The organism is Chryseobacterium hagamense (assembly GCF_007991455.1).
GTDB classification, from domain to species: Bacteria; Bacteroidota; Bacteroidia; order Flavobacteriales; family Weeksellaceae; genus Chryseobacterium; species Chryseobacterium hagamense.
Genome location: NZ_BJYJ01000001.1, coordinates 345,153 through 402,823, shown reverse-complemented (window position 1 = coordinate 402,823; position 57,671 = coordinate 345,153). Strand labels below are relative to the sequence as shown.

The following is a 57,671-nucleotide window of genomic DNA, read 5'->3' as shown; positions in this document are numbered from 1 at the left end:
AATATATTTTTGTATGGGTGAATGACCTTTGATTCCTCTTCATGGATTTTTAGAATTTTACCGTCAAGAGCAGATAATTTTTTATCGTTTTTAATTAATTCGGAATAAATTTTATCAATTATATTGTCCTCATACCGGCTGCTCCCAAATGAACCCTTCAGGGACGAATCCGTGTTATCAACTGCATTTTCGATCAGCGGTTGGTTTTCAGATCTGTTTTCCCCGCAGGAAAATAACAAAATAAGCAGGATGGTGGTAAATAGTGTCTTTCTCATAGTACTATACTTATAGGGTATTCTTGTTCCCTGGAACCAAAAGATCGGCCGGGCTTATTGTATAAAAGATCGCGGGATAAATAAAATCCGGCGACCGGTTTTCCTGGCCCCTTAGCTGAAAGAATTCTTTTTCTTTTTCTTCATCAGCAGGAGTCAATAATTCCCCGGTCTGAAAATAAGGTTGATTATCTTCAAATTGGATGAAAGTTTTGGACGTCCTGAACGTTATTCCGTGCCATCGGTTCTCCATCGGTTCTTTGGAATTCTGCTTCAGATCGAGAATGATCTTATGCTGGAACCTTCTATTGGTTTCTACGGAAAACAGAATAACGGAATTGTTGTGCAATACGATTTCAGATTCTTCCTCGCTTATTTTATTCTTTATAAGAAGTTTTCTCAGATGACTGTCCTGTAAGGCTTCAGGATTTTCATAACAGGAAAAAAGAGCTATAAATGAATGATCGTCCAGATCCAGGGCCTGATCAGAATGGTAGCCCATTTTGGTATAAGAGGAATTATAGACTTCGGCCAGGGCATTGTTGAAATCCTGTTCAGGCAAATTAAGGTTCTCCATTAAAATTTCTGCATGGATTGCTTTTATGATCGGGTAGTGGACTTCAGAAAATACATTTGCCCGTTTCTGAAACTTTGTAGTTGTTCTTACAAGCGGTATGATTCCTTTGCTTTCTTTTACCAGATGATTGCCCAGCCTGCCTTTTCCTGTTACTTCAAAATCAACACAGGCCGTCAGTTTTTTAAACAGGTTTTCTTCCAAGGGAAGCAGCAGTTTATAAAATCCGGAAGTATTCATTACAATAAAGGTTTTTCATAATCACCGGCATTCATGCTGAAATGCGTGGTTTTGTATTCCACCACATTTTCAGTCATGTTTTCTTCATAATACGAATTTCTCAGTTCTGCCTGCATCTCCGGATTCATTTCCTCCAGCTTAACGTACTCATCATTTTCTCTGATGTAGGTCTGGTTATTTTTATAGATCGCTTCCAGATTTGAGCAGCGGACTACATAACCCATCCTTACCGGAATCTGCTCAACACTTAAAATAGAGGGGCGGATCTCATGCGTATACAGCCGGTTGGTGGAAAGCGGAATAATAAATGCAGAATCCGGATATAAAGTTACGGTAAATTCTTTTGCCAGCGACTCGTCTTCAACGGTTTTCTTAAGCCTGAAATAAAGCCTGGTCAGTGCACTGGTCTGTTTGTAGCAGAGGTCGAAACGGTCTGTTTCCGATGGTTTCAGATGTTGTGAATTGGAATTGTCGTAAAAAGTACAGAACGCGATCAGTCCTTCTTTCGGCATGTCTTTCGTTTTGTCCGAGTGGGCTTTGATCCTGGCTTTGACTTCCTTTTCAGCATCGGCAGTTTTCTTTTTATTTTTGTAGATCTGTACCAGTGCGTGATTCAGATCGGTTTTGTATTCAAAAGTTTCCTGGGCACACCGGTTAAGGAGCGCAATGATTTCACGGTCCGTTTCCCTGAAATTGTCTGTGGGCCCCGTCAGGTTGCTGGAACATCGCAGAAGGTTAAAATGCAATTCTTCTTCTCCGTTTTCACCGGGTTTACCGGTAACCTTACTCAGATAAATCCCTTTCCTTAATGCTTTTGTTTCTTTATTGGATTCGGTAAGCTCCTGAAAATGATGTTCGGATGTTACCTTATCAAAAATATTCTCTTCCTGAAAAAGTTTCCGGAAATATACACCTGCATTGCTGACGATCACGGGAACCGTTCCGATACTTATCACTTCAGCTTTTCCGTTTTTTATGTTTTCATAATTTACTGAAAATTCTTTGATGATATGAAGGAAGTGGCTGCTTTCAACAAAGTTATTTAAATCCCCGCAGATGTATATTTTTTCGCTGTTAAAATCCGCATTAAGGCCATAAACGACAGTTCCGCAGAAATGGTCCATCAGGTATTGAAGTTCCTGATCGATTTTGTGACGGTTATTTAGCACAACCAGAATATTTTTATCTCTTGCTATTCTGTTTTCTTCTGAATTACTACCCATTTTTCTTATTATGCGTTGAAGATAGCTTAAAATTTTAAATGTTTGAGGTTTCCTTGTGGAAGAAGTTCAAATTACTTTAGGAGGGAAGTGCTTCTTACTTAACATGAATTCCATGATTTTTAACTTGATTTCATTAATTTAAAGTAATTCAGTCCCGGAAGAACTTGTAAGGTGTTTGGTGTTTTCCGTTCATCTTTAAAAAGGTTGCGACCCTTCACGGTCTTCTGCTTTCGTTTAAACCCCGGGTGAAGCCCGGGGTTATGATTATCAGGCCTCTCCAAAGCAGGTTTACTCTAGACTGGGTTTTTCTTCGGCTTACATCAACATAGACTGACAAAAACTTCCGGCTTCCGGAACCCTTCTTCCAGCCTATTAAATTCCTATTCATATTTGGAAAAATCGACTGCAAAGATGCACCGGTTCACCTGGCTTCCGTTTTGTGCGCCGGCATTAGGCTCAAATTCCGTCAGGCTCCATAGATAATTATATTGGGATTCATAGTAAAGGGATTCGGCTCCGTAAGGCCATCGGAAACGGGTTGTATCGTCAGCTCCATCAGTATAACGGGCCAGTCTTGCGTTGGATCCGTACGAATTGCTTGGAGATCCGGTGCAGGAAAGCCAGGTCCGGTTTCCTTTTCTGAACACACCCTGTATTCCATGAGCATGGTTATCGGTGAAAAGGCTGTTTTTGGGTGCAACAGATACGATTCCTGTATTCTGGAGGGTTCCATTGGTATCTACAGGAAATCCGAAAACCTTGGGGACAATGGAAGCATCTGCACTGCCGGAATAATACTGTCCGGTCCAGAACTGCGTCCCTTCGGCATTGATCTGAATCGTAGAGAAAGGATTCGCGTTATTGATTTTCTGGTATCCCGTCTGAGGCAGGATATACCGGTAGTTGAAAGCGAATAAATTACCGTTGGAATCTTTACCGCATTTGTCATTGGTCGTATCGCCGGTGTTTACTTCGATGATTTTATTCAGATCGAATACACGGACCCCCAGATTCGTACTGCTGATATAGAGTTTGCCTTTAAAATAAGCCATTCCGCCGGCATGGACGTTCAGCGGGGCATAAGAACCGAACTGTGAATAACCTGCCGCGCTTGCCGGAATATCGGGTTGTACCAGAAGGATGTGGCGGTAAGTAAGATAAGTGCTCGAACTCGGACTGATGTCAATCAGCGTAACGCGCGAACCTTTGAATTCGGCGTCACCTTTGGCGTACCAGCTCACAAGAAGATAGCGGACCCCGTCTTTGCTGAATCCTGCAATTCCCTGGGGTCTCCAAAGTGAAGTTGTCTCATCATCGGTATTCCACCGGATACCCCTCACTCTGTTTTCTTCGGGAATATTGAATCCATAGACTTCGGTGTAAGCATTTCCGCCTATGGCCTGACGGTTTTTATCGATCTGTGAAGGATTTAAAAAACTGAAGCCGGAACTGATGTAAATGCCGGTATCCACATAAGCATTTACGCTTACCTCTGAATTTATTGATACCCTGCCAGCAGTTGTTTTTAAAGACTGGTCATCTTCTGTCGAAGTTAAAGCATTGTTCTGGCATCCGACGCTGGCCAGCGTGCACAAAAGTACCCATCCGGGAAATTTTTTCTGAATCATAATTAATAATTTACCGGATGCGAAGCTACCGGATTATTTTATGGATGGGATTTCGTTCCGGTTAACTATCTGTTAAATTTATGATTTTAAAAAAGTAACGGAAACAGACTGTTGTTAAAGATCTTTCTTAAGATCGTTTTCCAAATCAAACCCGGCGTTCTTAATATTAATGAATATCTTGTAATTAATTCTAAATGGGCCACGCATTGAAAATCCGGTGATTCTGAGTTGGTCCTTAACTTTCATTTTGGAGATGTAGCCTAATTCTTCCCAGACATAAGGAAACTTTTCATAATTTCCGATGCGGCTTATTTGCAAAACCGGCAGGGCTTGCACGAAAATCTGACTTCTTATCACTAATAACAAATATTCACCAGAGAAAATCACATCCGCCTTATTCATATGGTTTTTATAGGGGGGCTTGCCGCTTGCCTCAATACTGATTTCAGTATTTCTGATAAGTATATAATCTTTTCCTTTAAAAAGCTTTAAAAGACTTTCGTGTTTCCTTTTATAGCAAAGATGAGAAACAAAATTTCCCAAAATAAAAATCAGAATAAATCCTCCGGTAAAAAGATATAAATTGTTTATAGACAAAATTTAACAGAAAAATTACCAAAGATATTTAACTTGCTTGAAATATGCACCAAAATTAAAAATCTTCGATTTTTATCTCATGTGTTCTGAAATATGCGAAAAAAAAAAATCTCTGTGTCTGATGTGTTAAATATGAAACCGTTAGCCATAAAATAAAAAACGGAGCCTGAAAATCAAGCTCCGCCTATATATGTTTCGTAAAAAATTACTTCCCTAAATAAGATTTCAGGATCTTACTTCTGGTGTTGTGTTTCAGTCTCTTGATCGCTTTTTCTTTGATCTGACGGACACGTTCTCTCGTAAGGTCGAAAGTCTCACCGATCTCTTCCAGCGTCATCGGGTGTTTCCCGTTCAGTCCGAAATACAGACGAACCAGATCCGCTTCTCTAGGCGTCAGGGTATTCAGTGCCCTTTCGATTTCGATCTGAAGCGATTCCAGCATCAGGTCTTTATCCGGGCTCGGAGATTCTCCTGAACGCAATACGTCGTAAAGATTGGAATCTTCACCTTCTACCAAAGGCGCATCCATCGACAGGTGTCTTCCGGAGTTTTTCATCGATTCCTTGATGTCTTCTTCACTCATATCGAGAACTTCAGCCAGTTCTTCCGGGGAAGGTGGTCTTTCGTTTTCCTGCTCAAGGTGCGCATAAGCTTTGTTGATCTTATTGATGGAACCGATTTTGTTCAGTGGCAAACGTACAATCCTCGACTGTTCTGCCAAAGCCTGTAAAATCGACTGACGGATCCACCATACCGCGTAAGAGATAAATTTGAAACCTCTAGTTTCATCATACCTTTTTGCCGCCTTCATCAGTCCCAAATTCCCCTCATTGATCAAATCGGGTAAAGAAAGACCCTGATTTTGGTACTGTTTGGATACGGATACTACGAAACGGAGGTTGGCCTTGATTAGTTTTTCCAGTGCTGCCCTGTCGCCCGCACGGATCCTTTGTGCCAGATCTACCTCTTCGTCCGCAGTAATCAGTTCCACTTTACCAATTTCCTGCAAATACTTGTCTAATGAAGCAGTTTCCCTGTTGGTTACCTGCTTAGTGATTTTTAATTGTCTCATCTATTTTATCCTCAAAAAAGAGTTTCTGTTATATTATACGTACGAAACACCAAAAAGGTTACAGTAGTTGCAGAAATTTTTTATTTAATTAAACTTATTTTCATAATTTAGTTTTAAATTAGGGCTTTTGTATTACCAAAGGCCTGCTTCAGACGGAAAAAGACGAGCAGGAATTTTTTCCGGGAGCTTGATCCGGCTATCCGCTATTACTCCTCGCGCAGCCGCATCCCGGCCCCGCTGTGGGGTAGCCGCTTCTATCCGGGCTAGGGCAGCGGTCTTTAAAATCAGTTTAAGCCGGTAATTTCAGGTCCATGGTGAATCGGCTTTGCCTTTGCCTTTGAATTGTAAGTTTCCGGATATTAACGAAGGGAAATTGACTATTCATTATTAACAGCTGAAAATTGCCAGTTGACCATTCACTTGCATTGCAAAACTTACCTTTCTAAAACCACCCCGTCAGAAATTCTTTCAGAATTTTCGCCAACCCTCCAAGGGAGGGGAATTTAATGTCTTTTGATTATCAGCTGGTTGTATTTTTGTTAACGTTTTATTGAAATTGCATTTTTTGCTTACGTATTGCAAATTGATCAATTAATGTTTATCCATTCACCAAAAAAAGCGGAACCGAAGCTCCGCCTATATTTTTAACAAACAGCAAATTCATCATTCGCTATCGACCATTCACTTTTTAAAAAAGATCGTTCAGCCATTTGGCGAGCCTCAATCCTCCGTAAAGAAGCTGTCTTTCCATTGTATCGTTGAATTTATACTGATAGTCATAAGCCAGCTTGGAATCGTTCGGCGTCTGGGCATAGATCTTATTGGCGATCTTGTGGGAATCGTACAGCCAGTCTTCCAGCGTTCCCGTCTGGATCTGTTTTACTTCATCATCGGTTTTGATATCCAGAAGGTTGGCATATTCGGTGTAGCTGTATTTCTGCGAGTCCACCAGTTTTCCGTCCCATACCGAATGCAGGTTTGTCTTTTCCCCGAAGTAAGTTACATTGATTTTATTTCCGCCCAGATCTTCCGCCCTTCCTACATGCAGCGGCTGAGCCAGGTCGCCCATGATGTGGATCAGGAAAATCAGTGCGATCTTGCGGTCTTTTTCCGGAGTTTTAGGATCCTTGATCTGGCCGGACAGGGTTTTTGCCTGCGTATATAAGCTCGGACCGGCCTGTGCCATCAGTTTTTCTTCAAACACCTTGAAATCCGTCTGCGGATCGATGTTCACATAATGCCAGGCTGAAGCCTGCTTCCAGGCACCGGTGGTATCGGATTTAATGAAATCCGGCCAGTTGGCCCAATACGCCAGGCGTTCCCTCCCCATCAGCTTTTTAATCTCCCTTCTTGCCTTTCCGGAAAGGTGGTGCTCTGCAATTTCTGCAATAATCCGGTGTCCCGTCAGTCCCCACGCATAAGAATACAGCGAAGAAGCCATGAAGGCCAGAACCAGGATTTTAGAATACATACTTTTCATTGTAATAACATTTTCAGGGGGCAAAGATACGGTTAATTTTAAGGCTGGGATTAATGTTAGCAGCACGAGCGGAAAAATTAATTAAATCTTAACTTATTTACCGGGTAAGGGCAGGGTAAAGGTAAAAAGTGAAAGTAGCATGGATTACCGGTTTTCCTATTCTCATCCTGAATTTTAGCCTCTGCCTCAAACACAGCCTGCATCTCAACCTTATTTTACCTTTTTCTTCCTTTACTCACAATTATTTACTATTTTTAAGATAAAATTCATTGGGAAATATTTTTTCAATAATTTGAGATATACTATTTTTACACGTCAAAATCACAGCAAAGACCATGTATGAGAATAATATTGTAGACATGCATTACAATAAACTGCAGACCGATTTCAGGGCGGAAGCGGTGGCCGTAAACCTTTTAAAATACCACAGGGCCGTAAGCAATATTTTTATCGACCGGATCGGAATCAATGACCGGGCTTATCTGAAGGATATCAAAAGCATTTCAAGCGATTACCTGGGATTTGATGAAGAAGTTTTCACCATTGAAACCTACCGGGAAGGCATCTACGATTATCTGCCGGAAGGCCTGTTTCATCCGCCGTCCCTTGGGGCGTCCCGTAAAAACGTGGATACCGTGGTGCGGGAAATCCGCAGGCAGAAAAGGGTGGAAGAAGACGCCCGGAAATTCTTCAAACCTTTCGAGCTGGAAATATTCTTTACCGAAATCAGTGCTTTGCTGAAGGAGTTTGATTTCGACATCTCCAGCGATACCGGTGCACTGCTGGATACCGTAAGCGAATTGTGGCCCCTGATCAGCAAGCTTGATATCCAGAATGCCTATATCTTTATTTATATCCTGCCGTTTTTCCATCAGATCCGGGGAAATAAAGCCTGGTTTGAAAGGTGCATGACCGCTTTCCTGCAGATTCCCGTACAAGTTACCTTTGCACCGAATGTCATCGACAGGGTTGAGGAGGAAGACGATTCCATGCTGCTTGGTAATTCGAGACTTGGGGTCACATATATTCCCAGCGGAAAACATATGGACGGACAGCGGAACTGGGTGGTAAATATCGGGCCGATTCCGTATAAGGAAATGAAAAAATATATCGACGGTAGCCCGTTCCGTGAAGTATTGCAGACCATGTATGATTATTTCCTGCCGGTCAGCGTTGAAATAGAAGAACAGTTCGTTACCGAGAAGCAAGAATATTCTTTTGCCCTGGAAGATGACGAAAGAAATGCAAACAGGCTTGGATACTCTACTTTCCTGTGAAAATTTTAACTATATTTACATTCACCAAGAAAAAATATTAATTCGAGAATCAGATGGAAGTTTCGTCAGTAAAAGGAGTCTTTTTAAGGTATATCATGATGCCTTTATTTGCAGTAATTATGATGGTTGTTTTAGGAGCCATCAGGAGGAACCGCCCTGCTGTAAAGATTAAAACCATGATCATTTATTTCCTGCTGTGCAGTCTGTGTCTGGCCATCCCGGGCATTTTCGGCTTTACAGGGAATCTCTTCAACCCGTACTGGTATCTTATTGCACAGATCGTTTACCTTATTTTGGGAATTATTCACGTCAATTTGTCAGACCGGTATTTCAAAAAGCACTTTACGTCCACCGCTAAAGGTTTTTTATTCGAATCCATCTTCACCTTAACCTGTATCGGATTCGGAGGATATCTTTTTTACCTGATCTTTAACTGGATGAGCAAAGGGACCGGATATCCGGTAATGGCAGCGACCAGCATATTTATTTTTATGGTTCCGCTGGTGTTTCATTACTGTTATGTACAGCTCATCAGTATCCCGGTGGACATCTACAAAACCTGGAAGTATTCGCCGGACCAGAAACTGCCCGATTTTGAAGGTGCCGATTTCGACCGCTTGATGGTTCTGAACGTGGAATTAAGCAAAAACCTGGAAGAAGCCAACCGCTTCAGAATTAAAGCAAAAACCCTCCCGACAGGGGTAACCTTCGGCGACTGGTTCTACCGGGTGGTCGATGATTACAACCACAAGAACCCGAATTCTGTCATTCACCTGACCGACGAGACCCAGGAACCTTTTTACTGGATTTTCTATACCAAAAAGTCTTTTTTCAGCTTCAGGAAATATATTGATTTCGAACAGGATATCACCGAAAACAGCATTCATGAAAATGATGTGGTAATCTGCAAAAGAGTCATTCAGCACGAAGAAGAAGGAATCAGAAGAACACAATCGCACACCGTTTAAAAATATTGAATATGATACAGCCTATCAAGCATTTTGCCATCAATTGGGTTGACGGGATGAAAGTTTCCCAGAGACATCTTAACGACCAGGATAATTTTTTAATCGATACCATCAGGGATTCCAGTTCATTGGGAATCACGAACTTTAATTACGGTCTTTTGCCGATCTCCAGCGAATTTACCGACCGGACCATTTTTGATGTCCACAATACGGCAACCAATGATGTCCAACTGGTCATCAAACGCTGCAGTGCCGTTACCATGGCCGGTTACCGGATTGAGCTGATTGACCGGAGAGTCAGCGTAAAATCACTTGCAAAATCCATGAATGAAGAACAGGCCGACGGTGAATATTATATCCTGATTTCCGTAAATCCCTTTGATAAGGTACCTTTCGGAGATATCGATCCGGAGGAAATTCCGCCGCGGCATCCGAATACCCAATCCAACCATCATCTGGAACTCCTGCCGGTTACTTCTTTAAACAGCAGCTATTCGGGAGGGAATTACCTGATCATCGGAAAAGTAGACCTGAAGGGGAATATTGCACAGGTGGATTCCAATTTCATTCCCCCGTGCACATCCATTCAGAGCCATCCGGCATTGCAGGATTACTACAATACCTTTGCGAAATCCGTCGGGAATCTGCAGCAGTATGCTTTCAAGATTATCCAGAAAGCATCCCATAAAAACCAGAATACGGCTTTGGCACAGAACGTTAAGTTTTTATGCAACACCATGATCAATACTTTTGGCGATATGTATTTCCAGTTCAGGAATATTACGCCGTACCAGCCGCCGGTATTCCTGATCGAGTCGTTTGCCAAACTGGCACTCCGCCTGTACAATGCCACGCAGGTGCTGGTTCCTGCCGAACTGGAAGAAATGCTGAACTACAGTCTGGAGTGGAGTGAAATAGCTCCTCACACCTTGCTGAACCAACTATCCATTGTTGCGGAAACGAACTATGACCATCACAACTGCGGCGAACCGTTCATCTACATCCAGCAGATGCTGAAAAGCCTGGAAACGATCTTTGCCAAGCTGAGCGAGCTCGATTACATCGGCCAGCGGAAAGAAAACATCATCGTCAATGAACAGGAAGTATCCAACAACAACAATCCGAAAAGAGGATGGAGCGTTTTGGATTGACATAGAAAATCTATATCCTTATATTCCCGGAATTATACTTCCGGGATTTTTTATGCCGGAGCAGCGCAAAGACATCAATTATGATAAACGGAATAATACCTTAAGACGCGAGGAAATTGGTTCTGTCAAATTTTAATACTTAGATAAATTCAATTGTTAGTTGTAAGAAACATCAGCCAAAATTTAAATTAATCATAACATTAAATTGTATCTGTTAAGTAAGGACATACTGAACATTCCTGAATTTAAGCTAAGATAAAATCCTCCGGCGTCCGGAAAAGCATTCAAAAACTCTTTCACTTCCTTTAAAACGTTTAAACAAAAAATCATTAAATGCATTTCGGGAATAAATAAAAATCCGTAACATTATATTTCAATAGAACAACAATGGACATCAATACAATCAGACAGGAAACCCGCGGCCTGAAAGACGGCAAAATTTTTCTAAACAATGCCGGATCTTCTTTAATGCCGGATCTGGTAACCGATGCAATGGTCGATTATTTAAAGCTGGAGGAATTTTCGGGAGGATATCATGTAGCGGATGTCAATGCAGACATACTGGAGGAATTTTACGATGAAACCGCGAAACTGGTCAATGCCGGACCATCCAATATGGCTTTTGCAACCAGCGCCACCGAAGCATACAGCAAAGCTTTGTCGAGTATTATTTTCAAAGAAGGTGACGTCATCATCACGACGGCAGACGATTATATTTCCAACCAGATTACTTTTATTTCCCTGCAGAAGAAAATAGGAGTGAAGATCATCCGGATGAAGAACTTACCGGATCACGAACTCGATCTGGAAGACCTCCAGCGTTTAATTAGGGAGCATCATCCGAAACTCATTGCGGTAACCCATATTCCTACGAACTCAGGCCTGATCCAGAATGTGGAAGCAGTCGGTAAAATGTGCCGTGAACATGATATCTTATATCTGGTGGATGCCTGCCAGTCTGTGGGACAGATGGTGGTGGATGTCGAAAAAATCGGCTGCGACTTTCTGACGGCGACCGGAAGAAAATTCCTTCGCGGACCAAGGGGAACGGGGTTTCTGTTTGTTTCGGACCGTGTTCTCGAACAGGACTATGCACCGCTGCTTCTGGATATGAGAGGGGCAGACTGTACCGGATATAATGACTATGAATTGTTCAGAACGGCCAAACGCTTTGAGCACTGGGAATTTTCCTATGCCTCCATGCTGGGTTTGAAACATGCGGTAAGGTATGCCAATAATATCGGGATGGATATGGTAGAAAAATATAACCGGGAACTATCCCGTAAGCTGCGTGAAAACCTGAAAAACTATGGTTTCAACGTTTGGGACTGGGGTAACCGGCTGAGCAGCATTGTAACGTTTTCCGGCCCTGACGGCGACCTGGAAAATATCCGGAAGGTCCTGAAAGAAAATAACGTCTATTTTTCGGTGACTTACAAAAACTCCGCACTGATCGACTTTACCAAAAAGGATATCAACGGCATTGTAAGGCTCTCGCCTCATTATTTCAATACGATAGAGGAGATAGAAAAGGTTTCTGAAATATTAAAAGCAAGTTTAAAATAACCCCAACTCTGCATGGATTTTAACTGATGATTGCGCATATTTACAGGACTGCACGGCTTCGGTGTGCTCAGCCATCATTTTGCCATTACTTTTAATGATGAAGATTTTATTTAAACGCAAAGTTTGCCATACCGCTGGGATCCCAATCCAGTATTAGGGATATGTATAGAAAGAAAATCTGCCGTATATTTCACAGATGGCCTTATGGTGGCTTTAGGGCCTTAGCTATAAGTTTTATTTCTTCACCAGTATTTTATCCGTGGCTTTACGGCTCAGGATTTCCTGTTTCCCGTCCACTTCAACCGTAAACGATTTGTCGAAGCCTTCAATTTTAAGAATATTGATTTTTTTATTCAGCAACAGGTTTCTTTCCGTCAGATAATTTAAAAAAGCATCGTCGGAAAGGGTGACCGACGTAAAAATTACGGTTTCTCCGGCTTTGCAATGGCTCAGCTTCTGTAAATCCTGGGCAATGATATTGCCGTCTTTATCCGGAATAGGTTCGCCATGCGGGTCGAATTTCGGATAATCCAGGATCTCATCCATTTTATCGAAGAAGACGGCGGAATGCACATGCTCCAGCTGCTCGGCAATTTCATGCACGTTCTCCCAGCCGAAATTCATTTTTTTAACCAGGAACATTTCCGTCAGACGGTGTTTTCTCACCACCAGTGCTGCTTCGCGATGGCCTTTCTCCGTTACTTTCAGCGGCTTGTAGGTCTCGTAGATCACCCAGTTTTTCTCGGCAAATTTCTTCATCATATTATTAACGCTCGGCATTTTTACGTTTAAAAATTTGCTTAACTCGTTAATCGTTACCTTTCCTTCATGGTCTACCACATGAAACAGGGCTTTCAGATAGTTTTCTTCAGTTAATGTTGTCTTCAAAATGTTAGATCCTTTTCCCGACAAATCTAACAAATTATTGCCAATAAACTGGGATGTTTCGGTTAACTTTTTTTAATTTTACCCCATGAAATTCTCATTCAAAAACGACTATTCGGAAGGTGGTCATCCTGATATCTTACGGGCACTTTCAGAAAACAATCTCAATCAGCAGGCGGGTTACGGAGAAGATGAATATTCCCGGGAGGCCAGAGTCTTAATCAGAAAAAAGATAAACAGTCCGGGTGCGGATGTCTATTTTGTTTCCGGAGGAACACAGGCCAACCTCATTGTCATCTCTTCGGTCTTAAGGCCGTATCAGTGTGCGGTTTCCGCAGCCACGGGACACATTCTGAACAATGAAACCGGGGCTATTGAAGCAACGGGCCATAAAATCCTGAGCATTGAAAAGGAGGATGGGAAACTAACCCCGGAAGATATTGTTCCGGTACTGGAAAGCCACCGCAATGTCCCGCACCAGGTAATGCCGAAACTGGTGTATATCTCCAATTCCACGGAACTGGGAACCGTCTATACTTTGCAGGAACTGGAAGACCTTTCTGCATTCTGTAAGGAAAACCGCCTGTATCTCTTTATGGACGGGGCGAGGCTGGGGCATGGGCTTACTGCGGAAATCAGTGATCTGACGCTGGAAAAAGTTGCCCAACTAACCGATGTCTTTTATCTGGGAGGTACCAAGAACGGCGCATTGATCGGGGAGGCTATCGTTATCAATAACCCTGAACTGCAACAGGATTTTGCATTCAATATCAAACAGAAAGGTGCGCTGCTGGCAAAAGGGAGGCTGTTGGGAATCCAGTTTCTGGAGCTGATGAAAAACGATCTTTATTTTGATCTGGCCAGACACGCTAACCGGCAGGCGATGAAGATAAAGAATGCCCTGAAAGAAAGGGGAGTGGAGTTCTTATCCGATACCTACACCAACCAGATTTTCCCGATCCTGAACCATGAACTCATTGACAAACTATCCGGAAAATTTGAATTCTATGTCTGGAAAAAGATAGATGACCAACGTTCTGCAATCCGTCTCATCACTTCCTGGAATACGGGAGATGAACCGGTAAACGATTTAATAGAAATTATAAAAGAAGAATTATAAATAAAATGCAACCGTTTCCGGTTGCATTTTATTTTGTGAATGTAAGACTTATTTTTATTTGACAGCATTGGCAACCTTCGTGCAATCTGCCGTTTTCAGGATTCTTCCGCCAGTGTATTTTATTTTCTTTTCATCAGCATATTTCGTTCCGGTCCCGGCATCCCTTTCGCCGGTTCCTTCGCTCAGGCCGTCTTTGGTCTGAAGAAAATAAAGGTCGTTCCTGTTTCCGGTTTTGCCTTCGGAAGCGAAAGTATAGGTAAGTTTCAGCGTATCTCCGGATCTGAAGCCTGTAAGATCCCCTTTGTTGCTGTCTTTTTCACTGTTTTTACTTGCCATCTTTCCGGTAATGGTCCCTAGGTTGTCGTCGATGCTTACAAAAACGGTATCTCTTCCGGTAACGCCCATATAGCAGAAAGATTTCGGCCCCAATGTATCCGTCACTTTTTCTGCAGCCGTCGTTGTATCCGCAGAAACCTGTTCTGCAACCGGAGCTTCCGGTTTTTTACTGCAGTTCAGCAGGAATGCAGACAGGGTACTCAGTACGATTAATTTTTTCATATCCTTATTATTTATCAAATTTCGCTCATGCTAAAATAACAATTGTATTTTTATATGAACATAAAATAGTTTTAAATAAATGGTAAACTTTGACAATTCAATCATTCATCCCTTTACCTTCAAGAATTGACGGTATATATTTTTCAATGCGTGATTCCCGGGTTACAGGTTGTTTAGCCGAAGAAAAATACAGCAGGTAAGCCCTTTGCCTGCCCGGTGTTAAAGCCTGGAAAGCAGTCTTCAGTTCTGCATCCGTTTCCAGTTTCTTTATGAATTCTTCAGGCATTTCAAAGGCTGTGGTCGTTTTCATCGCCACTTTTGCTCCGGATTCTTCCACTTTAACGGCATTGAATATATAGTTGCGTATAACGTTCTCCAGGTCAGCAATTTGCTGTAAGTCAGTAAAACGAATCTGTCTTGCAGACTGCACATTTTCAGTCTGTTGCACAAGGATTTTTGCAGGATCCTTCATTAACGCACCTTTGAAAAAGAGTAGGGCACAATAGTCCCTGAAGCCATGCATCAGAAAAATATTTTTTCCCTGATAGGTATAACAAGGGCAACCCCATTTTACGTCTTCCGCAAGTCCGGTATTTAACGAGATATCCCGTAATTTAATGAAAGCAGGCTTCCATTTTCCGGTTTTATCAAAGAAAAAATCTGCTTTCGGATTTCTGTTACTCATTGATTATCTGTATTTTAAAATTATCCTCGTCATATTTACAAAGTGATCGTTTGATTCTTTTAAAATACATCAAATCAACGGATTGTACAAAATTTTGAATTAAAATCGGATCTATTTTTTTATGATGTTAATATTCAACCTGTATATTATATTGACATTACTATAATATCTGCGGGTAATAATTTAATGACTGAATCCTGCAAATCAATTTGGTGTTTATTAGATCTTTGATTTTAGAATTCATGTAATTTACAGTGCATATTATATCAGCTTTAGTACATGGTGAAAATTCTTTGCGACTTTTTTAGCCTAAATATAAAAGTACGAGAAACTTATAATTGAAATATGAAGAGGATGGTAGAAATATAAGGCTGATTTACAGGGCTTTTAAGGCATCTTAATATAAACCGCATAGCTAAGGTTCTTGTTTGATCCTGACGCTGTAGAAAGCCTTTAAATCAGGTCGTTGAAACCTCCTTTTAATACATTATTAAAAAGTCCTATAATTTATATTATGTTAAATTTGATTTATTTCCGGAATTCCATCCTGACGTTTCTGATCTTTTTGCTTAATGATTTAATTTGATTCACAAGCCATCTTTTTCACCGTAAAATTCGCCCCTCCGTAAAACATTTCGTATTTTTGTTACCCTAATCCTTTTAAATGTCAGTTTTTTCAGAAAATATCAGGCTTTTGCGCGCTACCCTCGGGAAAACCCAGCGCGAATTGTCTCAACAGATCCAAATCACCTCTTCCCGGTACAGTTCGTATGAAAACGGAAAGTCCAAGCCTCCTGTGGATGTGCTGATCAGGATTTCCAGGATTTTTAACGTGAGCATCGATCTTTTGCTTTCGGTAGATTTAACGAAACATTCCCTGAAAGATATGCTGAAGCTTCCGGATAACCGGATCGTATTGCCGGTTGTTGTGGATCAGCAAGGCAATGAAAGCATTGAAATTGTACCGCAAAAAGCCACCATGGGCTATCTCCGCGGCTACAGCGATCCCGATTATATTGAGAGCCTGCAGACGATTTCCCTTCCTTTTCTGAAAAACGGAAAATTCAGGGCTTTCCCTGCGGATGGTGATTCCATGCCGCCGTTCCGGGACGGATCCTTCATTATCGGAAAATATATGGAAGGTGTCAATGATCTGAAATCAGGTAATACTTATGTCTTCATTACGCTGAATGACGGAATTACCTATAAACGCCTCAGAGCCAAAAATAAAACCTCACTTACGGTCGTCTCAGACAATACGTTTTATGAACCTTACGATATTCCATTAAATGAGATCGTTGAAGTCTGGCAGTATGCTACCGGTATTTTCCCGGAAAGTTATTAATAATCATTTTGTTTGAATATAAACAGCCACAGAATTTGTGGCTGTTTCTGTTATAAAATAATATGTTACAGAGATTTATTTTCAGCCGTTAGGTATTCGCTCCTTCCCTTTCCTATTCAAACTTTCAGAAAAAATTGAAAGATAAATAATTTTAAGCTGATTCGTTCACCTTGTAGTTCTGAATTAACAGTTTAAAAATACCTTTTACTCGATTTAATTTAATTAGAGTTCCTTTTTATAGAATAAATAAACGGTTCACGCTTCTGACAGGATGAAAAATATTGTGGTTTGATGGTCAAAATCTTTGATCTTGTTTTTGACAGGAGAAACTTCCGGCATCCCGTTTCCCTCTTTCATTCAACAATTCAACCTGTAAAGGGAAATCCGGAAACTATTCATTAACTTTGTTTAAATAACCCATTTAAAAACAAGAAAATGTCCATCACAAACGAACAGGAATTGGCCGGAATGCGGAAAGCAGGTGAAGCAGTCGCCTATACCTTACGTGAAATGACGAAATATGCCAGGCCCGGCATGACAACCAAAGACCTTGATGAATACGGAGCTTCCATCCTGTCGGATTTCGGCGCCCGTTCGGCACCCTATCTCACTTACGGTTTCCCTGGCTGGACCTGCATCAGCGTCGGAAACGAATTCTGTCACGGAATCCCTAGCGAATCAAGGATCCTGCAGAAAGGAGACCTGATCAATATTGATGTTTCTGCGGAGCTGGACGGCTTCTGGGCCGACAATGGCAATTCTTTTATTATCGGGGAAGATATTCATCAGCACTTTAAATTGGTTGATGCTTCCAGAGCCATTCTGAAAAAAGCCATTGATAACATCAGGGGCGGCGTTAAAATTGCCGATATCGGCGGACTGATGGAAACCGAGGCGAAAAAAAGAGGTTTTAAGGTCATTAAAAATCTCGGCGGCCATGGGATCGGCAGGAGCCTGCATGAGGAGCCTGACGAACTGGTGAATTACCGGAACCGCTTTGACGGCAGACGATTTAAGAAAAATTCGGTGGTCGCTATCGAAACCTTTATCTCTACCGCATCCAACATTGCCGTTGATCTGGAAGACGGCTGGACGATGGCCGGGAACAGAGGCGGATTTATGGCACAGCATGAACACACCCTGCTAATTACGGACGGAAAGCCAATCATCCTGACAGAGATGAACGGAATACTGAACTGATCTGATCTGATAAAAAACAACTTCCCAACATGATTGAGAAGTTGTTTTTTTGAGAAAGATAAACTGCCGGTGCATTAATCTTTATAATCGCTCATCCCTTTAAACTGATGATAAGAATCTTTAATGTTTTTTAAATGTTCAGAGACAATCGGCAGACTTCTCTCACTTAGCTTTCCACTGTCGATGGCATTCTGGTAAGCATCGATTGCCGCTTTTTCACCGAAGATTACATTTCCGATGGTCGATTCTTCCCTGTTTCCCAGTGTGAAAGAATTTTTAATGTCGATCCATGTTCTGTGTAATGCCCCGGCAACTGACGGCGTGTCTTCCGCTTCACCGCCATCTTCCGTAATCAGGTTGATGAGTTCATTTTTCATCACCTTGGTCAGGGAATTCATTTTTGCATATTCCGGTTTCACATCCGGATAATTTTCCCAGACCTTCCCTTCCACTTTTCCAAAACCTTCAATCCGGTCGTTGGTAATATGTAACAGGTCATTTAAAACGGATATTTCTTCCTGGTTTTTCATAATTAAATATTTTGTGATGCCGGAAATGGTACAATAACCATACCTTCACAGAAAGAATTTCTTTTTCGTGGTACCTAAAGACTGCAAAAGACCATTTGCAAGTTGCAGTTGTCTTTTTCAACCAATCAGACGGAAATTATTTAATTTAACGTGAATTTGACCGTATCTACATCATATTCAATCGATTATTTAGTTCAAAAATAAAATTGAGACTGATTCAGTCGGGATTTTAAATAATACTCATCTTGCCGGCACAAATACAGGGCTTATATTTCTGACTAAATTCTATCTTATCCTGTACTAAGCCGTCCTTTCAGGACTTTAAAAACAAGTGTAACTTCCGTCTTCCAGCTTTTATTTACGGTTGTAACTTTGAATTCAAGTTAATTTAACAAAAATCTAACCCGATATTCCCTGTGCGACTGCGTAATCCGAGAAAGAATATTGTACATTTATTCATCTAAAAAATAATTAAGTTCATGACTATTTTGCAAAATGATATTCCTCACCGGATCAAAGCGGTATTTTTTGATATTGACGGAACCCTTATCAGTTTTAAGACCGGTAAGATCCCGGAATCCACACAGAATGCTTTGAAAAAGCTTCGCCAGAAAGGTATTAAAGTTATTGTGGCCACCGGCAGGTCGATCAACTCCCTGCATCATATCAGCCATATTGAATTCGATGGTTTTATTACCTTTAACGGTGCCTATTGCGTTACCACATCACAGGAAGTGATTTCAAGAAGCATAATAGATCCGGCGGATATCCGGCGCCTGACCCGTTATGCTGAAGAAGCACCGCTGAGCTATTCGCTGATGTATGAAGATAAGGTGGAAATCAACGATGCAACGGAGGAAGTTGTCGGAATGTATGCCCACATCAACATTCCCGTACCGCCGGTCCATGATAAGGAACATATTGATACCGAAAATGTTTTACAGGCCAATATTTTTCTGCGTCCCGAAGCCGAAGCGGAATTTATGGCTAAGGTGATGCCGAACAGTACAGCCTCCCGCTGGACCCCTCTCTTTGCCGATGTAAACGGCGGCGGGATTACCAAACAGCTGGGAATTGAGAAATTCTGCAGTTATTTCGGTATCGATACGGCCGATACCATGGCTTTCGGAGACGGAGGCAATGATATTTCAATGCTGAAATTCGTAAAAATAGGGGTTGCCATGGGAAATGCAAATGATGCCGTAAAAGATGCTGCTGATTATGTCACAGCTGAAGTGGATGAACACGGTATAGAACAGGCACTTATGCATTTCGGACTGTTGTAATATTCTTAATTTAAAACGGAAAATATTCAGGCTTATTTATTTTTGTGGTACCTTTTTTAACATTTTTTAAAAAAAAAGGCACAGTATATGTATAGCATAAATCAAATCACTTAAAATTTTTAGTTATGAGAAGTATATTATGGTTAGTCGCAGTTATCTGTATAGTAGTGTGGCTTTTAGGAATGTTGGGTATCGTACCTGGAATGGATACAGGATATTTGGTTCACATCTTGCTGGTTATCGCCATCGTTGTAGTTCTTTATAATCTGATCTCAGGCCGAAGACCCCTTGATTAGATAAATGTAGAAGCAGAAAATAGAAAGCTGGAAACTTGGTTTCCAGCTTTTTTTGTGAATCAGATCTTTAACATATCACTCACACCACATTTTAGTTTGACGCATTGTGCGTATTTCAGAACACATTTGAAAGAAATCTAACTTTTTACAGCGATCTCCTTCTTATCTGCGGGTTGATACGCTCAACCTCTGATGGCTGAACGGAGCCGAAGCCAGGTCATCATCCGTAAAAATCTGCGCAGACCTGTGGTCAATAAAATATGCATTTATTAAACCTGCTACGCTCTTCATCCAGTTTCCAGTATTTTGGATAACATCTGTGAAGTCCGTGGAAGATTGTTCTGTTATTTTTTAGCAGCTGTAGCGCCCAGTTTTGCTTTTACGGCAGGGGTAATATCTTCACCGCCATCCATGTAGGCGATATTGCTTCCCTGTGAACTTGCTACGTCAAATACATAAGCCAGGCCTTTTTCCTTAGCTACGGCAGAGATGGTGGTGGCTACTTTCTGTTGGATCGGGGTAAACAGTTCCGTCTGTTTTTTGCTGATATCCTGCGCTGCCTTGGTTCTGGAAGCCTCAATATCTTTTCCCAAAGTCTGAAGTTCGGTTTGTGCGGCAGTCAATTCTTTAATAACGGCTTCCTTATTGGCTTCACTAATGGTCTTTTCCTTATCCTGGGCGGCTTTCAGTTTTGTCTGATAGGTGGCAATCATTTTTTCGATGTCTCCCTGTTTTGTTTTGGTGAAAGTATCTAAAGACGCTTCGGCTGTTTTGGCTTCAGGAAGAGTATTGAAAACCTCATCGGAGTTCACGTGTCCTATTTTCTGCTGGGCATGAACGAAATTTGAAGTCAGGAAAAGTCCTGCGGCTAAAGAAAACGTTGTGATTAACTTTTTCATCTTAATTATTATTTTAAAATTTTTCTATTTAAAGTCAGCAAATATAATAAATATAACTACATACTTAGTTGTAATGGGTAATTATATAAAAAAGCCCGGATAAAATCCGGACTTGAGTTGAAAGAATTTAACAATTTATAATAGAATGAACCTAATAGGTACTAAAAATTATAACGGATTCCCAGCTGTCCCTGGAATCTTGAGGCAAACTGATCGACAGTGTATGGTAATCCAGGGGTCTTGAAATTGTAAACCGGATCTCCCGCTGAAGGTTGTCCTGCCGCCACATTTCCTACTTTCGTCAGCCCGACACTGGATGTTGAGTTGAAGGTATTCGGTACGAAGTACACTTTACCCCAGTCTTTGTTCAGCAGGTTGGTTGCATTGATAATGCTGAATGAAATCTGCAGGGTATTTTTCGATTTTTCACTTAACCGGATTTCATCCATAATCCTGAAGTCCGCCTGGATGTTCCATGGGGTGAAATCGCCGTTTCTTTCGGTAAACTTCCCTCTTCTGCTGTTCAGGTATTCATTTCCGCTGATGAATTTCTCATAATCCGCCACCTGTTGTGCGGTGGTCACCAGGATATTTCCTGAGGCATCTTTTATCGGAACGATATACTTTGTTGCTTCAGCCGCATCTTTGAAGATATAGGCCAGTCCTGCCGCCTGTCCGGTATTGGCGATCGTACTGTTTACAAATCCCCAGGAGAAAGGGTTCCCGGATTGTGCATTGAAGTAGACATTAGCCGATAATCTGTTCGACTTCGAAAGCGGAACGGAATATCCTAAGTTGGCCACAATCCTGTTTTTAATTGCAAAATTGGAAGTCGTCAGTTTCGGGTCATTCGGAGTTAAAGACTGGTTCATCTGCCAGTTGCTTTCCATGGAATTACGGATTCCGTTGGTAATATCCTTCGCATCACCATAGGTATAGGCAACGAAGAAATTCAAGCCGAAATTATAGGCTTTGGAAAGCTGGGCCGTAAGGTTATAGCGGTATCCTTCTTTCGTATTGGAGAGCATATACGCGTTGGAAAAACTGCTGTTGATATTGGAAGAATAAACCGGCATTTCATGGTTGGTATCATAGCTGTAATACGATACATTGTCCGTTTTATTCACCTGCTGGAATTTCAGGTCATATAAAACTTTGGTATAAATGCCCTCCAGCGTGAATTTATACCCGGAAAGCGTATAATCGAAGGCGAGTGAGCTTCTCCATACCCGCGGCATTTTAAAATTATTATCAATTAAATCCACCTGTACTTTGGAAGAGTTCTGCCATTTCGGGAAGTTTCCGCTTACCAGGGGATCTCCGTTGGCAGCCAGCTGGGCAGCCGTCGGCGCATTATAATCGTAGCTTCCGAATCCTACCCCGTCGTTATAATAGGCATATCCGAGCCATGCAAAAGGGATTCGTCCCACAAAGATCCCGGATCCCCCTCTCATTACCACCGACCGGTCCTGGGTAAGGTCCAGATTAAATCCCAGTCTTGGAGAAACAGTCGGCTTATTCAGGTAATCGTTGGTAAGCTCGCTTAATTTTGTATAGGTGTAAGTGTTTCCATAATTCGGGTCTGCCGGTGAGCTGGTTACTTTAGGGCTTAATACCGGTTTGTTCGGAAGATCGGTATAGTCCACCCTTACTCCTGGTGTCAGTCTCAGCCTTCCCCAGTTGATTTCATCCTGAAAATAGGCGGAGAGAAGGTTTACTTTGTAATGGGCATAAGGATTGTCGAATAAGTTCTGTCTGTCTTCTCCGGCAAAAGAATAAGTTCCCCGGATCCTGGCCGGATTCGAATTGTAGAAGTCGTTTAGGCTCTTGTAAGAAATCCTTCCGTTCAGTGCGTTTACAAAGCCGTAATCAATGTTGTATAATTCATTATGGGTTCCCAGTAAAAAGGTGTGATGACCTGCTTTATAGGTGAGGTTATCGGTAATTTCAAAAGTCTTCTGTCTCATATTGAAAACCGTTGCTTCACGGTCATTGCCAAGCAGGATCGTTCCGCCGTTGTAAGCGATTTCCACCTGCGGGAACATGGCGTTCTGGGAAGTAGGGTCCCTGTAATCGTGGATGGACGAATATCCTAAAACCAGGTTATTGTTCAGCTTATCGCTGAAACGGCTTTTAAGTTCCAGCGTTGTTGTGGAAGAGGTATTTTTCTGTACGAAATCCATGCTCGAAAAACGGAAGTTGGCCGCGTCCCTTTCCAGATTGGAAGCGTGGGAAAATACCGTATTGTTTTTAATGGATAAAGTATGCTTATCGTTGATTTTCCAGTCTAATTTATTGAAGAGTTTTGAACTCTCTGAGAAGTTGGTGTACTGATTAAAGCTTCCGGCATTGAATCCGTATTTGGTTCTTACAAAATCGGAGATCTGTTGCGCTACAGTACCGTCTACCAAAGATCCCTGATCCCCGGCGTTATAGAAAACCGGGTCCGTTCTTTTCGTATATTCCATATTGGTGAATAGGAAAAGCTTATCTTTAACCACAGGAAGACCTACTCTTCCGCCATAGATGAAATCACCGAATGAACCTGGCATTTTGGAGTTGTCGCCTACTCTGTTTTTTCCGGTAATGGCCGCGTTTCTGCCATAGAAATACATCGACCCTTCAACATTATTGCTTCCGCTGCGGGTAACGGCATTGATGCTTCCGCCCAGGAAATTCCCTAATTTTACATCATAAGGTGCGATATAAACCTGAACGTCCTGAATGGCATCGAGACTAATAGAATTAGAACGTGTGCTGCTCCCCGGCATTCCGGAAGTTCCGGTCTGTCCTCCTAAAGACGGACTGAACCCGATGGCGTCGTTATTAATAGAACCGTCAATGGTTACGTTGTTATAACGGAAGTTGGTTCCGTTGAAAGAGTTATTGGCACTTTGGGGAACCAGCTTGGTAACATCCTGGATGCCGCGGTTGATATTCGGCAATCCTGAAATCTGTGCCTGACTGATGCCTACTCCGAATTTTGCGGCAGTAGTTCTTTTGGAAGTCAGCTTTACCTCATCAATCATTTTTTCCTTACTCCCCAGTTCTACTACCGGAAGATCGTTGTTTCCCAGGGAAAGCTGCACATTGTTGTTGGAATATACTACTTTTGCGCCGTCGGTTACCTCGATCGTATAAGGCCCGCCGGGCTGCAGGTTATCCAAACTGAATTGCCCGTTCTTATTGGACTTTGTTTCAAAACTGCTGTTTGTGGGAACGTGGGTAACTTTGATGGTCATTTCAGAAGAGGTTCCTCTGAGTCTTCCGAAAATTTTAGAACTGGTCTCCTGCGAGAAAGCAAGGCTAAAAGATAATAATGCAACGGCACAGATTATTTTTTTCATTTTTTTTTGTACTTCAAAATTGTACGGCAAAATTATTCAGAAGTGCCCGCTCATCCCGTTAACATACAGATAACATTCCGTGAAAAAATATTTAACATTTCCTTAAAAAAAAATTAAAAAACTTTGCTTTGATATACGATCAATATTGCTTTAGAAGACTGATATCTTTCTAAACCTGTTATTAATCGGTGTTTGCCCTTTTAAGTTTAATTTAAGTTTTTTTTAACCCTGCGTTCAAATCCCTAAAAATAAAAAAGCCTCCTGTTAAGGAGGCATGTTTCAAATGTATTCATCTGGTTAACTAGGAACCTGTGCTTTCTCATAGATAAGCCCCTGCGACTGCAATTCTTTCCAGAAATCTGCCGGTATATTTTCTTGCAGCGCTTTTACATTATCTTCCACCTGCTCTGGTTGGCTGGCTCCCGGAATAATAGATACAAATTCGTCGGCAGCTAAAACAAACTGAAGGGCGGCATGTGTAATTGTCGTTTCGTACCGTTTCGCAATTTCGCTGATTTTCTCACGCTTTTCCGTCATGCCTTTCGGGATGACGTCTTTATAATTAAATCTCGGCCTGCCGTTGATGAATCCTGAATTGTATCCGGCTCCGGATACCAGTTTCACCCCGGCTTTCTTTACTGCAGGAAGTAATCGGTCTACTGCGTCCTCATGGTCAAGGATCGAATATTGCGTGGCTGAAAGGCAAATATCCGGGTCGGCAGAATCGATACAGTCCAAGATGGGCTCGATCTTATTAACCCCCATCCCCCAGGCTTTGATGACCCCCTGATCACGCAGTTCCGACAAGACTTTAAAAGCACCTGCCCGCGCCTGTTTTAAGAAGTAATCGTAACGGTCGCCCACCTGGTCTTCAGAAAGGTCATGCACATACACGATATCGATATGGCCGAGTCTTGTTCTTTCCAGGCTTTCTTCAATGGATCTCTTGATGGCGTCTGCGGTATAATTATGTTCAAAGTCGAATGGTAAAGGATCCTGCCACATCGTCGGCGGAACTTCATCTTCGGGAACTTCTACAAACAGCCGCCCAACTTTGGTAGACAGTACAAATTCATCCCGGTTCTGTCCGTGAAGGAAATTTCCGAACCTTCTTTCGCTTTTCGTAAGTCCGTACCATGGCGAAGTATCGTAATACCGGATTCCAAGATCCCAGGCTTTCTGTAAAACTTCATAGGATTGCCCGTCCGTAAGGGCTTCAAAGGCAGTACCGATAGCCACTCCGCCCAGGCCCAGCTGGTGTTTTTCCGTTAAAATGTCTGATTTCATTGTATTATATTTTAAATTTGGTTGGAATGAAGGATACAAACATCGTGCAGGGAATTCGGAACGTGCGGTCAATCCTTCGTAATAAATACCACAGGGCTCTCCTTTGGCTTTATTCTTGAATCCGTTTAGGCTACCACTTGAACTTTAATTATATGAAAAAGCACATCGTAATCGTAGGCGGAGGTTTTGCGGGCATTAACCTGATCAAATCTATGGTGAATGACAAACGGTTCAGAATTACTCTGGTCGATAAAAACAACTATCACTTTTTTCCGCCGCTTATTTATCAGGTGGCCACTTCTTTTATCGAAGCTTCCAACATCAGCTATCCGTTCCGGAAAATGATTTCAAAATATAAAAATGTAAATTTTCATATGGGAAGCCTTGTAAAGGTGGATCATGAAAACAATACCCTTGAAACGGATCATGGCACTCTGCAGTATGATTATCTTGTCCTGGCAATGGGTACGGAAACCAATTATTTCGGGATGGAAAATGTCAAGAAATGCTCCCTGTCGATGAAGACCATTGATGAAGCATTATATCTCCGGAATTATATGTTGCTCACTCTTGAAGAGGCCGCCAGGAATAAAGATATTAAAAAAGCCCAGAAACTACAGAATATCGTCATTGCCGGTGGTGGCCCTACCGGTGTGGAGCTTGCCGGTATGATTGCCGAAATGGGAACGTATATTGCTGAAAAGGAATATCCGGAAATCAAGCTGGGTCTTTCTAACATTTACCTGATCGATGCCCTGCCCACCCTGCTCTCCCCTATGAGCAAAACGGCACAGGAGGCTGCTCATGAAAGGCTTGCCAAATTGGGTGTTAAGATCATCCTGAACGTGGCAGTGAAAGATTATGTAGACCAGAAAGTCATTTTAGCGGACGGGCGGACCATTGATACGGAAACTTTGATCTGGACTTCCGGGGTCATCGGCCGTGAAGTGCCCGGATTGCCTGCAGAAAGTGTAGGAAAGGGCAGAAGAATTCTTGTGGATGCATACAATAAGGTAGATGGTTTGAAAAACGTTTATGCCCTGGGAGATATTTCCCTTCAGCTGACGGACAAAGATTTCCCGAAAGGGCATCCGCAACTAGCCCAGGTGGCAATTCAGCATGCCGTGAACTTAGGAAAAAACTTAAAGAGGATGGAAGACGAGAAAGTGCTGGTCCCTTTTAAGTATAACAATAAAGGAAGCATGGCGATCATTTCAAAATTCGACGCTGTTGTCGATCTTCCGAAGTTTTCATACAAAGGGTTTATTGCATGGCTTACCTGGCTTTTCATCCATATCATCCCACTGGTTACTTTCAGGAGCAAAGCGCGTCTGGCTTTCAACTGGTTGAGGCTTTTTATTACCAATAATCCGTCCATCAGGCTGATATTACGTCCGAAAAAAGAAACCGGACAGTACGAACAGTTTTAAAGTTCATGATATATTTCATAAATTTACGGGGCCGTAACAATTCGGTTACGGTTAAAATTTCCTGAAAGTGAATATTCACAATAAAAAAAAGTTTCTGAGCTTCCTGAAGTTCAAAAGAGACTTTCAGAAATATGGACTGGAGAAGGCGCGCAGTTATGAAATTATTCTCCACTGGCTCAACAACAGGCTCAGCCGAAATCAGTTTCTTGTATTATCCGGAATTTTGGTCGGTTGTTCGGCCGGACTTGCCGGGGTTTTACTGAAAACCCTCGTACACAACATTCATCATTTTATTACGACTGAAGTTCATTTCGAATATCAGATCCTTTTTTATGTCGTATTTCCTTTCCTGGGAATCGTACTGACGACCCTTATTGTTTTAACGATATTTAAAGGCCAGGACAGAAAGGGAATCGGTGTGATTCTTTATGAAATCGCCCAGAATTCCAGTATCGTCTCTTCGGTAAAAATGTATTCTCAGATTGTACAGAGTGCCGTTACCGTAGGATTGGGAGGTTCTGCCGGACTGGAAAGCCCCATTGCCGTAACAGGCGCCGCCATCGGTTCCAATTTTGCCCAGACCTATCGACTGAGTTATAAAGAACGGACCTTACTGCTTGCTGCCGGTGCTACGGCAGGGATTGCTTCGGCATTTAATGCACCGATTGCCGGAATCATGTTTGCCTTTGAGATCCTTCTGACAGGCGTTGTCTTTACCGACTTCATTCCGCTGGTCGTGGCAGCGGTCTGCGGAAGCCTTTTATCCCGTATCCTTTTGCAGGAAGATGTGCTTTTCAGATTTTATACCCGTGAAGCATTCAATTATAAAAATGTCCCGTATTATTTTATCCTTGGCATTGTTACCGGATTGTATGCCCGCTACTTTGTCCTCGTCTCGAAAAAGGTCGAGCATTTTATCAAAGGGCTGAAAATGTCGCGCCTCAGAAAAGCAATGTTCGGCGGTGCCGTGCTCTCATTGCTGTGTGTGCTCTTTCCTCCTCTGTTCGGGGAAGGTTACGATACGGTAAAAGCTTTTACCAACGGGAATACGCACAACATTATCCAAAACAGTTTTTTCAGGTACTTTGAGATTAAGAATTTCACCATCATCATTTTCCTGATCCTTGTGCTGTTGTTAAAAGCCTTTGCCACCTCTTTTACAATTTTCAGCGGCGGGAACGGCGGGAATTTTGCCCCTTCGCTTTTTGCCGGCGGAACGGTTGGCTATCTGTTTGCCATTATCTGCCAGCAGATCGGTTTTGCCGATGTACCCGTTACTAATCTGGTACTGGTCGGAATGGCCGGAGCGATGAGCGGTGTGATGTATGCTCCTCTTACCGCTATTTTCCTGATTGCGGAATCGAGTTTCGGTTATGACCTGTTTATTCCGTTGATGATTGCTTCCATCATTTCTTATCTGATTGCCAAATGGTTCTCCCCTATCTCTCCGGAACTGAAATCGCTTGCCGACCAGGGGAAGATTTTTACCAACAAACACGACAAGAATTTACTGTTTTCCCTGAAGACGGAAGATTTTATCGACCGCTATTCCCAGTCCGTCAGTGAAACCGCTCCGATTACGGAATTGTTCGATCTTGTAAAAAACGGAAGCAAAAATATATTTGCGGTAGTGAACGATGAAAAAGTTCTCCGTGGGATTTTAACGCTGGATGACATCCGTCCGTACCTGTTTACAAATACGGAAGTTTCCGCCAGTATTACCCAGATCATGAAGGCTCCGCCCGCGGTGATCCATCCTGAAAACCAGCCGTTGGAAATCCTGCAGACTTTTGATGACACCGGCGTATGGAACCTTCCGGTAGTAAATGAAAACAATATCTTTATCGGCTTCATTTCAAAATCCACTATCCTGATGAGCTACCGGCAGCTGCTGAAAGAATACTCGGAATAATTTTAAATAAATTACATAGCTCAAAGCTGGAGTTAACTCAAGACAAATTAAATCTGATTGAATTCACATCATGTTCAGAATAAAATCCGCTCAGAAAAATTTCCGGGCGGATTTTTTGTCGGTGAAAAGTGACGGGATTTCTGACACAACCCGCACGAGGCTTAGACTGATGTGTCGAAATATTTTAGAACACATGAGAAAGGAAATCAGATATTTTCATGGTCTGAGAATTTTAACATGAAATTTCAAAAAACTTCCGGCATCCAGTTCCCTTCTTCCAGCCTATTAATTAAAATCGGAAGCTTTATTCAATAGCTCAAGATCTTCATGATCCAGCTGAAGTTCCGGGGCGGCAAATAAAGTTTCAAGCTGGGATTCGCTGGTGGCACTTACGATCGGTGCGGTGATCAGCGGATGGACCAGTAACCAGGCCAATGCAACCGTTGCCGGCTTCGAATGGTGCTTGCTGCTGATTTCATCCAGTGCCTTAAGAACTTGCAGACCTTCAGGATTCAGATATTTCCGGACGCCTTCTCCACGCTGGCTCTTGGAAAGATCAGATTCATTGCGGTATTTACCGGTGAGAAAACCTGCTGCCAGAGACCAGTACGGAAATATGCTCAGCCCGTATTCTTCCGCTAATGGTGCATACTTTTTTTCAAAGCCTTCTCTTTCCATTAAATTGTAATGCGGCTGCAAAGCGACGTATTTCGGAAGATGCTGTTCTTCGGCAACTTTAAACGATTCCTTCAGTCTTTCCGGTGAAACGTTAGAAGCCGCGATATAACGTACCTTTCCGGCTCTGATCAATTCATCATACGCAGATAATGTTTCTTCAACCGGTGTCTGCTGATCATCGAAATGGGTGTAATAAAGATCGATGTGATCCGTCTGAAGCCTTTGCAGGGATTCGTCTACAGATTTCAGGATATGTTTGCGGCTGATATCGTAGCCATGCTCCTCCGTTTCGGAACCTACTTTTGTCGCAAGAACAAGATCGTTCCGGTTTCCACGGTTTTTCATCCACCGGCCGATAATTTCCTCGGATTGTCCGCCTTTGCCGTTGACCCACCAGGAATAAGTATCAGCGGTATCAATAAAATTAAAGCCTTTTTCGAAAAATCTGTCGAGGAGCTCAAAAGACTGTTTTTCATCGAGGGTCCATCCGAAAACATTTCCGCCGAAATTAATCGGAGCAACGGATAAACCGGTATTTTTAACGGTTCTTTTTTTCATAAATTTATTTTGTGATTTTGTATTAAAGGTAATCTAAAGATACTGAATTTATTTTTGAAAGCTTGCAGGGCTTTGCATCGTTCTTCATACAGATGAGGCTTTTTAAAGCTTTTATAAGTGTAACGGCTTAATAAAATTGTGGTGGGTGTTCTTGGCGTTCAAAAAACAGACCATTCAGCTCATTTGAAACAGGATTAACCAACCATCAAAAAAAACAAATTCTTATGTCCTACAGCATGAAGTATTAAAGTTTTTAGGTTTTAGAACATTCCAATATTATTAAAGTAATCTTTAAAAGAAAATACCGGATATTACATATAATTCTTAAATTTGGCTCATGCGAAAGAATTTTTATCTTATCATTTTATCATGCTCTCTGATCAGCTGTTATACATATCAGGTTAAAAAGCCGGCAGATCCTGTTGCTAATGAGCAAAAAGGCGCTCAGAGAAACGGAGAACCTGCTGCTTCAAATGCTGCTATGCAGTTGAAAAACGGAAGAAACGAATCCCAGAATATGAGTCAGCAGGCTCCGGTTCCGGTTAATGTTCAGCAGAAACTTACGCCCAATAAAAATGTTAAGATTGATGTAGACGGAAAAAGCTATAAAGTAATTGTGGACCGCTGGGAAAGCGACAGCCTGGTAACCCATCCGGTTCATCAGCCTAAAAGGGTCCTGAAATTTCACAAAAACCAGATCAGTGCAGATAAAATTGCGGAAAAACGCTTTTCCCAACCGATTGCCGATATCATCACCGTTGCTGCTTATACAGGTATCGGTGTAGCAATCTGGTATCTGGTACGCTGATTAAATTTACGTTAATTCGAAGAAGAACCGGAATTAACAGGCTGGAAGAGGGAAGCTGGATGCTGGAAGTCCCCATGGTTAAAAATATAATAAAGGTCTTAACTCTCAAACTAAAACATTTTGCCATTCTATCACATGGAATGCTGGTTTAATGCTGGCTGAATCAATCTGAATTTTATTTTTTATTTCATAAATACATAATATGAGTTTGATACATTCGAATTCACATTAAATTAAAATTCAGCAGTTCCGGGAATTGATTATGAATAATAAACCTCATAGGTTAAAAAACCTATGAGGTTTGGATGATCAGTTGATGCGATCAGGCCGAATCAATATCCTTTTAAAACATTCAATAAAAAAAGATCAGTCCTTACAGCTAATCTTTTTTTATTTATATTCAATGGTAATCTTATATTTCTCCCATTACGTACATATTTTCCATGGTCGGTACCGGGCTGCCACCCTGCTTTTCCAGCGTAATGGCAAAGGCCTGTGCCTTGGGAATATTGGCGAGAGCAATTTTGCTGTCTTTCTCCTGGGTATACATTCCGGCGTCTACCGGTTTTCCGTCTTCAATTGCCCAAAGCTGATATTGCATTCCCTCCGGAGCTTTAGGAAGCTTCTCCGCATCCAGATAGACGTCTTTGGTTTTGGTATCCCAAAATACCATAGCTTTGGAATCCGAATGTTTCTCCACTCCTTTCAGCATCACCATTTTCATGTCCGGGTTGGTTACCATTGCCATTTTGCGGTTCATCTTCTGCATGGCGAAATCCTGAGACTCTTTTTCAGCCTGTATTCCGGCAATTTCTTTTTTCGCCTGAGACTGTTCGTTCATCCAGAAAAGATTTCCGGCAATACTGATCAGGAACAGTACGGATGCAGCAATGGCGAACGTCTTCCAGTTGCTGTTTCCCTGAATCCTAATTTCTTCCTGTGGCCTTGCAGCGGGAATATCCGTTGCAAACACCATTTGTTTCCCTTCAGCAGGCTGTCCCTGTTGTATGGTATTCCAGATTTTTGATTTTAAATCCGTTGGAGGCGTCACAGCCTGTACTGTGGCCAGATCTTCCAAAGTTTTCTGTGCTTCTTCGAAAGCGGCCTTTACCTCTGCATTGTTTTTCATCACACACTCCAAAATCCCTGCTTCGTCTGGCGCAGCAAGACCTAGAATATAGGATTCTATAATTCCGGATGATATGTACTCTTTCGTATTCAATTTATTGATAATCTTTTAGCAAATCTTTTAATTTCATCAGCGCATTCCGCATTTTGGTTTTTACCGTACCCAGCGGTATTTTCAGTTTTTCAGCTATTTCATTCTGAGTATAGCCCTGATAATATGCGAGATTGATAAGTTCCTGCTTGTCAGTTTCCAGATTCTCCAGGACTTTGTTAAATCCGATAAAATCGGAAGAATCATTGGTCGTTGAAAGCTCTGCAGAATCATATACGAAATCGGGAAGCGATTGGTTTTTAAGTTCGTTCTGAAAACTCTTTGATTTTAAGTAATCGATCGCAGTATTCCTTGCAATATTGATCATCCAGGTATAGAAACGACCCTTTGAAGCATCATATTGACTAATGGAATTCCAGATTTTAACGAAAACATCCTGAATAATTTCTTCAGTATATTCCCTGGACTGAACAATTCGGAGAATAACCCCATACAGCGCGCCGGAGTAGTTATCATACAAATGATGAAAACCGGTCTCGTTTCTATCTTTTAATAAAACGATCAGCTGCTCTTCCGAATAGTTTGTTTTAATAGTGGATATTTTTGTTTCCAAATGTAGTAAAATAAAGTAGATAACAAACAATTTTAAAGCCATATTGTTCAATATTCTAAAAAAATGTTAAATCATTAAAAAAAAAATCATACTCAAGGGATGATTTATGGAAAAATATAAATAAAAAGAATGATTTTCGTAAATAAAATAAAAATTAATCAATTGTAAATCAGTTGATTGGGTTTTAATCTTGTTTTTTTTTCAATTTTTTAAATCTGAAATAAAACTGCTGTCGTAAATGAAGTCAGAACACAGTCAAATACAACATTGAACTTAAAATCAAAAAAATGAACACAAAAACAAAAATTACTGCCTTAGGAATAGCTATCCTCTCTTTCGCTTTCAGCGGAACGGCAGCAGCTCAGCAAATGAAAGAAAAAACGGTAATGGTGGGCGGTGCTCCGATGTACCCTTCTAAAAATATTATCGAAAATGCGGTAAATTCCAAAGACCATAAGACCCTGGTGGCAGCGGTAAAGGCAGCAGGATTGGTAGAAACACTTCAGGGAGCAGGACCATTTACGGTATTTGCCCCGACAGATGCTGCTTTTGCAAAATTGCCGAAAGGAACGGTAGATAATCTGGTAAAGCCTGAAAATAAGGCGATGCTTACCAAGATTCTAACGTATCATGTTCTACCTGGCAGATACAGTGCTAAGCAGATCTGGGCAGAAGTGAAAGCCGGTAACGGTAAGGCCATGATGAAAACAGTAGAAGGTGAAGAATTAACTTTCTGGGCAAAAGGCAAGAATCTTTATGTAAGAGATTCCAAAGGAAATGACGCAAAAGTAACGATTGCTGATGTTAATCAGTCAAATGGTGTTATTCATGTAATAGATACGGTGTTGATGCCGTAATGGTTTCTTAGTTTTAAACAGCATAATTTTTTTTATGCTGTTTTTTTCTTCTTTTCTCATTTTAAACTAACGCTAAAATAAATAATATTATGAAAAAAACGATCAATGTGTCTAACCAGGGAGCAACCCTGGATACAGGCAGAAGAAATTTTTTGAAGCTGAGCGGTGTAGGTCTTGCCATGGCCGGCCTTACCCTCATCGGTTGCGAAGATAAGGAATTCGAATTTGTAGACGTCAATGTTTTCGACCTTGGGAAAGGTGATGTGGGCGTCCTGAACTATGCGTATGCTCTTGAGCAGCTGGAAGCTGATTTCTATACCAAAGTGGTTAATAATTTCTATTCAGGGATTTCAACTGCCGAGAAGGAAATTTTCACCGACCTGTACCACCATGAGGTGATCCACCGGGATTTCTTTAAGGCTGCCATCAGCGGAGCTACTTCCAACGTATTGCCGACACTGGAGTTCCAGTATCCGAATGTGAATTTTAACGACAGGAATTCCGTACTGGCTACAGCAAAAGCACTTGAAGATACAGGGGTAGCTGCCTATAACGGTGCCGGAAAATACATCACCAATCCGGATTATCTTGTGATTGCAGGGAAAATCGTTTCCGTAGAGGCCAGACACGCTTCTGCTATCAGGAACCTGATCAACCCGGGGACGGCAGCGTTCTCAGGTGATGATGTGATCGACGCAAACGGACTTGATCTTGCTAAGGAGCCGAAAGATATCGTATCTGCTGCAGGAGGATTTATCAAAACGCCTTTCACCTGGAAAGAACAGGGAATCGGTTAATTATTCACTTCAAAAAATTACATTATGAACATTCTTAAATTACTAGATAAGCTTTCTGACGATAAATTTTTCACAACAGAAACCTCAAGATTGGAAACCCTAACCAATATTTCATCATTCGGTAAAAAAGCAGCTGTTGCTGCGCTTCCGCTTGGACTCGGTGCTTTAATGAGTACACCGGCCAAAGCAGAAACCGTAGATAGCCAGAAAAATGCGATGTTCTTCAAAAGTACATTGACAGATGCCTTGCAGCTGGCCTTGACTCTCGAATATCTGGAAGATGAATATTACAGAATCGGTTTGAATACATCGGGACTGATTCCAAGTTCAGACCGAACGGTTTTTCAGCAGATTTCAAAGCATGAAACTGCTCACGTAGCTTTCCTGAAAAGTACACTTACATCTTTAGGAACAACCCCGAATGCAAAACCTAATTTTGATTTTACAGCAGGCGGAAATTTTACTCCTTTTACCAATTATAGCCAGTTCCTTATTTTGGCACAGGCTTTTGAAGATACCGGTGTGAGAGCGTATAAAGGACAGGCAGGAAATGTAATGTCCAATAAAACCGTTCTGCAGGCTGCCTTACAGATTCACTCTGTAGAAGCAAGGCATGCATCGCAGGTGAGAAGAATGAGAGCCAATAAGGGTTGGATTGAACTGGCGAACGGCGGGAACATGCCTGCAGCAACCAATCCGGTGTACGCAGGAGAAGATAATGTAAACCAGGCTGGTTTTAATACAAGTACTTCGTTCGGGGCAGCAGCAGGTTCTGCAGCCTATGACGAAATTTTAAGTGGTAGTGACGCTCAGACGATTGCAGGATTGTTTATTGTCTGATAAGTCCTTAATTTTAGCTGTTTATCCCCTTCTGTTTTCAGAAGGGGATTTTTTTATTCAGTAGCTGAAAACCTTGATCAATAGACTGAAAAAAGGATACCGGAAGTCTCTCCTGTAAAAATAGGATTAAAGATGATCTGGTAGTTAAACCAAATATTTTGTGACTCCATCTGAAAACGTTCTAAGTTGATCCTTAATAGACAGCTTTTGTTTATTTTCCAGGCAGATTCAAATTATAGTGTTTTTAAAGTCCTGAAAGGCCGGCTTAGTGCAGGATAAGATAAAATCCTACCAGAAGCTTGAACCGTTTATTCGTTCCATTAAAAGCAATCCCTGACTGAAAGCAATAATTCTATTCCTGATTGCAGTAAACCGCCGAATAGGGTTTCAGTTTGGCCGGATTCACATTAAATTATTGCAAATAAAAAACCCTGACCGCACGGAAAGGGTATGACATTTAAAAATTTGAAATATGGTAATGGTATTCAAAGATACCATACAGATTGTTTATTCTTTATTACCACAATCAGCGAACACTTTATGATATCTCAGTTATTCAAGTCTGATTAAATGTCACCATGGAAATGAGCCCGATGGTTTAAAATTTGATGTGAAAAATAGTATGGAAACGAAAAAATTACGACCTTGTTTTTTTGAAAACAGATCGTCAGGAAGTCATACTTCTGCAAAAGCGAAAGAAGGGATAAAAGTCCTGATCGTAGGGATTTGCGCACTGTTGGCATTAGGGCTTTTCACAAGTTCAGAGCAGCTTAACGCCGGATAATAAAATTTTCCGATAAATTTTATCAATAACGCTATTATGGTGTAACGAATGGTAATATTTTTACTATATTTGTGTATCGAAATAATTTTTTTTCATCATTTGTGTTTTTTTAGGCTCCTGTTCACAGGAGCCTTTTTTCGTTTTAGGTAACTCTTCTTCTGTTATTTGCCTGTACCCAGTTTTTTTTGCCGCACTTTTTACAGGTCCCGGTATTGCCGGGAACCTTTTTTTCAGTATGCCCGCAGAATGTGCAGGAATAATATCCGTCTTGTGTAATCTGTTTTAAAGGATGATCCAGTGAACCTGGCATTGTAGGCAGACCGTATTTTACTTTTTCATCTTCATAAAAGAATACACTGATTTCTCCGGAACTTTCTTCAATGGCTTTTTCTACCTGACCCAGATGGGAAACCCCGTTAAGTCTCAGTTCAGCAAAAAATTCATCGCTTCCCAGATTTTCTTTCTTAAAGTTTTCGATGGAAAATTCTCCGTCATCGATCAGGCAGATGCATTTGCCTTCGATAAGCTCTTCCAGTTTTTTATTTTTCGCAATCAGATAAGTAACGATGGTATACAAAAGGATAATAACCACAAAAACAATAATCGAGAAAATAATTCCCACTTCTTTATAGAACATCGGATCTCCTGCAGCAGATCCCAGACCAATAATTACCACAAGTTCAAAAATAGACAACTGCTTCACTCCCCTCTTTCCCAGAATGCGGAGCCCGATGACAATGGTTATGAACATAATAACAGTACGGATAACAATTTCCAGGATAAAAGGCCATTCTTCCTGGCCCATCAGCAGCTCTTTCCAGTTGAATTCTAAAAATAATACGGATAACATAACGGTTGTTTAAGTTCCGAGCGTCAAAAAATACGCCAAGGTCCGGGATTGAGTTGTGGGCTGACCGATTTCAGGCTTATTCTGACAAATTGTAGAAAATGATCGGCGGGTCTGATTTGCGGCCCTTTAGATTCCGGTCTGCCGGCAGTTTGTTGAATAGTGATCTGAAAAAGGCAGCAGCAAGAAAAGGTTTATAATTTATCTTTTTATCCATTCTTCCCGGAGAATAGCATAAATAACATCATCCACCCATTTATTTTTCCAGAACAGGCTTTTAATGAAATGGCCTTCTTTACGCAGTCCGACCCGTTCCATTAATCTCAGGGATGCCCGGTTATCCGGATCGACGGATGCGATGATCCGGTGTTTTTGCAGATCGGTGAAAAGGCAGCTGATAAGTCCTTTCAATGCTTCGGCGGCATATCCTTTTCCCTGATGTCGTATATCCAAAGTAATACCCAGTTCTACCTGCAGATTTTCACTGCCGAAAAAATGAATTCCCATATCGCCGATCACGGCTGCCGTTTCCCTGTCCGTGATCAGCACCTGATACCAGCTTTCCGGCTGATTGAATGTCTTGGTATTTCTGGCGATAAACTGTTCCGCCTCTTCCGGGCTTTCCGGGATCCAGCTTTGGAATTTATTGGCTTCCTCATCTGAACGGTAATCAAAAATCGCCTGTTTATCATCTTCATGCAGATCCCGGAGGAGTAATCGTTCCGTATACAGTTCCATAAATCATATTGCTTTATGCAAAAATAAAGCTTTTATCGTTTCAGTCGTCAAGTCTGTCAAGAACTTCAGCAATATTGCGGTAAACCAGATCCAGCTCGTCCGGTGTAATGCAGTAAGGCGGAACCAGATACAGCACATTTCCCAACGGACGCATGATGATTCCTCTCATTAAAAACTCCCGGTAGAATTCTTTGCCCGTCTCATTAAAATAAGAAGTTCTGCCATCATTTTTTATTTCCCAAGCGAGAATCGTTCCTGTTTGCCTTACGTTTTGAACCTTCGGATGCGCCATGAGGTATTTTGAGAATTTCTGATGTTTTTCAGAGATTATCCTGATGGCATTCAGGGTTTCTTCTTTCAGCAGAAGTTCCATGCTGGCCAATGCGGCCGTACAGGCTAAGGGGTTTGCGGTAAAAGAATGGCCGTGAAACAGGGTTTTATCATGATTCTCCGATAGAAAAGCTTCGAAGATCCTTTGGGAAGCGGTGGTGATTCCCATCGGCATTGTTCCGCCGGTCAGTCCCTTGGAAAAGCACATGATGTCCGGCTGCTCCGTGAGATAACCGGCAGCAAACAGCTTTCCGGTTCTTCCGAAGCCGGTAAATACCTCATCCTGAATCATTAAGATACCATTCGCTCTGCAGAACCTCATCAGTTCCGACAGGTCTTCAGGAGCATGCATCAGCATTCCCGCCGCACCCTGAACCAAAGGCTCGTATATAAAGCAGGCCCATTCACCGGAATGTTCCTCAATTACCGATTTGGTTTTATCCAGGTTTTCACTGTTCGGCGGATCGATAAAGACAACTTCAAAAAGCATTTCATCGAACGGACGGGTCCATGCATTTCTGCCGCTCACCGACATTGCTCCGAAAGTATCACCATGATAAGCATTTTTAAAGGCCAGTATTTTTGTTTTTTCCTTTCCTCTATTGCAGGCGAACTGAATGCACATTTTCAGCGCTACTTCCACTGCCGTGGATCCGTTGTCGGAATAAAAAACCTTTTCCTGATTTTCAGGCAGCAACTTTAATAGATTTTCAGAAAGCCGTATCGCCGGCTCATGGGTAAAACCGGCAAAAATAACCTGCTCCAGCGTATGCAGCTGCTCGGAAACCTTTTGGGCAATATAGGGATGGGCGTGGCCGTGCAGGGTTACCCACCAAGAAGATACGGCATCGATATACTTTTTCCCGGCATCATCGAAAAGGTAGACACCCTGCCCTTTCACAATGGGTACCGCATAGCCGTCGGTTTTCATCTGGGTATACGGATGCCAGTTGACGGTACGGTCGCGTTCGGAAAGATTTATGTTCCGGGTGGTTTTTGGATTTTTGATGGGTTTGAACATTTTTTTTTTTGATTTGATTATGATGAATGAGTGGTTCAATAGTGAATTGTCAATTGTCAATTGTGAATTTAGATGCAGGTAAAAAACCTTACAATTGAACATTCACAATTCACAGTTCACAACTCACCTCTGCCCGTCCCATCGGTTTCAGCCCCAGAGTCTGCAGCAGCTGAAGGTCTTCCGAAATACCGGGGTTCGGGGTAACCAGAAGGGTTTCCCGTTCTCCTGTAAAAATTGAATTGGCACCGGCCATAAAGCACCAGCCCTGCTCAAATCCGCTCATCTCCATTCTTCCTGCACTGAGGCGTACCATGGAGGACGGCATAATGATCCTTGCGGTAGCAATCATTCTTACCATTTCCCAGGTATCGGTCTTTTCATTGTCCTGAAGCGGCGTCCCGGCTACCCTGGCCAATGCATTGATGGGAACGGATTCAGGATGCTTCGGCATAGTAGCAAGTGTTAAAAGCATCGATATCCTGTCGCGATGTGTTTCTCCCAATCCGATAATGCCTCCCGAACAGACGGTGATTCCTGCCTTGCGGACATTATTAATAGTATTGATCCTGTGATCAAAAGTACGGGTGGAAATGATTTCTTCATAATACTGTTCCGAAGTATCCAGGTTGTGGTTATACGCATACAGGCCGGCTTCCTGTAACCGTTCGGCCTGTTCTTCCGAAAGCATGCCGAGCGTACAGCAGACTTCCATGCCGAGCTCGTTGACCCCTTTGACCATATCGATTACCCGGTCGAAATCCCGGTTGTTTCTCACTTCCCGCCACGCAGCTGCCATACAGAAACGGGATGATCCGCCTTCCTTTGCTTTTCTGGCATGTTCAAGTACCTGTTCGGTCGGAAGCAGGGCCTGAACTTTAATGTTGGTATGGTACCGGGCAGCCTGCCCGCAGTAAGAACAGTCTTCCGGACAGCCACCGGTTTTGATGGAAAGCAGCGTAGATATCTGGATTTCTTCCGGATCATTCCATTCCCGGTGAACGGTAGCAGCTTTATAAACCAGTTCCAGAAGCGGAAGGTGGTAGATTGCTTCAATTTCTTCTCTGGTCCAGTCGTTTCTCAGGACGGTTTTATCAGTCATTATTTTTTAATTTATTTGTTACATGTTCTATATTTTCCGGTGTGAGGTTCGCCATATCCGGAATTCTGAGGATTCGGGTTCCAAAATGTATATTTTTGCAGATGATGTTTTCCGTATCCGGCGGAAAGTTTCCGTTGAGGATCAGGTATTCCATTCTGATTTTTCTTTGGGCCAGAGCCATCATGGAAAGCAGGGTGTGGTTGATACATCCGAGATAATTCCTGACGACGAGGGCAACCGGGATATTCAGCTTTTCAATAAGATCAATGATAAATTCCCTGTCGTTCAGCGGAACCATCAGCCCGCCGGCTCCTTCTGCGATGAGATTATTACGGGTTTCGGGAAGCCTGATTTCATTTAAATTAATTTTTATCCCTTCTTCTTTTGCCGATTGATGCGGTGATACCGGCAGTTTAAAGCGGTAAGCCTCCGGATGGCAAATCACCTCTTCACCAACCCAGGATTTGATCTTAATCGAATCTGAGAAGTCCAGGTCTCCCGATTGAACCGGTTTCCAATAGTCGGCATTGAGGTATTTCGTCAGTATTGCAGAACACACTGTTTTTCCGATTTCAGTACCAATTCCTGTTACAAAGACTAGTTTTTGTTCCTGCTTTTTATCTTTTAAATTCATATGTATTATTTTTGATCTGGATTTCCTTCAGCTAAAAAATTCCTTAATCAATCCGGTAAGAGACCGAATATCATCATCCGTATTAAAGCTATGCAGGCAGATGCGTAATCTTTCCGTTCCCGGCTTTACCGTGGGGCTGCATACGGCATACGTCAGAAATCCATCTTTAAGTAAGCGGTGATGCAGGTTCTTCAGCCGGTCATTATCAGGCACCATAACGGCCCGGACCGGGCTGTCTTCAGCTGAAGGACCTTCCAGTTGTGCCTCGCGGAATATCCCGATTTTATATTGAAGCATGCCGGATATTTCATGATTGGCTTTCAAAAATTCATATCCTTTCCTGATGCTCATCCACAGGAAATCCTGGGCGGCAGTAGTGTAAATAAACGGTGAGGCAAAATTTACCAGGTACGATCGGATCAGGTTGTTTGTCAGCACTGCGGCCCCATGGGCTCCCAATGCTTTTCCGTAAGTGATGACAGTTGCGGCTACCTGATTTTGCAGTCGGTACCGGTCTACCAAACCATACCCGAATACCCCGAAGGCATGGGCTTCATCAACAATCAATCGGGCGTTGTACCTTCCGGCTATACCTGCAATTTCTTTTACCGGGGCTACATCTCCGTCCATAGAATACAGGCTTTCGATGGCAATGTAGCAGGGACCGGTCTGTCTTTCCAGGATCTGCTCCAGATGACAGCAGTCGTTGTGTCTGAACTTCAGTTTTTTTGCATTCGACAGTTTACAGGCATCATGAACCGACCGGTGGACCTTTTCATCCACAATAACAGTATCATGGCGGGTCGGCAGCGTGGAAAACAGCGCCAGATTGGCATTGTAACCGGACGGAAAAAGCAGGGCCGCTTCGCACTGGTGTTCCTGAGCAATAAACGTCTCCGTTTCTTCAACTGCCAGGCTGTTTCCGCTGATCAGCCGTGAACCTGTGCTTCCCGTCAGCAATCCGGGATTCTCCGTTACTGTTTCCAGCAGTATATTCCGGAAGCCGGTATTTCCTGCCAGTCCCAGATAGTCGTTGGAATAAAAATCAATACCCTCTTCTTTGGGTTTCAGACTTCTAAAATTTCCGTTTTCCCGTCTCTTCTGTAGAGTCTCCTGAAAATGATTTTCGTCAAACATCATACTGTCTAGTAATCTCCTCCGAAATAGATGTTATCCAATGATGATAAAGGGCCAGATCAATATTCAGAATTACCTCAGCGTGCATCTTCCAGTCTTCCGAAAAACCATTCAGCTGATGGATCATCTCTTCCAGATGTCCTTCTTCTTCCAGGATAATGGACTTTACCATGATTTTGGAAGAATATCTGGTGAGTACCTCCTGATAGACGGGATACAGTTCGTCGGCTCTTACCTCAATCGCATAGGTTACGAAAAGATAAGCCGCGTATTTTAACTCCTCTTTCGATAACCTGAATTGCTTCTGAAGATAACGGCATGCTTTGATATCCAGCGAATGCAAATATTGTCTTGTTGCCAAAGGCGCTAAAAGTTCGTTGCTCTGATAAGCCGTACAGACTTCGTTACTTATTTTTAAAATCTGTTTCTTCAGATAATAAGCATGCCGGTGTTCTTCTGCTGCGTGCTTCAGCTGTATCAGGCTGACTTCCGAGGAATGTTCACAGGCCGATATTTTCCGTGCTCCCGCATTTTCCATAAAAGAAAGTGTGTTCAGCCATTTTGCATGTGTAAAATCATCTTTTACAATACCTTCCAGTAGAGTGTATAATTCCATTCTTAAAGTTTGGTTCAAAAGTAGTATATTGCCGGATGGTTATATGGTGCCAGTTTTAAGATTATGGATAGTCCGGTTGAAATTCCTTACCAGGGTTTTATTAAAATCAATAGAAATTCCGAAGTTTCTGTGTATTTGCAGATTTCAAATCAGTTAATTAATGCAATCCAGCGCGGGTTCCTGCCTTTTGGAACAAAATTGCCCGGGACACGCACGATGAGCCGGATTCTGAGCGTGCACCGCAATACGGCCGTTTCGGTATATGACGAATTATTCGCGCAGGGTTGGGTCGAAAGTTTTCCCAACAGAGGAACTTTCGTCATCGGAAAAAATGAAACACGGCCGTCTGGGATGAAGACCCCCGAGCAGAAGCATCTGGAAAATTATCCGAAACAGGCCGGCTTTTCTTTTAGGACGTCCAATATTTTAGATAATCCTTTCGAGCGGTCGCCGTGCGAATACATATTTAATGACGGTATCCCCGATATCCGCCTGACCCAAATCGATCAGCAATCCAGAATTTACAGCTCCACCTTAAAACGGAAAGCCCATAAAATTGGTCAGTACAGCCAGGACGGGAGTGAATTTTTCAAACATCATCTTTCAAAATACCTCAACCTTACAAGAGGGCTTCCTATTTCCAAAAATAATCTGCTGATTACCAGGAGTATGGAGATGAGCATCTATATTGTTTCCGAAATTCTGTTGTCGGAAGGCGATACGGTCCTGGTCGGTGAGCTGAGCTATTTCTCGGTAAATATGATTTTCCAGAAAGCAGGAGTACAGATCAGATCCGTCCCGATTGATGGTGAAGGCATCAATGTGGAGGAAGTGCGTGCCATTTGTCACAGACAGAAAATCAGGATGCTGTATCTTACTCCGCACCATCACTACCCCACTACGGTTACGTTGAGTGCCCAACGCCGGCTCGAACTTTTGCAGCTGGCCCAGGAATTCGGTTTTATCATCCTGGAAGACGATTACGATTATGATTTCCATTATGAAAAAAGCCCGATCCTGCCGCTTGCGAGTGCCGATAGCAACGGCATGGTGGTTTATACCGGCTCATTCGGAAAATCTCTGGCGCCCGGCTTCCGTACCGGCTTTATTGTAGCCCCGGAAAACCTGATGGCGGAAATGAGGAAATACCTTGGGATCATCGACCGGCAGGGCGATATCCTGATGGAGCATGTATTGGGCGAAATGATTGCGGAAGGGGAAATCAGCCGTTACTTAAAAAAATCACTGAAGGTGTACCAGGAAAGAAGGGACCGTTTTGCGGTATTACTTCAGGAAAACCTCGGCAGTTTTCTGCGGTTCGAGAAACCTTCCGGCGGCCTTGCAGTTTGGCTGGATTGGCAGGTTCCAGTGAATCTTATGCAGCTGGCACGAAACTGTGCCCGGAATAATCTGTTTATTCCTAAAACATTGCTGTATCAGAATAAAAACCTGACGGCCATGCGGCTCGGTTTCGGAAACCTGAATACTGATGAAATGGAAAAGTCAATGGAAATTTTTTCCGAATCAGTAAAAGAGACATTATAACGGAAGTTCCATCATACTTTAATATGAGCTTGATGTAGAAGTGTGATCGTAAGGCTGGAAGAGAGATGCCGGATGCTGGAAGTTACTTTTGTCAAAAGTAAAATCAATTAAATTTTATTTTTTAATTAATTAAGCAAATGGATATAAGTTACATACGACCGAATTTACGTTACTTTAGGTAAGAATACGATGAACTCGACGAATAATCTGGATTAAGAGGATGGATGACGGGAGTTTCTCTTATCAAATGCAGGATTAAAGGTTGTGATCATCAAGGTGAATTGGTTATCACTTTATCAGAAAAATTTTTATTTAACCCTCAAAATCAGTTGTGCTATTTTTCAGTCAGAGAGGGACGAATGTCGTTTTAAAGTGCTGAAGGGACGGCTCAGTACAGGATCGGATAAAATCCTGTCAGAAGCGTGAACCGTGTATCCGTTTTGCTAAAATGAATGGTATCTAAAATCCTGACTGAATCATTCTAATTTTATTTTGAGTTAAATAATCGGCTGAATATGATATGAATACGGTTGAATTCACGTTATTTAAAACATAAATTCAGTAATAAGCCGAAGTTAATTTGAACGAATTCACATAACTTAGTGTGAGTACGATGGCATCTTTTATTTTGTGCAAAATTGCAATTTACAAAAGTTCAAAACGGCCGGATTGTTGACCGCGGGATTTGATTGGTTAGATTTTTGAATACTAAAATCCAAATCACACACACCATTGAAGCTTATTAAATTCACAAACAAAGGCATCTACTGCCCGCAGGGAAAATTTTATATCGATCCGTGGCGGCCGGTTGATCTGGCGGTAATTACCCACGGACATGCCGACCACGCACGCTGGGGAATGAAAAAGTACCTCTGCCACCATTTTACAAAACCTATTTTATACAAACGGATCAGCGAAGACATCGAATGCCAGAGTGTGGAATACGGTGAAGTCATTAACATGAACGGCGTCAGGGTTTCGTTTCATCCTGCGGGCCACATTATCGGCTCGGCACAGATCCGTCTGGAATACAAGGGCTATGTAAGTGTCGTCTCCGGCGATTATAAAGTCCAGGACGACGGTTTAAGTACTCCGTTCGAACTGGTAAAGTGCAATGAGTTTGTGACGGAAAGTACGTTCGGGCTGCCGATTTACAACTGGCTTGAAGTGGATGATCTTAATAAAAGACTTCAGAACTGGGTGCTCCGGAATAAAGAAAATCAGAAAACCTCCGTATTTATCGGTTATTCCCTGGGGAAAGCCCAGCGAATCATGAAGGCTGTGGAAGGAATGGGAAAAATCCACGTCCACTACTCGATCGGGAAACTGAACGAAGCTTTTGAAACGGTAGGCATCAAGCTTCCGGATTATGAAATTCCGGATTTCAGGGAAAGTGTAAAGCACGTGCAGGACGAAATCGTCATCGTCCCTCCCGCACTGATGGATTCCAATGTAATCAAAAAAATTCCGAATGCGGCCATCGCGATCTGTTCCGGCTGGATGCAGGTCCGGGGAGCAAGACGATGGCGGAGTGCCGATGCCGGTTTTGCCATGAGTGACCATGCCGACTGGAAAGGGCTGCTTCAGGCCATTAAAGCCACCGAAGCCGAGATCGTTCACGTTACTCATGGACAGACCGAAGTATTTTCCAAATATTTGAATGAGATCGGAATCCGGTCTGACGTAGTGGAAACCCTTTATGGAGACGATGACGAAGAGGAAGTTGAAAAAGAAACCGTTAAAAATCCGGAGCCATGAAGAATTTTGCCGAACTGATCAACGCACTGGAAAGCACCAATAAGACCAATGCGAAAATCGATGCCATTATCGACTATCTTGAACGTGCGCCCGATGAGGACAAAGTATGGTTTATAGCCCTGTTTACGGGTAAAAGGCCGAAACGGAACGTCAACAGCAATTATATGAAAGAATGGGCACTCGATATTACGCAACTGCCTTTCTGGCTGTTCCAGGAAAGCTATTCTTCCGTTGGAGACTTAGGGGAAACGATCTCATTGATCCTTCCGCCGCCAACTGAAAAAATTGAACGTTCCTTATCTGAATGGATGGATGATATCGTCAGCCTGAAGAATAAAACCGATGCCGAAAAAAAAGAATTTATCCTGACTTCATGGAACGGGCTGGATTATACGGAACGGCTGATTTTCAACAAGCTGCTTGGCGGAAGTTTCCGGATCGGGGTTTCAGATAAAACACTGATCAATGCACTGACTAAGTTTTCCGAGCAGGAATCCAGTGCGCTGATGCACAGCCTGATGGGAAAATGGCTGCCGAATGAAGTTTCTTTTCAGGAACTGATTGACGCCGAGAATGTAAACCCGGATAACTCAAAACCTTATCCGTTCTGTCTGGCTTATCCGCTGGAGAAGGATCTTGGGGAACTCGGAACGCCGGATGAGTGGCAGATCGAATACAAATGGGACGGCATCCGCGGCCAGATCATCAAAAGAAACGGCGAAGTTTTTATCTGGTCAAGGGGGGAAGAATTAATCACGGAACAGTTTCCGGAAGTGAAAGAGGCCGTTGAAAAAATGAACGGCAATTTTGTGATCGACGGAGAAATCCTGGCAGTAAAAGACCACAAGGTTTTAAATTTCAATGAACTGCAGAAACGCCTCAACCGGAAAACCTTAACCAAAAAGATGTTATCGGAAATCCCGGTAGAGGTTTTCGCTTATGACCTCCTGGAACTGGAAGGCAATGATTTAAGGGAGAAACCTATCTCCGGAAGGCGGGCGATGCTGGAAGAATTGTTGTTAAATGAAAATCCGGAAAACATCAGACTCTCTGAAATGATTGAATTTAATGAATGGAACGAACTGGATAAGATCAGGGAAGCTTCCAGGGAAATCAACAGTGAAGGACTGATGCTGAAGCAGAAAAATTCGCTCTACCACTCAGGAAGAAAAAAAGGCGACTGGTGGAAATGGAAAATCAATCCTCTTACGATTGATGCCGTCCTGATCTATGCCCAGAAAGGAAGCGGGAGGCGAAGCGCCTATTATACCGATTATACTTTTGCCGTAAAAAATGGAGATAAACTGGTCACCATTGCCAAAGCCTATTCCGGACTGACGGATAAGGAAATCATGGAAGTCAGCAAATTTGTAAACAAAAATGCCATTGAAAAATTCGGGCCCGTCAGAACAGTCAAAGCAGAGTTGGTTTTTGAAATTGCCTTTGAAGGCATCGGGTTCAGCAGCCGCCATAAAAGCGGTGTCGCACTGCGTTTCCCGAGGATCCTGAGATGGCGGAAAGACAAGACGGCAGATGAAATTGACGAACTGGAAGAGGTGAAGAAACTGATACAGTAGAAAATTAACCACAAAAGTCACGAAAGCTCTTTTTTAAAGTTTAATTAATTGGAAATTTAAAGTCCAAAAAAGGTTGCGCATAATTTTTTGAAAAGATTAAAATCATATTAAATCTTTTTTGCATTTGTAGTTAACTAAAACATACAGAATAATTTGACAGCATTTGAAAATACCGGCGGCTACCAGATCATCCGGAACTGGATGGGCGAAAAGGGCAATGCTCCTTTTAAGTTCCAGACGGAAACGTGGTGGAAATTTGGGAACGGCTACAGCGGGATGGTCGTGGCGCCTACCGGCTTCGGTAAGACCTATTCCGTTTTTTTAGCCCTGATTTCCGATTTCCTGAACCATCCTGACAAGTATGGGAAAGGATTGAAGATGATCTGGATTACGCCGCTCCGTTCGCTTTCCAAAGACATCGCCAAAGCCATGCAGGAAGCCATTGATGAGATTGGTCTCGATTGGGCCGTGGGCGTACGGAACGGCGACACCGATCCTAAAGTGCGCCAGCAGCAGGTTAAAAATATGCCGGACATCCTGGTGGCTACCCCCGAAAGTCTGCATCTCCTGCTCGGACAGAAAAACCATCAGCAGTTTTTTACAAACCTTCAGGTCATTGTGATTGATGAATGGCATGAATTGCTGGGTTCAAAAAGGGGTGTTATGATCGAACTGGGAATTTCACGGCTGAGAATTTATATTCCGAAAATGAAGATCTGGGGAATCACTGCCACCATCGGTAATCTCGATGAAGCAATGGAAGTGCTGATTCCGTACGACATTAAAAAAACAAAAATCACTGCTAAGGAGAAAAAGAAAATCGATATTCTTTCCGTTTTTCCGGATGAAGTTGAAATTTTGCCCTGGGCAGGTCATCTCGGGCATAAATTGGCCGATAAAGTTGTTCCGATCATCCTGAATTCCAATTCCACCATTGTTTTTACAAATACCCGGAGCCAGAGCGAAATGTGGTACCAGTTGCTGTTGAATGCCTATCCGGATTTTGCCGGACAGATCGCCATCCACCACAGCTCCATCGATGCCCATCTGAGAATATGGATTGAAGAAAACCTGAGCAATGGAAAGCTTAAAGCCGTGGTTTCCACCTCATCGCTGGATCTGGGGATTGATTTCAAACCGGTGGATACCGTAATCCAGATCGGATCGGCTAAAGGGGTGGCCCGGTTCCTGCAGCGGGCGGGACGGAGCGGGCACTCCCCTTTCGAAACGTCAAAAATATACTGTGTACCCACCCACTCCCTGGAACTTATTGAAGTTTCCGCATTGAAAGAAGCGGTCAAAAATAACGTCATTGAGCCGCGTGATCCACAGGTTCTTTGTTTCGACGTTCTCGTACAGTTTCTGATGACCCTTGCGGTCGGAGATGGTTTCCTTCCGGATGAACTTTATCCTAAAATCAAGGAAACCTATGCTTTTCGCGAGATGAACGAAGAAGAATGGAGAGGCATGCTGGATTTCCTCACCATCGGCGGAAAAGCCCTGAAAAGTTACGAGGAATTCCATAAAATCGTGATCGATGAGAATGGCCTGTATAAAGTGACTTCAAGAAAAATTGCGATGCTGCACCGGATGAATATGGGCGTAATCGTGAGCGATGCCATGCTGAAGGTCAAGTTTATTTCCGGCGGTTACATCGGGATGGTGGAAGAATATTTTATTTCAAGATTAAAAAAAGAAGATAAATTTATTTTGGCCGGACGTGTGCTGGAGGTGGCGATGATCAAAGATATGACCGTTTTTGTGAGGGCATCTAAGGGCAAAGCTTTTGCTCCGAGTTACCTTGGCGGAAGGCTGCCTTTAAGTACCAATCTCGGCCAATTTTTGAGGGAGAAACTATCCGGTGCACTCAATCCGAAATCTTCAGAAAAAGAACTGAAATTCCTGCATCCGCTGCTGGTCAATCAGCAGGAACGTTCCCACATTCCGGAAGAAGATGAATTCCTGGTGGAACTCATCAAGAACCGCGAAGGCTATCATCTCTTTATGTATCCGTTCGAGGGACGGCTGGTGCACGAAGTGATGGCCGCTCTGGTGGCTTACCGGATTTCCAAGCTGGCCCCGATCTCTTTTTCGATGGCAATGAACGATTACGGTTTCGAACTGTTCAGCGATAAGGAAATTCCGCTGAATGAAGACAACCTGGATAAGATCCTGACGAGAGATAACCTGATGAATGATGTGATTTCCAGCATCAATGCGGCAGAAATGGCGCGGCGGAAGTTCCGTGACATTGCGGTAATTTCGGGGATGGTGGTCCAGAATTTCCCGGGTCAGCAACGTTCCAATAAATCGCTTCAGAGTTCGGCCGGACTGATCTTCAAAGTACTGGAAGATTACGATCCGAATCATTTCCTGGTAAGGCAATCGTATACGGAGGTTTTTAATGCGCAGCTTCAGGAGCAGCGTCTCGTTGAAGCCTTCAAACGTATTGAAAAGTCAAAAATAATCCTGAAATTTGCCAATACCTTTACCCCATTAAGTTTCCCGATAAAAGTCGACAGCTTGAGGCAGACCCTTTCCAGCGAAGACCTGGATTCAAGGATCCAGAAACTCATCCAGCAGGCAAGGAAAGTGAAATAGTGAATTGTCAATCGTCAATGGTGAATTTCGCTTTGCAGGTGAATTTTCTGAAATCATTTAAAACCGGCCATTGTCCCGGAGGAATTGACTGCTCAACATTTATTTATTATAAAAGTCTATGGTAAATAGTGAATGTGGCTTCGCCAATGCGTTTTTCGTATCATTTAAAAATTGACAAGCGCAGCAGATTGACCATTCACCACCGACCTCTACATTCGAACAATTAAAAATGAAAATCGTAACAAAAAATATAACCCTTCAAAACGAACAGTTTACTTTAACCAATCAGAGAGCTTTGTTCTGGAAGAAAGAAAAAGCACTGATCCTCTCCGATCTGCACATCGGCAAAGCGGCTCATTTCCGGAAAAATGGCATTGCCCTGACCAGTCATCTGATGAAAAACGACCTGGAGCGGCTTTCGATCCTGATTGAATATTTCCAGCCTGAAAAATTTATTGTCGTCGGCGATTTGCTGCATGCGGGAGACAATTCGGATGTAGATGAATTCTGCGAATGGCGGAATCAGTATCCCGGTCTGCAGTTTTATCTTGTAGAGGGCAATCACGACCGCCTTTCTAAAAGACTCGAAGCGAAATTATGCCTGAATTTTAAATCAAGATCCTTTGAGAACGGAGATTTTCTTTTCATCCATGATTTTGAAAAAAAACAGGAAAAATTCCAGGTAACCGGGCACATCCATCCCGGATTCGTCATCCATTCTTCCGTAAAGAAAATAAAGCTGCCGTGTTTTGTCGTCACCGACAACCAGCTGCTGCTTCCTGCCTTCAGTGAGTTTACAGGCCTGGATACAAAAAATCTCCCTAAAAAAGGAAAATTCTATGTTTTTACGGATGCTGAGATTTATGAGATTTAAAGTAGAAATCGGATGAGACTGGAAGAAAGATGCCGGATGCCGGAAGTTTCTCGTATCAAATAGAGGATCAAAGGCCCTGATCATTAAACTGAATAGATTACCACTTTATCAGAGGAGTTTTTATTTAATCCTCAATAACAGGTTTTTGGTTATTTTTCAATCGGAGACGGATGAATATCGTTTTAAAGTCCTGAAGAAACGGCTTGGTACAGGGGTAGAATAAAATCCTGTCAGAAGGGTGAACCGTTTATTGGTTCTACCAGGATGAGAGGTATCCAAAATCCCGACTGAATCATTCTGATTTTTCTTTTTGAGTTATATAATCGGCTGAATAGGATATCAATACGTTCGGATTCACCTTACAAATAAGAAATCTATCCAAAATTTTGATTCACCGGATTAAATTCCGATTCTTATAATGTCCGATTGTAATTCAGTCAGATAGGGTCTAATTCGCGTTGAATTTATAAAGAAATTACCGGCTTTTGCTTCCCGGCCCCAGCCTGTTAAGTTCAAATTTACTTAATCCAACATTCTCTTCATCATCAGATCGGTCTGCTCTTCATCTCCCAATCTGAAAATATGTTTGCCGAATTCCTCGAATCCGTTTTTCCTATAAAAGCTGACGGCCCGGTGGTTTTCTTCCCAGACGCCCAGCCAAAGATATTTTTTCTGTTGTTCAACAGCTGTTTCCAGGGCTTTGTCATACAGGAGCTGGCCGACCTTTTTACCATGATGCGAACTTCTCACATAGATCCTTTCGATTTCCAGCGAAGTGTCATCCTGCAGTTCCGTCTGTGCTTCCCCGGAATTTACTTTTAAATACCCTACCGGGTTCTCTTCTTCCCATGCGATGAAAAACAGGGAATCGGGATGTTTTAATTCTCGGGTTAATTTATCTTCTGCAAAACTTTCGGTCAGATACTGCCGGATCTGTTCTTCGGAATTATGCGGAGCAAAGGTTTCGTAAAAGGTCTGCCTTCCCAGATCCTGCAAAATAGCAAGATCTTTCAGGGAAGCCATGATCATGTGAATGGATATCATTTTTAGAAATTATGTAAATAAAATAGTTTTAAAGGCTTCCGATGCCAGATGCACCTGTACCGCCCAGTCGTCCGCGGCATCGCTTCCGGCGTCATCGGAAATGTATTTCAGGCACAGAAACGGGATTTCTTCTTTCATCGCAATAAGGGCCAGCGGATAGGCTTCCATATCCACGATATTGTACACCGTTTCAGAGTGGTTCATTTCAAAACTGTCGCCGCTTCCGCAGATGCCTTCCGGAAGGACGTGGTGTTTAATTCCGTATTCCAAAACCGGCGGTATGCCTGATAATGGGGTTTCATACAGACTGAAACCTAAGCCTCTTACATCCATATCCCGCTGGATAAACCTGGTGCAGCAGACGATATCACCTTTATGGAAATTCTGGCTTCCTGCCGATCCGAGATTAACGATCAGCTTCGGGCGTTTGCGGTAAATTTCTTTCGTCAGTTCCATGGCGGCATTTACCTTGCCGATGCCGGTTATCAGTTTGTTTTTATCATTGAACACTTTTCCTGCCTCCGAATCCAGGGCAAAGACAAAAAGCGTATCTTCAAGGGGAAATTCCAGTCCTTCGTTTATTCTGATCATTTTATTATTTCTTATTCTGCTTTTTAACTATAGGTTCTCGGATGATAACGTGGCTTCAGCTCCGCTCAGCCACCGGAAAGGCCATCGTTTCATCACGAGGTATAAAATTTTGATTTTTAAACTTTTGTACGCTGTTTTAAACGTGAGGCATTCAACTTTATACAGCCAATATTTCTTTTGTGACTATGGTGGTTAATAATCGTCAGTCCGGAAGCGGAGCTTTGAGAGTCTCAGCCATCTTACCAGAATTAAGCTGAACTCCTGAAAAATCTCTGATTTTTTATCTGATGTGCTCTGAAATATACACAATAAGTGCCTCTTCATCTCACCTGACCTATGTGTGAAACTTCCTTAATCTTACATCTGTTTTAATTTCCCCCTGAATGTTTATCAGATTTCGCAACCGTCAACATCACACGCCGCGTTGTTATCTGTCTGAATTTTTGAATGCACAACCGTTTCATCATACGTCTGCTGAAGCGCACTGACAAAGAGTTCGGCCGGCTGGGCTCCTGAAACCGCGTATTTACCGTTGAGGATAAAGAAAGGGACACCGGAAACGCCATTGATCTTTGCCTCCTCAATATCCTTACCGATTTCAGCATCGAAGGTTTCTGAATGTAAGACCTGACTGGCTTCTTCCTGATCGATTCCCGTAGATGCGGCCAGAGAAACCAGGGTCTCATGATCCCCGACATTTTTTCCGTCGATGAAGTGCGCCGTGAAAAGGGCTTCTTCCATTTCGTCGGATTTGCTGTATTTTTTGGCCAGATGCAGGATTTTATGTGCTGCAAACGTATTGGTGATCAAAGCCTTTTCGAACTGGAAATCAATTCCCGCACCGGCACCCATTTGTTTGACCTGACTGATCATCTGTTGGGCCTGTGCTTCGGGAAAACCTTTCTTCTCCCTGAAATAATCGAAAGTGGATTTTGTTTCTTTAGGGTGGAGGGTAGGATCCAGCTGGAAACTCTTCCATTCCACTTCCACTTCATCCTTAAACGGAAGTTGAGCTAGCGCTTTTTCAAAGTTATTTTTGCCGATATAGCAAAACGGACACATCACATCCGACCAGATTTCTATTTTCATTGTATTGATTTTTAATTAAATTGATTTATAAACAGGTATCATTTTTCAGATTGCACTTTCCTGCTGAATACCAGGTGTGCTGCCAGTGCAGCCAGAGCCATAACCGCTCCTACCGAGCAGACCCCACTCCACTGTGCGTGTCCCCATGCGATGGACGCCGCCCAGGTCCCGAAAGACCCTCCGATAAAATAGGAAACCATATAGACGGTATTCAGCCGGTTGACCGCATTGGATTTAATCATGAAATAGTTGGTCTGGTTCATGATGTGGCTGGACTGTACGCCGAGGTCTATCAAGATAACTCCGACAATCAATCCCCAATAGGTTGCTCCGGCAAAATAAGAAAACAGCCAGCTTCCCAGAACCACCAGCAGCGAATAGATAATTATGCGGTTGAGATCAAGATATTGCTGAAGTTTCCCCACCCTTGCAGCCGCCAGCGCCCCCACTGCCCCGGCCAGCCCGAAGCTTCCAACCACAGAAGAGCCCGCATTGAACGGAGGATTTTCGAGGTGGAAAACAAGCGTCGTAAAGAGTGCACACATCGATCCGAAAGCCATCGCCCCCCGGAAAGAAGCCAGCCTGAGTACCGGCTGCGTTTTAGCTAGATTAAAAACGGATTTCATAAGTTGACCATAAGTCCCTGTAAAATTAGGGTGTACTTCAGGAAGCATTTTGTAGACGGCAAACCAGACGGCAACCATTATTCCTGCAGCTATACCGAACATCGCTCTCCAGCCCCAAAGTTCACCGACGATCCCGCCGATAAACCTGGATAACAGAATGCCCAGCAACAGCCCGGACATTACCGTTCCGATATTGGAGGACTTTTCTTTATCCGAAGAAAGTTCGGCTGCAATAGGAATAAACAGCTGGGGAATCACAGAGGTAATGCCAATCAGTAAACTGGCGATGTAGAGCATCCACAATTCAGTACCGAAAGCCATCCCTACTAAAGAAACGAAAACCAGAATAAGGTCTGTCAGGATCAGCTTTTTCCGGAACAGTTTATCGCCCAGAGGAACGATCAGCAGTAAGCCCGCGGCATATCCAAGCTGGGTAAGGACCGAAATTCTGCTTACGGCGCTTTCAGGAACTTCCAGATCCTTTGCAATAAGACCCAGCAACGGCTGGTTGTAATAAATGTTTGCCACCACAAGCCCGGAAATAACAGCCATCAGCCAGATAACCGCACGCGAAATACCGCCGGTAGAATTCAACTGCATATCTTTCATTTAATCAAAGTTCATTTATAAAACCGTATTGCAAAAATACTTATTTAACGTGAACCCAAAGCAGAATTCAGATTAAATGGCTGGAAAAGGGATGCAGAATGCCGGAAGTTTTCTGTTACCGTATGATTAAAAGCCTTGTGACCAAATTAAATCTTCATCATTTTATCGGAGAAATTTCTTATTTAAAATCATCTGCGAATAGCATCAGCTTAATTTTTTAGCTAAATAAACAGTTTAATATGTGTTGAATATAATCGGATTTACATTGTTATAATATGCTTGAGAGTGGATGTATTCAGGATAGGATTGCATTCTGTCGGAAGCGTGAATCGTTTTAGTGATTCTACCCGGATGAATTATGTTTAAAACCTGGCTTACCCAGCTTTAATTTTATTTTGCATTAATTAAATAACCGAATATAAATGAACAGGTCTGAATCCATGTTATTTAAGATCAGCATCAGGCATGATTCTGTCGGTTTCGGATGATAGGAACTGCCATAAAAATTTTTATGATTTATAAATATTCCTGAACTTTGCCTAATGAGAATTGTTCCACTAAAAGAAGGCAGCTTTTCTACCGGTAAAACCAAAGATTTTACCATGTTGACAGAGGAGAATGGGGAGCATCTGAAAAGAATAAAAATGTCCGTAACACCGTTTCTGGTTATTACTGAACACGATGTTATTCTGCTGGATGCCGGAATTGGCTGGAAAAATAAAGATGGGAAAACAGTAATTTCTGAAATTCTCGAGAATGAAAACATCCATCCCAGCCAGGTGACGAAGGTCCTGCTTTCCCGTTTACACAAAGATCATATTGAAACAACAATTACCCGGACGGAAAATGGTTTTGAAGCCACTTTCCCGAATGCGGAAATTTATATGCAGAAAAGGGAACTGGCGTTTGCCATGAAAAACCGGTCAAGCCACTCTTTTAATTTTGATACGCTCGAAAAACTGATACAGCTTCAGAACATCGTCCGGATGGACGAGGACCAAGGAAATATTACACAGGAAAATTCTTTTGAAGTGACGGGTGGCCACACACCATTTATGCAGGTTTTCCGGATCAGCACTGATGAGGAGACTGTTTTTTACGGCGCTGATAACCTGCCGCAGAAATTGTATCTGAAATACCGCCTTGCATACAAGAGTGATTTCGATGGCAGGAAGGCAATGGATCTGAGAATAAGATGGGCTAAGGCTGCTTCAGAACACAATTGGAAAGTGCTGCTGTACCACGACCTGGAAAAATCCGTTATGGAATTTTGAAAAAAAAAATGGTTTAAATTTCATTAAACCATTTATAAATATCTAAATCCGAAGCAATGCTCAGTTTCTTCCGGAGCCGGTTTTTCCGGTTCTGAATCGCCTTCGGAGTTACAAACGTATAGGTTGCAATCTCTTTGGTCGTCAGATTGAGCTTCAGATAAATACAAAATATCAATTCAGAATTCTTCAGGTTAGGCTGAATTGCTGATAATTTATTAAAAAAGTCGGGATCTACCAGTCTGAATTTATTCAGCAGACGCGGTGAGTTCTCTTTTGCTAATGTTAAAATTTCTTCCTGCACAAAAATCTTTTGGTTAATATCTTCTAAATTAAATTCAGTCTTTTCGTTTCTCATATTTTTCTCATCTCTACTAGGGCTGTCACTTATGAATAATAAGTTCCAGTATTAATCGCTCTTCTTTCCACTCCGCCCGGATTTTTCCTTCAGGAGTATATTTTGGTTTAAGTATCTGTAATCTTAAAACATAAAGACAAGTATCTTTTTTTTCTTAGTTTTAGTTTAAGATTAAAAATATTCTACAGAATCTGTAAATTATTTTTAGGCAAAGACAAAGAAATAAAAAATGATTAAAAATTTATATAATTAAAATACCACATAGGTACCACGATAATATTTTTAATCCCTTTATAGAACTTCTGTATCAGGCCTTACTTATTTACAAAACTAGATGATTTTAGAGTCTGTTTTTTATGATTATAATCAATCACTTACAAAAATTACAAACATTTCGTAATATAATACTCAGAATCATTCATGTAAGTGATACGCCCTGCCTATTTCATAGTACTTGAATGGTAGCAGCCAATTTTTTTCAAAGGGATCGTCATATCAGAGAAACTTTCTCAGCGTTTTTGGAACCAGAAGGAATTGTACAGATTAATTTGAATTAAAGATTCAGCAGCCGTTGAAATTCTTCTATATATTTTGCCAGATGCAGGCCGTCTGCTAATCCGTGATGCGCTTCTACCGACACCGGTAAAAATTTCCTGCCCTCCCGGATGCTGAATTTCCCGAAAGTAATTTTCGGGATAGATTCTTTCGGATCAAAATTGGTCGGATGCAACAAAGCGCTGAAGGAGTTCCACGGGATCGTGGTGTGCCGGATATGGTTTACCGGAAGAACTTCATTCCGTATTCCCAGACCGGCAGAGCGATGCACCGTACTGATCTGTTCCTGTAAACCGGCATTGAATACGTTAAAATCATCAGAATAATGAAAAAATGAAAATCCGAAAGTTCCGTCCGGACGTCCGATGGTGCTTCCGACATGCACCTCATCATAGAGGATCACCTGATCCCCGACAATCCTGAGTTTAAGTTCGTCTACCGTATTCACGGCAACCATTGATTTGTAAAGGTATACTGCGAAAAAGGAATGGCCTTTTTCTTTGGCATCGTCATAGGCTTTGGTACAATCGACTTCAGTGGTAAACCCAAAATACGGACTTGCCATTTTGGAAAAAAATTCAAAATGTTCTTTTCTGTTCCAGCTTTCGATATTTATTACCTTCATTGTTTCCATCGGTACAAATTTCGGTAAGTTTTGCCGTTAAAAAAAATTACTGCTGCTGAATTTTTCCTGATTCCGGCTAAAAGGCTCATTCTAAGGTAAATTATCGGTAATTTACTTCCCGAAACGTAATTTGGTGGCTTTTTTGATGTGAAAGAGATGTTTTTATGGGATGCAAATATCTGA

General features: G+C 42.3%; 52 protein-coding genes (1 of these 52 only partly in view). 22 read left to right on the top strand and 30 right to left on the bottom strand.

Features of this window, described 5'->3' with window-relative positions; all coding sequences use genetic code 11:
* The 7 genes from CHA01nite_RS01720 to CHA01nite_RS01690 all read right to left on the bottom strand — a co-directional run.
* Positions 1–275, bottom strand: partial view of a hypothetical protein gene (locus CHA01nite_RS01720; RefSeq protein ID WP_146939489.1) — the beginning only. It extends 322 nt beyond the left edge of the window; 275 of the gene's 597 nt are visible here — the first part of the coding sequence; it begins with the start codon at positions 273–275; its stop codon lies beyond the left edge, outside the window.
* Positions 276–285: 10 nt separating this feature from the next.
* A complete protein-coding gene (locus CHA01nite_RS01715; protein ID WP_146939488.1) occupies positions 286–1,086 on the bottom strand; it encodes an alpha-ketoglutarate-dependent dioxygenase AlkB in 801 nt (266 codons plus the stop codon).
* Positions 1,086–2,309 carry a hypothetical protein gene (locus CHA01nite_RS01710; protein ID WP_146939487.1) on the bottom strand — a complete coding sequence of 408 codons (1,224 nt, stop codon included), beginning with the start codon at positions 2,307–2,309 and terminating at the stop codon, positions 1,086–1,088. The genes CHA01nite_RS01715 and CHA01nite_RS01710 overlap by 1 nt, the downstream gene beginning before the upstream one ends.
* A gap of 380 nt (positions 2,310–2,689) precedes the next feature.
* A complete protein-coding gene (locus CHA01nite_RS01705; protein WP_146939486.1) occupies positions 2,690–3,937 on the bottom strand; it encodes a hypothetical protein in 1,248 nt (415 codons plus the stop codon).
* A gap of 114 nt (positions 3,938–4,051) precedes the next feature.
* Entirely contained in the window at positions 4,052–4,534 is a 483-nt protein-coding gene (locus tag CHA01nite_RS01700; RefSeq protein ID WP_146939485.1) for a hypothetical protein, read from the bottom strand.
* 205 nt (positions 4,535–4,739) lie between these two features.
* Positions 4,740–5,606 (bottom strand): sigma-70 family RNA polymerase sigma factor, encoded by an 867-nt coding sequence (locus tag CHA01nite_RS01695; protein ID WP_027385416.1) that lies wholly within the window; start codon positions 5,604–5,606, stop codon positions 4,740–4,742.
* Positions 5,607–6,294: 688 nt separating this feature from the next.
* Positions 6,295–7,086: a S1/P1 nuclease gene (locus tag CHA01nite_RS01690; protein WP_146939484.1), complete on the bottom strand. Its 792-nt coding sequence runs from the start codon at positions 7,084–7,086 to the stop codon at positions 6,295–6,297.
* A 335-nt stretch (positions 7,087–7,421) separates the two neighbouring features.
* Between CHA01nite_RS01690 and CHA01nite_RS01685 the strand changes: the two genes are divergently transcribed.
* From CHA01nite_RS01685 to CHA01nite_RS01670, 4 genes are all read left to right on the top strand, one after another.
* Positions 7,422–8,363, top strand: coding sequence for a type VI secretion system baseplate subunit TssG (locus tag CHA01nite_RS01685; protein WP_146939483.1), 942 nt, complete (start codon positions 7,422–7,424; stop codon positions 8,361–8,363).
* Positions 8,364–8,416: 53 nt separating this feature from the next.
* Positions 8,417–9,331: a TssN family type VI secretion system protein gene (locus tag CHA01nite_RS01680; RefSeq protein ID WP_146939482.1), complete on the top strand. Its 915-nt coding sequence runs from the start codon at positions 8,417–8,419 to the stop codon at positions 9,329–9,331.
* An 11-nt stretch (positions 9,332–9,342) separates the two neighbouring features.
* Complete coding sequence (locus CHA01nite_RS01675; protein ID WP_146939481.1) at positions 9,343–10,482, top strand: type VI secretion system baseplate subunit TssK; 1,140 nt, start codon at positions 9,343–9,345, stop codon at positions 10,480–10,482.
* 387 nt (positions 10,483–10,869) lie between these two features.
* Positions 10,870–12,048 carry an aminotransferase class V-fold PLP-dependent enzyme gene (locus CHA01nite_RS01670; protein WP_146939480.1) on the top strand — a complete coding sequence of 393 codons (1,179 nt, stop codon included), beginning with the start codon at positions 10,870–10,872 and terminating at the stop codon, positions 12,046–12,048.
* A gap of 234 nt (positions 12,049–12,282) precedes the next feature.
* Here the strand turns inward: CHA01nite_RS01670 and CHA01nite_RS01665 are convergent, their stop codons facing one another.
* Positions 12,283–12,936: a metal-dependent transcriptional regulator gene (locus tag CHA01nite_RS01665; RefSeq protein WP_146939479.1), complete on the bottom strand. Its 654-nt coding sequence runs from the start codon at positions 12,934–12,936 to the stop codon at positions 12,283–12,285.
* Positions 12,937–13,021: 85 nt separating this feature from the next.
* Here CHA01nite_RS01665 and CHA01nite_RS01660 point away from each other — a divergent pair, with 85 nt between their 5' ends.
* The gene (locus CHA01nite_RS01660; protein ID WP_146939478.1) at positions 13,022–14,053 is read left to right on the top strand and encodes a threonine aldolase family protein; all 1,032 of its coding nucleotides are present in this window, start codon (positions 13,022–13,024) and stop codon (positions 14,051–14,053) included.
* Between the two features lie 54 nt (positions 14,054–14,107).
* Here the strand turns inward: CHA01nite_RS01660 and CHA01nite_RS01655 are convergent, their stop codons facing one another.
* Positions 14,108–14,611, bottom strand: a complete 504-nt coding sequence (locus CHA01nite_RS01655) for a hypothetical protein (RefSeq protein ID WP_146939477.1) — start codon at positions 14,609–14,611, stop codon at positions 14,108–14,110.
* Positions 14,612–14,708: 97 nt separating this feature from the next.
* Positions 14,709–15,296: a YdeI/OmpD-associated family protein gene (locus tag CHA01nite_RS01650; protein ID WP_146939476.1), complete on the bottom strand. Its 588-nt coding sequence runs from the start codon at positions 15,294–15,296 to the stop codon at positions 14,709–14,711.
* Positions 15,297–15,960: 664 nt separating this feature from the next.
* Between CHA01nite_RS01650 and CHA01nite_RS01645 the strand changes: the two genes are divergently transcribed.
* Both CHA01nite_RS01645 and map read left to right on the top strand, forming a co-directional pair.
* On the top strand, positions 15,961–16,641 hold the full coding sequence (locus CHA01nite_RS01645) for an XRE family transcriptional regulator (protein ID WP_146939475.1): 681 nt from the start codon (positions 15,961–15,963) through the stop codon (positions 16,639–16,641).
* Between the two features lie 435 nt (positions 16,642–17,076).
* The gene (map, locus tag CHA01nite_RS01640) at positions 17,077–17,841 is read left to right on the top strand and encodes a type I methionyl aminopeptidase (RefSeq protein ID WP_146939474.1); all 765 of its coding nucleotides are present in this window, start codon (positions 17,077–17,079) and stop codon (positions 17,839–17,841) included.
* A gap of 74 nt (positions 17,842–17,915) precedes the next feature.
* Here map and CHA01nite_RS01635 read toward each other — a convergent pair whose 3' ends face one another.
* A complete protein-coding gene (locus CHA01nite_RS01635; protein ID WP_146939473.1) occupies positions 17,916–18,371 on the bottom strand; it encodes a PA2169 family four-helix-bundle protein in 456 nt (151 codons plus the stop codon).
* 479 nt (positions 18,372–18,850) lie between these two features.
* Between CHA01nite_RS01635 and CHA01nite_RS01630 the strand changes: the two genes are divergently transcribed.
* A complete protein-coding gene (locus CHA01nite_RS01630) occupies positions 18,851–19,657 on the top strand; it encodes a Cof-type HAD-IIB family hydrolase (protein ID WP_146939472.1) in 807 nt (268 codons plus the stop codon).
* A 125-nt stretch (positions 19,658–19,782) separates the two neighbouring features.
* Entirely contained in the window at positions 19,783–19,953 is a 171-nt protein-coding gene (locus CHA01nite_RS01625; protein ID WP_146939471.1) for a lmo0937 family membrane protein, read from the top strand.
* Positions 19,954–20,297: 344 nt separating this feature from the next.
* Here the strand turns inward: CHA01nite_RS01625 and CHA01nite_RS01620 are convergent, their stop codons facing one another.
* From CHA01nite_RS01620 to CHA01nite_RS01610, 3 genes are all read right to left on the bottom strand, one after another.
* Positions 20,298–20,852, bottom strand: a complete 555-nt coding sequence (locus CHA01nite_RS01620; protein WP_146939470.1) for an OmpH/Skp family outer membrane protein — start codon at positions 20,850–20,852, stop codon at positions 20,298–20,300.
* Between the two features lie 161 nt (positions 20,853–21,013).
* On the bottom strand, positions 21,014–24,199 hold the full coding sequence (locus CHA01nite_RS01615; RefSeq protein ID WP_146939469.1) for a TonB-dependent receptor: 3,186 nt from the start codon (positions 24,197–24,199) through the stop codon (positions 21,014–21,016).
* A 297-nt stretch (positions 24,200–24,496) separates the two neighbouring features.
* Positions 24,497–25,486, bottom strand: a complete 990-nt coding sequence (locus CHA01nite_RS01610; protein ID WP_146939468.1) for an aldo/keto reductase — start codon at positions 25,484–25,486, stop codon at positions 24,497–24,499.
* A 152-nt stretch (positions 25,487–25,638) separates the two neighbouring features.
* On the opposite strand from CHA01nite_RS01610, the gene CHA01nite_RS01605 reads away from it, so the two are divergent.
* Entirely contained in the window at positions 25,639–26,916 is a 1,278-nt protein-coding gene (locus CHA01nite_RS01605) for an NAD(P)/FAD-dependent oxidoreductase (protein WP_146939467.1), read from the top strand.
* A 67-nt stretch (positions 26,917–26,983) separates the two neighbouring features.
* Positions 26,984–28,828: a chloride channel protein gene (locus tag CHA01nite_RS01600; RefSeq protein ID WP_146939466.1), complete on the top strand. Its 1,845-nt coding sequence runs from the start codon at positions 26,984–26,986 to the stop codon at positions 28,826–28,828.
* A gap of 285 nt (positions 28,829–29,113) precedes the next feature.
* Here CHA01nite_RS01600 and CHA01nite_RS01595 read toward each other — a convergent pair whose 3' ends face one another.
* Positions 29,114–30,064: an aldo/keto reductase gene (locus CHA01nite_RS01595; RefSeq protein ID WP_146939465.1), complete on the bottom strand. Its 951-nt coding sequence runs from the start codon at positions 30,062–30,064 to the stop codon at positions 29,114–29,116.
* 337 nt (positions 30,065–30,401) lie between these two features.
* On the opposite strand from CHA01nite_RS01595, the gene CHA01nite_RS01590 reads away from it, so the two are divergent.
* Positions 30,402–30,872: a hypothetical protein gene (locus CHA01nite_RS01590; protein ID WP_146939464.1), complete on the top strand. Its 471-nt coding sequence runs from the start codon at positions 30,402–30,404 to the stop codon at positions 30,870–30,872.
* Between the two features lie 412 nt (positions 30,873–31,284).
* Here CHA01nite_RS01590 and CHA01nite_RS01585 read toward each other — a convergent pair whose 3' ends face one another.
* Both CHA01nite_RS01585 and CHA01nite_RS01580 read right to left on the bottom strand, forming a co-directional pair.
* Complete coding sequence (locus tag CHA01nite_RS01585; protein WP_146939463.1) at positions 31,285–32,094, bottom strand: anti-sigma factor; 810 nt, start codon at positions 32,092–32,094, stop codon at positions 31,285–31,287.
* Between the two features lies 1 nt (position 32,095).
* Positions 32,096–32,665 (bottom strand): RNA polymerase sigma factor, encoded by a 570-nt coding sequence (locus CHA01nite_RS01580; protein WP_228458317.1) that lies wholly within the window; start codon positions 32,663–32,665, stop codon positions 32,096–32,098.
* A 287-nt stretch (positions 32,666–32,952) separates the two neighbouring features.
* Here CHA01nite_RS01580 and CHA01nite_RS01575 point away from each other — a divergent pair, with 287 nt between their 5' ends.
* The 4 genes from CHA01nite_RS01575 (at position 32,953) to CHA01nite_RS20430 (ending at position 35,943) form a co-directional block, all read left to right on the top strand.
* The gene (locus CHA01nite_RS01575) at positions 32,953–33,522 is read left to right on the top strand and encodes a fasciclin domain-containing protein (RefSeq protein ID WP_146939462.1); all 570 of its coding nucleotides are present in this window, start codon (positions 32,953–32,955) and stop codon (positions 33,520–33,522) included.
* Positions 33,523–33,611: 89 nt separating this feature from the next.
* Entirely contained in the window at positions 33,612–34,319 is a 708-nt protein-coding gene (locus CHA01nite_RS01570; protein ID WP_146939461.1) for a ferritin-like domain-containing protein, read from the top strand.
* Positions 34,320–34,343: 24 nt separating this feature from the next.
* On the top strand, positions 34,344–35,159 hold the full coding sequence (locus CHA01nite_RS01565) for a ferritin-like domain-containing protein (RefSeq protein ID WP_146939460.1): 816 nt from the start codon (positions 34,344–34,346) through the stop codon (positions 35,157–35,159).
* Positions 35,160–35,781: 622 nt separating this feature from the next.
* Positions 35,782–35,943, top strand: coding sequence for a hypothetical protein (locus CHA01nite_RS20430; RefSeq protein WP_170234664.1), 162 nt, complete (start codon positions 35,782–35,784; stop codon positions 35,941–35,943).
* 142 nt (positions 35,944–36,085) lie between these two features.
* On the opposite strand, the gene CHA01nite_RS01560 is transcribed toward CHA01nite_RS20430, so the two are convergent.
* From CHA01nite_RS01560 to CHA01nite_RS01530, 7 genes are all read right to left on the bottom strand, one after another.
* Positions 36,086–36,793, bottom strand: coding sequence for a YetF domain-containing protein (locus tag CHA01nite_RS01560; RefSeq protein WP_146939459.1), 708 nt, complete (start codon positions 36,791–36,793; stop codon positions 36,086–36,088).
* 198 nt (positions 36,794–36,991) lie between these two features.
* A complete protein-coding gene (locus CHA01nite_RS01555) occupies positions 36,992–37,528 on the bottom strand; it encodes a GNAT family N-acetyltransferase (protein ID WP_146939458.1) in 537 nt (178 codons plus the stop codon).
* A 40-nt stretch (positions 37,529–37,568) separates the two neighbouring features.
* Entirely contained in the window at positions 37,569–38,879 is a 1,311-nt protein-coding gene (gene bioA, locus CHA01nite_RS01550; protein ID WP_146939457.1) for an adenosylmethionine--8-amino-7-oxononanoate transaminase, read from the bottom strand.
* 109 nt (positions 38,880–38,988) lie between these two features.
* Positions 38,989–39,978: a biotin synthase BioB gene (gene bioB, locus CHA01nite_RS01545; protein WP_146939456.1), complete on the bottom strand. Its 990-nt coding sequence runs from the start codon at positions 39,976–39,978 to the stop codon at positions 38,989–38,991.
* Positions 39,971–40,612 carry a dethiobiotin synthase gene (gene bioD, locus CHA01nite_RS01540; RefSeq protein WP_146939455.1) on the bottom strand — a complete coding sequence of 214 codons (642 nt, stop codon included), beginning with the start codon at positions 40,610–40,612 and terminating at the stop codon, positions 39,971–39,973. Before bioD ends, bioB begins: the two co-directional genes overlap by 8 nt.
* A 27-nt stretch (positions 40,613–40,639) precedes the next feature.
* Positions 40,640–41,752 (bottom strand): aminotransferase class I/II-fold pyridoxal phosphate-dependent enzyme, encoded by a 1,113-nt coding sequence (locus CHA01nite_RS01535; protein WP_146939454.1) that lies wholly within the window; start codon positions 41,750–41,752, stop codon positions 40,640–40,642.
* Positions 41,742–42,365, bottom strand: a complete 624-nt coding sequence (locus CHA01nite_RS01530) for a hypothetical protein (RefSeq protein ID WP_146939453.1) — start codon at positions 42,363–42,365, stop codon at positions 41,742–41,744. The genes CHA01nite_RS01535 and CHA01nite_RS01530 overlap by 11 nt, the downstream gene beginning before the upstream one ends.
* A 63-nt stretch (positions 42,366–42,428) precedes the next feature.
* Between CHA01nite_RS01530 and CHA01nite_RS01525 the strand changes: the two genes are divergently transcribed.
* The 5 genes from CHA01nite_RS01525 (at position 42,429) to pdeM (ending at position 50,720) form a co-directional block, all read left to right on the top strand.
* On the top strand, positions 42,429–43,910 hold the full coding sequence (locus tag CHA01nite_RS01525) for an aminotransferase-like domain-containing protein (RefSeq protein WP_146939452.1): 1,482 nt from the start codon (positions 42,429–42,431) through the stop codon (positions 43,908–43,910).
* 732 nt (positions 43,911–44,642) lie between these two features.
* Positions 44,643–45,668, top strand: coding sequence for a ligase-associated DNA damage response exonuclease (locus CHA01nite_RS01520; RefSeq protein ID WP_146939451.1), 1,026 nt, complete (start codon positions 44,643–44,645; stop codon positions 45,666–45,668).
* Positions 45,665–47,245, top strand: coding sequence for an ATP-dependent DNA ligase (locus tag CHA01nite_RS01515; RefSeq protein ID WP_146939450.1), 1,581 nt, complete (start codon positions 45,665–45,667; stop codon positions 47,243–47,245). Before CHA01nite_RS01520 ends, CHA01nite_RS01515 begins: the two co-directional genes overlap by 4 nt.
* A gap of 153 nt (positions 47,246–47,398) precedes the next feature.
* Entirely contained in the window at positions 47,399–49,846 is a 2,448-nt protein-coding gene (locus CHA01nite_RS01510; RefSeq protein WP_262712128.1) for a ligase-associated DNA damage response DEXH box helicase, read from the top strand.
* 229 nt (positions 49,847–50,075) lie between these two features.
* The gene (pdeM, locus tag CHA01nite_RS01505) at positions 50,076–50,720 is read left to right on the top strand and encodes a ligase-associated DNA damage response endonuclease PdeM (protein ID WP_146939449.1); all 645 of its coding nucleotides are present in this window, start codon (positions 50,076–50,078) and stop codon (positions 50,718–50,720) included.
* 522 nt (positions 50,721–51,242) lie between these two features.
* Here pdeM and CHA01nite_RS01500 read toward each other — a convergent pair.
* From CHA01nite_RS01500 to CHA01nite_RS01485, 4 genes are all read right to left on the bottom strand, one after another.
* On the bottom strand, positions 51,243–51,764 hold the full coding sequence (locus tag CHA01nite_RS01500; RefSeq protein WP_146939448.1) for a GNAT family N-acetyltransferase: 522 nt from the start codon (positions 51,762–51,764) through the stop codon (positions 51,243–51,245).
* A gap of 9 nt (positions 51,765–51,773) precedes the next feature.
* Positions 51,774–52,355, bottom strand: a complete 582-nt coding sequence (locus tag CHA01nite_RS01495; RefSeq protein ID WP_146939447.1) for a 5'-methylthioadenosine/S-adenosylhomocysteine nucleosidase family protein — start codon at positions 52,353–52,355, stop codon at positions 51,774–51,776.
* A gap of 390 nt (positions 52,356–52,745) precedes the next feature.
* On the bottom strand, positions 52,746–53,444 hold the full coding sequence (locus CHA01nite_RS01490; RefSeq protein ID WP_146939446.1) for a DsbA family oxidoreductase: 699 nt from the start codon (positions 53,442–53,444) through the stop codon (positions 52,746–52,748).
* A gap of 38 nt (positions 53,445–53,482) precedes the next feature.
* Entirely contained in the window at positions 53,483–54,679 is a 1,197-nt protein-coding gene (locus tag CHA01nite_RS01485; RefSeq protein ID WP_228458316.1) for an MFS transporter, read from the bottom strand.
* A 542-nt stretch (positions 54,680–55,221) separates the two neighbouring features.
* On the opposite strand from CHA01nite_RS01485, the gene CHA01nite_RS01480 reads away from it, so the two are divergent.
* Entirely contained in the window at positions 55,222–55,953 is a 732-nt protein-coding gene (locus tag CHA01nite_RS01480; RefSeq protein ID WP_146939445.1) for an MBL fold metallo-hydrolase, read from the top strand.
* A gap of 13 nt (positions 55,954–55,966) precedes the next feature.
* On the opposite strand, the gene CHA01nite_RS01475 is transcribed toward CHA01nite_RS01480, so the two are convergent.
* On the bottom strand, positions 55,967–56,308 hold the full coding sequence (locus CHA01nite_RS01475) for a helix-turn-helix transcriptional regulator (RefSeq protein WP_146939444.1): 342 nt from the start codon (positions 56,306–56,308) through the stop codon (positions 55,967–55,969).
* Between the two features lie 553 nt (positions 56,309–56,861).
* On the bottom strand, positions 56,862–57,488 hold the full coding sequence (locus tag CHA01nite_RS01470) for a CatA-like O-acetyltransferase (RefSeq protein WP_146939443.1): 627 nt from the start codon (positions 57,486–57,488) through the stop codon (positions 56,862–56,864).
* Between the last annotated feature and the right edge of the window lie 183 nt (positions 57,489–57,671).

Bases quoted from the DNA above. Each gene is read 5' to 3' on its own strand.
- CHA01nite_RS01675 (WP_146939481.1), top strand. From the start codon at position 9,343: ATGATACAGCCTATCAAGCATTTTGCCATCAATTGGGTTGACGGGATG.
- CHA01nite_RS01480 (WP_146939445.1), top strand. From the start codon at position 55,222: ATGAGAATTGTTCCACTAAAAGAAGGCAGCTTTTCTACCGGTAAAACC.
- bioD (WP_146939455.1), bottom strand. From the start codon at position 40,612: ATGAATTTAAAAGATAAAAAGCAGGAACAAAAACTAGTCTTTGTAACA.
- map (WP_146939474.1), top strand. From the start codon at position 17,077: ATGTCCATCACAAACGAACAGGAATTGGCCGGAATGCGGAAAGCAGGT.
- CHA01nite_RS01690 (WP_146939484.1), bottom strand. From the start codon at position 7,086: ATGAAAAGTATGTATTCTAAAATCCTGGTTCTGGCCTTCATGGCTTCT.
- CHA01nite_RS01705 (WP_146939486.1), bottom strand. From the start codon at position 3,937: ATGATTCAGAAAAAATTTCCCGGATGGGTACTTTTGTGCACGCTGGCC.
- CHA01nite_RS01490 (WP_146939446.1), bottom strand. From the start codon at position 53,444: ATGAAAATAGAAATCTGGTCGGATGTGATGTGTCCGTTTTGCTATATC.
- CHA01nite_RS01485 (WP_228458316.1), bottom strand. From the start codon at position 54,679: ATGAAAGATATGCAGTTGAATTCTACCGGCGGTATTTCGCGTGCGGTT.
- CHA01nite_RS01635 (WP_146939473.1), bottom strand. From the start codon at position 18,371: ATGAAAAACCAGGAAGAAATATCCGTTTTAAATGACCTGTTACATATT.
- CHA01nite_RS01565 (WP_146939460.1), top strand. From the start codon at position 34,344: ATGAACATTCTTAAATTACTAGATAAGCTTTCTGACGATAAATTTTTC.
- CHA01nite_RS01470 (WP_146939443.1), bottom strand. From the start codon at position 57,488: ATGAAGGTAATAAATATCGAAAGCTGGAACAGAAAAGAACATTTTGAA.
- pdeM (WP_146939449.1), top strand. From the start codon at position 50,076: ATGAAAATCGTAACAAAAAATATAACCCTTCAAAACGAACAGTTTACT.
- CHA01nite_RS01515 (WP_146939450.1), top strand. From the start codon at position 45,665: ATGAAGAATTTTGCCGAACTGATCAACGCACTGGAAAGCACCAATAAG.
- CHA01nite_RS01535 (WP_146939454.1), bottom strand. From the start codon at position 41,752: ATGATGTTTGACGAAAATCATTTTCAGGAGACTCTACAGAAGAGACGG.
- CHA01nite_RS01495 (WP_146939447.1), bottom strand. From the start codon at position 52,355: ATGATCAGAATAAACGAAGGACTGGAATTTCCCCTTGAAGATACGCTT.
- CHA01nite_RS01605 (WP_146939467.1), top strand. From the start codon at position 25,639: ATGAAAAAGCACATCGTAATCGTAGGCGGAGGTTTTGCGGGCATTAAC.
- CHA01nite_RS01560 (WP_146939459.1), bottom strand. From the start codon at position 36,793: ATGTTATCCGTATTATTTTTAGAATTCAACTGGAAAGAGCTGCTGATG.
- bioB (WP_146939456.1), bottom strand. From the start codon at position 39,978: ATGACTGATAAAACCGTCCTGAGAAACGACTGGACCAGAGAAGAAATT.
- CHA01nite_RS01645 (WP_146939475.1), top strand. From the start codon at position 15,961: ATGTCAGTTTTTTCAGAAAATATCAGGCTTTTGCGCGCTACCCTCGGG.
- CHA01nite_RS01555 (WP_146939458.1), bottom strand. From the start codon at position 37,528: ATGGAACTGTATACGGAACGATTACTCCTCCGGGATCTGCATGAAGAT.
- CHA01nite_RS01715 (WP_146939488.1), bottom strand. From the start codon at position 1,086: ATGAATACTTCCGGATTTTATAAACTGCTGCTTCCCTTGGAAGAAAAC.
- CHA01nite_RS01615 (WP_146939469.1), bottom strand. From the start codon at position 24,199: ATGAAAAAAATAATCTGTGCCGTTGCATTATTATCTTTTAGCCTTGCT.
- CHA01nite_RS01625 (WP_146939471.1), top strand. From the start codon at position 19,783: ATGAGAAGTATATTATGGTTAGTCGCAGTTATCTGTATAGTAGTGTGG.
- CHA01nite_RS01670 (WP_146939480.1), top strand. From the start codon at position 10,870: ATGGACATCAATACAATCAGACAGGAAACCCGCGGCCTGAAAGACGGC.
- CHA01nite_RS01680 (WP_146939482.1), top strand. From the start codon at position 8,417: ATGGAAGTTTCGTCAGTAAAAGGAGTCTTTTTAAGGTATATCATGATG.
- CHA01nite_RS01610 (WP_146939468.1), bottom strand. From the start codon at position 25,486: ATGAAATCAGACATTTTAACGGAAAAACACCAGCTGGGCCTGGGCGGA.
- CHA01nite_RS01525 (WP_146939452.1), top strand. From the start codon at position 42,429: ATGGATAGTCCGGTTGAAATTCCTTACCAGGGTTTTATTAAAATCAAT.
- CHA01nite_RS01475 (WP_146939444.1), bottom strand. From the start codon at position 56,308: ATGAGAAACGAAAAGACTGAATTTAATTTAGAAGATATTAACCAAAAG.
- CHA01nite_RS01660 (WP_146939478.1), top strand. From the start codon at position 13,022: ATGAAATTCTCATTCAAAAACGACTATTCGGAAGGTGGTCATCCTGAT.
- CHA01nite_RS01685 (WP_146939483.1), top strand. From the start codon at position 7,422: ATGTATGAGAATAATATTGTAGACATGCATTACAATAAACTGCAGACC.
- bioA (WP_146939457.1), bottom strand. From the start codon at position 38,879: ATGTTCAAACCCATCAAAAATCCAAAAACCACCCGGAACATAAATCTT.
- CHA01nite_RS01590 (WP_146939464.1), top strand. From the start codon at position 30,402: ATGCGAAAGAATTTTTATCTTATCATTTTATCATGCTCTCTGATCAGC.
- CHA01nite_RS01620 (WP_146939470.1), bottom strand. From the start codon at position 20,852: ATGAAAAAGTTAATCACAACGTTTTCTTTAGCCGCAGGACTTTTCCTG.
- CHA01nite_RS20430 (WP_170234664.1), top strand. From the start codon at position 35,782: ATGGAAACGAAAAAATTACGACCTTGTTTTTTTGAAAACAGATCGTCA.
- CHA01nite_RS01530 (WP_146939453.1), bottom strand. From the start codon at position 42,365: ATGGAATTATACACTCTACTGGAAGGTATTGTAAAAGATGATTTTACA.
- CHA01nite_RS01695 (WP_027385416.1), bottom strand. From the start codon at position 5,606: ATGAGACAATTAAAAATCACTAAGCAGGTAACCAACAGGGAAACTGCT.
- CHA01nite_RS01500 (WP_146939448.1), bottom strand. From the start codon at position 51,764: ATGATATCCATTCACATGATCATGGCTTCCCTGAAAGATCTTGCTATT.
- CHA01nite_RS01630 (WP_146939472.1), top strand. From the start codon at position 18,851: ATGACTATTTTGCAAAATGATATTCCTCACCGGATCAAAGCGGTATTT.
- CHA01nite_RS01570 (WP_146939461.1), top strand. From the start codon at position 33,612: ATGAAAAAAACGATCAATGTGTCTAACCAGGGAGCAACCCTGGATACA.
- CHA01nite_RS01575 (WP_146939462.1), top strand. From the start codon at position 32,953: ATGAACACAAAAACAAAAATTACTGCCTTAGGAATAGCTATCCTCTCT.
- CHA01nite_RS01710 (WP_146939487.1), bottom strand. From the start codon at position 2,309: ATGGGTAGTAATTCAGAAGAAAACAGAATAGCAAGAGATAAAAATATT.
- CHA01nite_RS01655 (WP_146939477.1), bottom strand. From the start codon at position 14,611: ATGAAAAAATTAATCGTACTGAGTACCCTGTCTGCATTCCTGCTGAAC.
- CHA01nite_RS01650 (WP_146939476.1), bottom strand. From the start codon at position 15,296: ATGAGTAACAGAAATCCGAAAGCAGATTTTTTCTTTGATAAAACCGGA.
- CHA01nite_RS01595 (WP_146939465.1), bottom strand. From the start codon at position 30,064: ATGAAAAAAAGAACCGTTAAAAATACCGGTTTATCCGTTGCTCCGATT.